We start from the raw sequence: 57,671 nt of genomic DNA on the forward strand, positions 1-57,671 counted from the left end.
GCGGGCCGGCTGCTCGGTCTGGAGGGCGAGTGGCGGCTCGGTGTGTCCGCGTTCACCGGCGCGGTCTCCACCGGTGGCCCGCCGGCGGAACGGGCCGCCGCCGCCTTCGGCCAGGGCACCACGCTGGTCAGCCCGGTGGCGATGGCCGGCGCCACCGCTGCGGTCGCCCGGGGGCAGTGGCGCCAGCCGACGCTGATCGTCGATCCCGCGCCGCCGTCGGCGGTGCCGGACGGCCCGCAGTTGGACCCGGCGGCGGTGCAGGCGCTGCGGACGATGATGCGTGAGGTGGTCACCGACGGCACCGGGCAGGCGTTGCGGGACGTGCCGGGCGAGCCGGTGCACGGCAAGACCGGCACGGCCGAGTACGACGACGACCCGGCGAACACGCACGCCTGGTTCATCGGCTGGCAGGGCGACCTGGCCTTCGCCGTTTTCGTCGAGCAGGGCGGGTCCGGCTCAGGCCAGGCGGTCCCGATCGCCGAGCGGTTCCTGCGCGGGCTCACCACCGGCTGACACCAGACTTCTATGCCTTCGGTTCGGTTGCTATGGCGTGTCGGACACTGCCGCGACGCCTCTCCTGGAGGAGACGACGAAGGTCGGTCAGATGCCCGGCTTCGATGACGAGATCACGCACCTGTTCGGGGTGGTTGGCGAGCAGGGTGAGAGCCGAACTGAAGTCCGGCTCAGGATGCCGTCGGCAGTAGGAGAACGAGCCGATGAGTTGCACCGACCTGCGGAGGATGTCACGTAGTGGTGTCCGGAGTTGGACCTGAGGGTGGTAGGCGTTCTGGACCACGATGCTGCCACCGTCGCGTACAAGGTGCAACGCCAGCTCAAGCGGTGCGGCATCGGCGCCCGTGGCGGCGTCAACGACGCTATCGAACGCTTGCGCCGGTAGTTGTGACGACGGTCGGAACGCTGCTGGGATGGCGCGCATGATGGCCGCGCTTGGTCGTGTCCCGGCCCGGTGCACGATGGTGACCGCATGGCCCAGAGTGGATGCGTAAAGGGCTGTGAGCAGACCGACTGCGCCGGCGCCGATGACGGCCAGGTTGGCGTTGGCGTGTGTGAGGTTGCAGCGGATTCCGTGGATTGCTACGGCTGCTGGGTCGGCGAGTACCGCGTGGAGCGGATCGAGGCCGGCGGGGATGGGGTGGAGGTTGGCTGCGGGTGCTGCCATCTGCTCGGCGAAGCCGCCTGGCTTGTCCCAGCCGATGCGGAGCAGCTGTAGGCATAGGTGGCTGTCGCCTGCCGTGCAGCGCTGGCAGTCTCCGCACGGCACCAGCGGGTCGACCGCGACGATGCGGCCGTCGGTGTCGGCTCCGACGACCTCGTGCCCGGGTCGCCACGGGTCCGGCAGTGTGAAGTCGCCGGGACACAGCAACTTGGGTGTGTCGCTGCCGCAAATCCCTGCGTACCGGGTCTGGATGATGCTCTCACCGGTGCGGGGCACAGGTGGATCAACCTCGTTGAGGTCGAGGACCATGGCGCGGACTTCCCATGCTCTCACCGGTTGCCTACCAGGCGCGCCGGAAGCTGTTCAACGCCATCGATTGCGGGACCGGACCATGGTGCTACGCCGAATGCGAGGCCATCCGGGCTGCCGCGGCGCCGGACTGCGATGGCGGTCATGCCGGCGGCAAGCGCGCCGTTCAGCTCGTCGCCGCCTCCATCTCCGACATACCAGGTATGTGGGGCCAGCACTCCAAGTTTGCCGCAGATGCGGGAGTAGAGTCGCTGGTCCGGTTTGGTGTGGCCGGCGGTGCAGCTGAACAGCACGACGTCGATGGCGGCGCTGAGCGGGCTGACGCGCCACGTGTCGGCGATCTCGGCGGTGGCGTCGCTGACAACTCCTAGCCGCAGACCGTTGCCGCGTAGGCGGTTCAGCGTCCGGACAACGGTGGCGTCGGGTTCCAGCCGGGTACGCCCGAGCGCGCGCAGCTCGTTCTCGACCCGTCCATGCGCGCGGGCGCGCCCACCCACGGCTCGCAGGAGGTGTTCGGCGAGTTCCGAGACGGTAGGCAGGGTTCCGTCGTGACGGACGTGCCAGGTCGACCGGAGGTAGCCCTCCACGGCCCGGCTGGGGCAATCGATGGCTTCGGAGAGCCGGCTGGCCGCCTGGGTCCGTTCGGCGGGCGTGGGAGCGTTTACAAGGGTGCCGAACAGGTCGAACACGACCGCGATTGGTGTCAGGTCAGCTGGTGGCGATGCGGGCGAGCTTGCGGCCGACCTTGAGGTATAGATGGTGGTCACGCGTCACCCCGTCGATTCTGTCCTTGAGTACCGTGGCGAGCGGTTCCCGGACCTCGTCGGGAGTGAGGTTGACCTGTTCCTGGCCGGTGTCGGTTTCGACCACCAGCCGCAGTCCCTGCTGCTGCGCGATCCGGCTGATTTCCTTGTTGCTCTTGGCGAAGCCGAGCGCCTTGACCGTCTCGACGATGGGCTGGCCGAGGTCGCTGATCGTCGGGAGGGACTCGACCTCGGCGAAGGTGCGCTTGGAGAACCGGGCCGTGAACTCATCGCGGGCGGTCATCGCGACGTCCACGCCGTGGACCGCTGCGGTGACTTCACCGGCAAGGATCTTCTTGAGGTCCATGGGATGCAGCGACCCCTCATTCAACCGCTGCTCGGCGGTGGCCAGCTCGGGATCGCGCCACTCGCTGAGCGCCCGGAAGTACGGTGGTACCAGCCGGTCCGGCACCGACATCAGCTTGCCGAAGATCTCACCCGCTGCGGCTGCGACCGGGACGTAATTTCCTTTGGACTTGGACATCTTGGCGCCGGTGCCATCGGTGCCCTCGATCAGCGAGGTGGCGACCACCAGCTCCGAGGTCTGGCCGCAGATCTCCATCACCTTGCGGCACATCTGCATGTTCAGGAACTGGTCGATGCCGCCGACTTCCAGATCGCAGTTGATCTCGACTGAATCCAGGGCCATGACCACCGAGTAGAGCAGCTCGGCCAGCGACAGGCCCTTGCCGGCCTCCAGCCGTTGGCGGAAGTCCTCGCGCTGCAACGGCATGGACACCGGGATCTGGGCGGTGATCTCGATCAGCTGCGGCAGCTTGACTTCCCGTAACCAGTCGCCGTTGTAACGGAACTTGGCGCGGGTGAAGTCGAAGAACGGCGTGACCTGCTGCTGGTAGGTAGCCAGGTTGCGGGCGATATCCGCGTCGGTCAGCGCGGGTCGCTCATCGGACCGGCCGGAGGGGTCACCGATCTTGGCGGTCACGTCCCCGACGATGAACACCACCTGATGACCCATGCGCTGGAAGCGGCTCAGGACGAGCATCGGCACCGCATGACCCAGATGCACCTCGGCCCCGGTCGGGTCGATGCCGAACTTCGCGATAAACGGGCGCCCCTTCGTACTGGCGTCGGTGATCCGGGCCGCCAGTGCGCCGGTCGAGGGTTGCAGCTGCTGGGACCGCTCGGCGATGAGAATGGCCTGCTCGGTCGGCGACAGATCCGAAAGGTCCATACTGCGGCGTTGGTGGGTCAGCTCCAGCAGCTCCCGCACATGCGCGTCAGCGCCAAGGTCAGCGCTTGCCAGCAGTGCGGTGGCCCGGTCAACGGACTCGCTCAGTCGGGTCATCTCATCGTCTTTCATAGCAGGGTCGAGGGCGATCGTAACGGACTGTTTTAGCCGGTTGCTCCTGGTTATCGCGGCCAGGACTCGATCAAGCTGGTCAGGTAGTCGGCGAACGTGACGACCTCGTGGCGCCAGGTCTTGCTTCCTTCCTGGCAGTGTTGGTACAGGTCGATCATGGCCGGGCCATCGTAGCGTGGGGTTTGGCACATCAGCTGGTAGGTTGCCGACTGCTCAGGTACGGGCGGTTCCTCGGCAAGTAGCCGGCGGACTTCCTCCGCCGGCGTGGTTACGTCGATCGCCGAGCCGGGGATGCTCTTGGAGAACTTGGGGTGGCCGCCGAAGCCTCGGACCATGCGGGTGTAGATGGCAGTGAGGGCGAAGTCGCCCCGCAGCGGTACGTGTTCGTCGAACCGCGCGGCAGCCTGCTGGGCGAACCGCACATACCGATGTTCGTCCACGCCCAGCATTACCATGACGGCGTCGTGGTGCTGGCCGAGGCTTACGAAGTCGGCGGCCATCAGACTCAAGGACAGCACCCGCCGGAACGTCATCGTGGTGTCCACCAGCCCGCGGGCGGCGTAGTAGCCGTGGTTGTCTTCCTCCGCCGCGTCGAAGTCGCCCTGGTCCACGTACCTTCCCAGTAGATACATGCCCTCCAGCGCGGGAAGGTAGCCCACCTGGCAGCGCACAGTGCCGGCCTGGTCCTCGAAGCCCAGACGTACGCAGTACTCGCGGAACCGGTCGGCGAGGTCACGAACTTCGGCATAGGGCTTGGCCTTGCCGTTGTAAGCATCAAGGTCGCCGAGCACGATCTGGCATCGCTCACCGCTGCGCTGGAACTCGATCATCTTGAGGATGTGTGTCACGGTCGCCAGGTGAGGCAGGCCCGACATACCGAAGCCAGTGGTGACGATGCGCCGTTCGGGCGCGGTACGCAGGTACTGCACCGCATCGTGGTGGCATAGGTAGCGGGTGTTGAGCGTGACAGCGTCCATGCCGGCCAGGTTGAAATCGAACCGTTGAAGGTCGAATGACGTGTAGCCAAAATCCGCCAGGACTCGCTGATAGTAGGATTCGGAGAACAGCACCGGCGTGCTCACGCTGACGCCTCCGTTCTGGTGTGATCGGTCCGGGCAGTCCGCCGCTGGGTGGCGGCCAGGCGGCGCTTTTGGTCTGCCTGGAGACGGTAGGAGCGGCTGAGACCGAGGAGTTGGTCGGGCGTCGCCCAGCGCGGCGGCTGCGCGGCGAGGTCCGTCAGCCGAGTGGCGACGTCCTCGTAGACGCCGGCCAGGTACTTGGAGAAGACGCCCGGTGTCCGGCGGTCGGTCATGCTTTCGGCGTGGACCCGATAGCGGGTGAGGAGATCAGGAAGCCGGACGCCGTGCCCGAGGTCTGCCAGCACGTGGAAAAGCAGCTCATTGGTCACGGGCAACAGGTCGCGGGCAGCGGATGTCCGGACCAGGAGCGTACTGGTGGAGCCGCCTGGGTGGCTGCCTTCCGCGAATGCCCGCCCGTCAGCGTCGATTACATGCTCAGCGTGCTGTATGAACAGCAGGTCGGGGTCGCGCAGGTGGGGCGCCACCGTACGAAGTTTGCTGGGGACGAAGGAATCGTCGGCGTCAAGCGGGGCGAACCAGTCGCCCGATGCCTCGCGTACGGCCCGAGTCAGAGTCGCGGCGAAGCCCTGGTGACGCTGGTTGACGATCCGGACGTTCCGGAATTCCTCATACAGCGCAGGGCTGGCGTCGGTCGAGCCGTCGTCAACAATGACGACCTCGGCCAGCTCGTACTCGTCGGGCTCCTGAGCCAGCGCGCTGGCGACTGCTTCGCCGACGTATCGCTCGTAGTTGTGGTTGAGGATCACGATTGAGACCGTGGGAAGTCTCATGTTCCGCTCCTGGCCGAGGCGTTGCCGTAGAGCAGGCTTAAGGCCGCCAACGTCGCGGCGTGCTCACGCCGCCGGTGTTCGGCAAACCGGTGAGGGTCGGGAGACTGCCATCCATTCTGGATGACCTGGTGCGCCTCCTGCATCGCCGTCAGCAACCGCGCACCATACTCGAACCGTGCGCCGTCGGACCAGTCGAACCAGATCGGCTCGTCCACCAGCGGCCGGTGGACAGCAACCTGGTCCGGCAGGTAACCGACCCGCGCCGCCACCGGCAGCACACCTAAATCGAAGGCCAGCTCCAGCTGGCCGGAGTGGCTTACCCACCGGTACGGCAGGATCAAGCAGTCCGCCTCGGCGACTACCTCGGCTACCTCGTCGTCACTCGGGAACGGCAACACCTCTACCTGGAGGCGAGGATCGGCACTGTGTTCGCGTATTCCCCGCCACGCATTAGCATCATCGGCGAGGCTGGCTCGCGACGGTGCACGTAGCAGCAGGTGCAGCACGGAGTCTCGCAGGTGACGGGCGAACCGCCAGCAGTGCAGCACCAGCTCGACATCCCGGTTGGGGCGCAACGAACCGTAGATCAGGAAGCGAGTTGGTCCGGGCTGGCGTGGCACCACCCGCCCTGCGGTCCCGGGCATCGCCACGTATCCGTGCGGGACAAGCGCCGTACGGCTGCGAAACCGCCGCCGGATCTCCGCCTGTCCAGCCGGTGTGAGGCACACAAACGGCACGTGGTGGTCAGCAAGCACACGACCTCGCCGGTGATGGGTTGCCAGGTCGGAGAACACCGGCGACACGTCGTGGGCGGTATACACCACCTGCTTGCCGGCGCGGCGGCAGTGCGCCAGCAGCATCACCAGGTCATGGACCGGCTCGAAATCCAAGTGGTGTAGGTGAACAGCATCGAGCAGATCCCATGGGTGGTTCCGCAACAGCCACGCCAGAGTAGCGTCGCGAGGAACATCCAGCCCGCTGACGCTGGTGCCGTTGAGCGGTTGGATGGTCTCCAGGCACCGCAGCTTCCGCGCGTAGGGGGTTCGCCCCGGCACGTGTACCACTCTGGTAGGCGCCACGGTCGGTCACCTCCGGCCGACACGGAGCACGACAAGCTGTGTCGTCAGGCCACCATCGGCGTCGTCGCTCCTGGTCAGGTCGAACCGCTCCACCTGCACCGGGAAGCTCTCGGCAAAGGCGCGGAACTCCCTGCAGGTCCACTCCCGCACATGCGACGGATTGAACGGCGGGCCGAGGTGTTCGGCCCCGGCACGCTTGTCACGCGCGGGCGTCGACAGAACCGCACGAGCGGCACCCGTTTCCAGAAGCCAGCAGATCAGCCGCATCGCCGGTCGGGGGTCGATTAGGTGCTCCAGCACGTCTGAGCACAGCACGACCGACCGTTCGATCGTGGCAGGCGCCAGCGGCAGGGTCATCGCCGACTCCAGGTCGGCCTCCAGCCAGCGCCCACACTGGTGGTTCTCGCGGCACCAGGCGATGTTGGGTCCGATGTCAACACCCACGACCTGTAGGCCGGGCTCCTGGACGGCCAGCCCGGCGAGCTTGCCGGCTCGCCCACAGCCAAGATCGATGACCACATCCCTGCCGTGTTTCCGCGCCAACGCCAGGAGCTCTGGGTAGACATCGGGCTGCCAGGTGACACCGGACGACTCGTCGTCCACGAAGTACTCTGGCTCGGTCCGCTCGATGTATCCGCGCGTCAAGTAGTGCAAACCCGCGTCTAGCGCCATCACGCGCCCCTCATCTTGACAGTTCGTGCCCGGCTCAGGTTTGCCAGCGCCGCACCACTGCGCAGGATGTCATCCGCGACCGCCATTCCGGCCGACGGCGATGCGGCTATACCGCTCCGCACCAGCAGGTAGCCCGCGTTAGCGGCGACCATGACTCTGTGCTCACGTAGTCCGCCGCCGGCAAGCAGGTCGCCGACGCGCTCGATCGCCTCGCCCCGACCGGACGGTTGTGGTATGTCGATCCCGGCGGCGCCAACCAGCTCGTGCGCTGGTTGCCTCCGGACCAGGCCGGGCCGCCCCTGCCACACGCGGCACGAGAGCACATGACCTACTGGCGCGATCTCGTCCAGATACTCGCCTGTGGGAAGTCGGCTGGACAGCACCTCCACCTGGTCCATGCCGAACTCGCCAAGGACCGAAGCAGCCACATCTACCCGTGGGTGTGAGAGTCCAAAGACGGTAATGTCACCGCGCACGGGGCTCGCCAGCGGCGCAAGTCCGAACGAGAACGGGTTCGGTGCATGGAAGCGTCCACCGTACAGCCCGTCAAGCAGCGGAATCTCCGGTTCGATCGCGACGAACGCAATCCCGGACGCCGCCAGGGAATCCCGGACACTTTCCGCGGTGCGACACTCCGGCAAACCGAGCGCGTGTACCAGCTCCCGAGAGCCCAGCGCGGACGATGTGGCTGCGGAGCCAACCTTGATGATCTGCGCACCGGCGGCGGCAGCCACCAACGCGGCGGGCGTCGAGACATTCAAGGTCCGGCGTCCCTTCTTGCCGCTTCCGGCGAGCGTCAGCACGGGCCGCCCAGCACCCCTCACCTCCTGCGGGGGTGGCCGTCTATCCAGGCTCAAGGCGCTACGCAGAAACGCGACGACATCACCGACGCGGGGCCCACCCGCCATCAGGGCGGTCATGAGCGTACCGAGGACGATATCCCGGGCCGGTGGTCGCAGATCGGTGATGCTGTTAAATCCCTCAGCGAGGTCCTCCGGCTTCGGGCGCACCCCCACCGCGATCTCCATCAGCGTCTTACGCAGGCTCTTCGGGAGCGACTGTGGCTGATCGGAGGCGCTCTCGTCGGCCACAGCAACGTCTGCGGTGACTCCTACCTGGTTCTCGGCCTCCACTAGCACCCGACACCTCCGAAGGGAGCAATCGCGCGAGGTGAGGGCCATACCACAGGTCTCGCGCTCCGCGACGATGACTAACACTGTGTGTCTGATCCAGGGTCCGACACAAGTCGATATCTGCACAGGCCCGCCGCGGGAGTTCATCATGGACCCCCATCATGTCGGCATGACGAGGAGCCGGTGTCAGATCATCGGTAGCGCTGCCAGCGGGTGCTGTGGTCCCCGGCCAGACTGGTGCGCAGTCGATGGGCGAGCTGTTCGGCAACCTCGGGCCGCCCTGGCAGGTTCGCGATGACGCTGGTGAGAAGCTGCAACTCGCGAATGCTGCTCAGTACCTGCCAGGCCGGGCGTGCGGTCACGTCCAACCCGTAGGCTTCGGCGAAGGCCGCGTAGGTGCGGGGGTCGTCGCCGAACCGGACCGCCCCATGCGCGGCCGGAGTGAGATCCCACTCGGGAGGCCCGAGCGCGGTGGTGTCGAGATCCCCCATGATCACCTCGCCGCTCGGAGCGCGCAGAAGGTTGGCGGCGTGAGCGTCGCCGTGGATTACCGCCTCCGGCAGAGTCCACTCCACGGTCGTCAGGTCGATGGCGAGCTGATCACACCGGTCGCCGAGCCGATCCAGGATCGCCGCTAGCGGCGTGCCAACCGCCTGGGTCGCCCAGCATTGGAGAAACGCCAGCTCAGCTCCACTTTTCGTGCTCGTTTCGGCCAGGCGACACCGGACCGTGCCGAGCACGTCCCAACGCGGCAGCGAGGTCGGCGCGCCGGTCAACGAGTGTAGTCGCCGCAGCGGTCCTGCCAGGTCAGCCGGGCTAAACCTGTGCGCGGGCGGTTGCTCCAACAGGATCCATACCGTCGCTGACCAACCATCCGCGTGTATCGGTTGAGGTACGTCCGGTGCCAGCCGCACGACCGGCAGGTCCAGCTTCGCCAGCGCGACCGCTACCTGCGCGACGCGAGCCACCTGCGCGGCAGCGTTCGGACCACTTCGCATCCGGACGACCACGCCAGCGGCGGGCAGTCGGTAGACCGCGTTCATGGTGTAGCGCACCAGTTCCGCGCCGGCCGGGTCCAGGTCGGCGGACCGGCACACGGCGGCCAGCCCAGCCGCCAGCCGGCACTGCTCCTCGTCGCTCAGCTTCGTACCCACCGCTGCTTAGGCTAGCCGCAGCAGCGCTACAGCGCCGCAAGGTCGCTGATGCGCTCGATCAGAGCGGCGATGCCGGACTGTCGGGCGTGTGGTCTCGCCAGCTCCGCGACCTCGCTGAGCCGGTCCACCGCGCGCACGGATGCGATCTCCTTGGCGCGGTCCACCGCCAGGTTCCCGTTGCGTTCGGCGTGCTCCATCTGTCCGTCGAGCAGGTAGGCGCCCGCCAGAGAGATCGCATCGAAGGTGCGGCTGCGTGCCTCACCGGGTTGGCGATGCGCGAATGCGGCTTCGCCGCGGCCAATCGCCACTGGTGCATACTTGGGCCGGTGCTCCTCGTAGACGGCGAGGCTGTTGTAGATCACCGATGCGATGCCGTCGATGTCGGCGGGGGCGAGGAAGAACTTTGCCCATGACGGCACCTCATCGGTGTCCACGCGGCCACGTTCGCCCTCCGCGCGTGCCAGGGCGTCAGCGACCCGGTCGTCGGCGCCAAGCATGGCGTAGGCCCACGCCTCATTGGCGTGCAGCACCGCCACAGCAGCAAGGCACCCGGAGTCCTGGGCCACGATCTGGCCAAGCTGCCACAGTGTGAGAGCCTCACGAGCTCGCTGCTGGTGGATCGAGACCCGGCCGAGCCGGTAGAACGCACCCGCGATGAGCACGAGGTCATCGATCTGGCGAGCAAGGGCCAGCCCGGCGGTCAGATACCTCCGCGCCTCCGCGTGATCTCCAAGATCGTGACACGCCCACCCGGCCACCTGGTACATGTCCGACAGTGCCGCCTTCAGCTCCCGCTCGGTCTGCTCACCGTCGAAGCGGCTGCGCAGCATGCCGCGAGCCCAGCTCAGGTAGGCCACAGCCGACTCGCGACACGCCCCGCCGCCAAGGTCCGCATCGAACCTGCGGTGCCGCTCACTCAGCTCCCGCAGCACCTGCACATGCGCCGCCGTGACCAGCCCTGGCACGTCGGCGGCTGGCGACGGAGGTAGCGCCGGTAGCATCCGCTCCAAGTCATGCGGCGGTGCACCCACCGCCAACGCCGCCAACGCTCCCGTGAAGTCGGCGTAGGCGCTCGGGTCCGGTAATCGCTGGTTGTTACGCATGTCCGGTAGCACCATGGCATTGGCATCGGCGTAGGCCAAGCCAAGTAGCCCTCGGTCGATCTCGAACCCGGCCGCGATACGCTCCAAGACCTCGTAGGAAGTCACCTGCTGAGTACCCAGGCAGATGGCTCGCACCCTGGTCTCGCTCAATCCGGCGGCTGAGGCGATAGCAGCCCTGCTCCAACCCCGAGTCTTCAAATACCGAAACAGGCCCGTGATGCACTGACCTAAACTTTGGTCGTTTTGTGGGTAATAGCGCCGGTTTCGGGGTGGGTGTGGGTCGGGTGCGGGACGTGAAGAAGCTCCTGGTAGGACATGGATTGACTAGATCAACATGTTCCAACCAGGAGCTTCGGTGTCGAATTCTGCCATGCTGTCCGCCAGCGCGGTGCGACAGGCCGCCGATCAGCGGGAGACGCTGCGGGCAGCGGTGATCGCCGGGCCCGCCGGTGTCGGGACCCTCGACGAGCAGGTGACCGGCCGGTTGTGGCCACTCCTGGCCGATGCCGCACTGATCGAACGGGCGCGGGCCACGGTCGGGCACGTCGACGCCCGGCGGCGGGTGCTGACCGGAGCGGTCACGGTGATGATCGTGCTCGGGCTGTGCCTGTTCCGGCGGGAGAGCACATCGGTGGTGACCGCACGGGTGACCTCACGGCTCCCCCGGACCCGGGTGGAGGGCGCACCGACCGCCGCGGCGGTGTCGAAAGCCCGGGGCAGACTCCCCGCAGCGGTGCACCAGCGGGTGTTCACCGACGCCGCCCGGTCCACACCGACGTTCGGGCCCGAGTCGTACGCGTTCGGTCTGCTGGTCACCGCGATCGACGGCACCGTGTTCGACCTGGCCGACACGACACGGACACGGGCCGGGTTCACCACCCCGACCGGCGGCCGGTTCCCCCAGGCCCGGATGGTCGCCCTGGTCGCCTGCGGCACCCGCTGGATCCTCGCCGCCCGCATCGCCTCCTCCGGGACCAGCGAACAGGCCCTCGCCGACGACCTGATCGGCGAACTCCAACCCGGCACCATCAACCTCGCCGACCGGGGCTTCTTCTCCATGGACCGCTGGACGCGGGCGGCCGCCACCGGGGCGCACCTGCTGTGGCGGGTCAAGAACGGCGCCCGGAGCCTGCCCGCCCGACTGGTCGAGGTCCTCCCCGACGGCTCCGCGCTCGTGCAACTCGCCGAGTCCGACGCGATGCTGTCCCGCCGCCGCACCACCCGCGCCGACCGCACCCTGCCCCGACTCCGTCCGACACTCGCCCGTCTGGTCGAGTTCACCGTCACCACCCGCGACCGCGCCGGCCGCACCACCCACAGCCGCTACCGCGTCCTGACCACCCTGCTCGACCACCACCGTCACCCCGCCACCACACTCGCCGCGCTCTACGCCGAACGATGGCAGATCGAACTCACCTACGGACGACTGAAGACCACCCTGCGGGGACCCCGCACCCGACCACGCGGACACACCCCCGAACTCGCCTACCAGGAACTCTGGGCGCTACTGACCGTCTACAACGCCCTCGTCCGACTCGCCGTGACCACCGCCGTCGACCTGAACATCGACCCCGACGCGGTCAGCTTCGCCACCGTCCTCGCCCTGACCCGCGCACACCTCGCAAGCCAGGACCCCGCACCCTGCGTCAACTGCGGACACGACGACCCCGACCCCACCACCACCCTGCTCACCGCGATCGCCGCCCAACCCCACAACCGACACACCCGCACCCGCACCGGCCCCCGCACCAAACGACAACGACGAACACAACGCACCCGCGACGTCACCTACGAGATAACCATCACCCAGACCGACCTACCCAAAGCCAGCAAAACGGCCAAAGTTTAGGTCAGTGGCCCGTGATGTCACGTTCGCGGAGGATGTCCGGCATCGGGCGGCCGTCGAGCCCGCCCGTGCGCCACCACTGGGGATCCACTTGCCGTAGGGGTGCCATGCCGTCCTCGTTGCGCCGGCTTCATCGCATCGTGTGTATGGCGAAGCGTAGCGTCACCGCAACCCGACCGCAAACCGAAAGTAGTCATCACGAGCATGAACCAACCTGGTGTCTGTACGCGATTCAGACGGCCCGGATCAGCCCTGATCCTGCCGAGGCCGACACCGTCGGGCCGCTGTTCCGAGCGCATCAGGCGCCGGAGGGGTCCATCATAGACCCCCGGTGTGGGCTGGGGCTAGCACCCAAACTACGGAACAGTCGATCGCGACCGACGCCACGACCGTCACGTGCAGAAGCGACCATAGGAGGCGGACGCGATGCGGTGGCTCCGAATGCGGCCCCGACAGCCGCCGAATGGCGATTCCAGCGACCGGCTGCCGAGCGGCTACCACCGAAGCGGGGCAGACATCACCCTCGGCCAAAAACGGTGTCGAACGGCTGACCCGATCGATGCCGAGAAGGCAGACGGCAAGGTTCACGCCGAAACTCGTGATGCCTTGCGGGAGCCGACCCAACTCCTTCCACTCATGGATTCGGTGCTGATGACTCCGGCCGCGCGGTGGCGGGCTTTCGGGGGACGGTCGTGATCAGCGGTGCGATGCGTCTGTGCTACGTGAACTGCGGTCCGGTCCGGACGCGGCTGGCACGATCCGACGTACATACGGTCTCCTGGCCGACGCCATGACTGCTCGCCACTATGACGGTGACCGTTCGGGGGTGGCCAAGGCGATGGATCAGGTGGCCTGCGACCCGAACCGCGCTGCGGCGGCCTGCGGGCTGCTGGTGGGGTTGCAGACCACCATGCCGGGGATGAGCGCGGCAGCACGCGATCGAGATCGCCGGACCAGCCGCGCCACTTGTCTCGAACGACGGAAGAAACGGAGGTGGCCAGTGATGAGCCATGTTCTGGCCAGGGTGACACTCGAGCCGGATCGGTGGTGGCGGGGCTGGCTGGACGGCCCGCTGATCGTCGATGTGACCGGGTCGACTCGTACGTGGACTCGGCCGGGGCTGTCTGGGCGGTGGTAGAGGGCTGGCGCCATCTCCCGCCCGGTGTCCGCCGGTGGTCCCGCGACCTGGTACACCCCGCCGCACTGCCACCGGAGCTGCTTGCTACCGGCTGACGTGATGTCAACCCCGAGTGCCACGTCATGATCGGCGCCGGGGTCGATGACCGCCTGAGCTGGGCGCGGGGCACAGGGCTGGACGTCAATGAAGGAGGTGAGGACGACGGGCGCGCCAACAGCGAACCCGTTGGACCGTGACCGGGTGCCGGCGGCCGACAGCTACCAGCCGGGCGACCCGGTGTGGGTCCACCGGCATGGCGAATGGAACTCCGGCATGGTCCGTGAGGCATCGGGTAGGGCGGTCCTGGTCGACTACCACCGCCCCGGTCAGCGCGGGTCGCTGACCGACACGGTGTTGAACCTGTATGTGATGCGGCGGGACGATCCTGACCCGCTACTCGACACCCACCCGCCCCACGCCATCCCGTACACGCAGGCGGATCAGGATGCTGCTGGTGGTGCACCATCAATGACGGGCAGTTAGGTCCCCGGCGAAAGTCCACCCGAAGCGGTGGCGCCGACAACTGTGTCATGCCCAGACACCGACCCCTGACTTCGGAACTACTCGTCTGGAGTACCAACGCTTCGTACCCGAGGCCATCAAGCTCAACGCCACCGCCACCGGCCTCATCACACAGCTGCTCCGGCGGGAACGCCGCAGCGACACGCCAGGGCTACGAGCCCTCGCCAATCGGGCAGGAGTACCGGACTCGTGACTGAGGCCCCCGTCGTCCTGCTCGTCATATGCGCCGCACCGCCGGCCGCCCAGGTGGCCGAACTGGCTGAACAACTCCGTAGCAACGGCTGGGACGTGTATTCCGTCATGACCGAGGCCGCTGGCGCATGGGTCGACACCGAATCCCTTGAGCGGGCCACCGGCCACCCCGTGAAACGCGAACCGCGCGGACCGCAGGAACCAAAGTCGCTGCCGAGGGCCGACGCCGTCGTCGTCGCACCCGCCACCTTCAACACGATCAACCAGTGGGCCGCCGGCACCAACAACACGGCGGCGTTGGGCATCCTCAACGAGGCGTTGGGGGCGGGTATCCCAGTCATCGCCTCGCCGTACGCCAAGGCGGTGCTCGCCGCCCACCCAGCCTTCGGCCGCAGCATCGAACTGCTCGCCGGTGCTGGCGTTCGCTTCACTGCCACCGACGCCCTGCGGCCGGCCGTGCCGGACGGACCATTCCAGTGGGAAGCCGTGCTCGACCTACTGACAACGCACGACCGCGACTGACTCAGTCTTCGGGAGGGGCGGGCGCTTCGGTGGGCGTCGGCTGCGGTGTCGGGTCGGTGGAATCCGCAGTAGCGGGCCGTGGGGACGGCGCCGGTCGCCGTAGCCGTCCCGGATTGGTCGCCCCACGCGGCGCGATCCGGTCGGCGATCGTCAATGTCACCGGCGGGACCGGTGGCACCGCAGGTCGCAGCGCCGCCACCGCCGGAGCGTCCGGCTCGGCCGAGGTGGCAGCGGTCGGGTCGACAGCCGGAGCTGTCGCCTCCGCCGGATCCGGGGTGGGGGCCGCCGGCTGCGCGGTCGGCGACGGCGACGCCTCCGGGACCGGCGACGGCGGTGCCGTGGCCGGGTCGCCGACGGGCCGGTCGGCGTGCACCGGTCGCAGACCGGCCACCAGGGTCGAGACGATGTCGGCGGCGTAGCTGCCGTCCGGGTCGTAGTCGGGGTCGAAGACGGTCAATTCGACGCCGAGGCAGTGCGGGGTGTCGACCAGGTCCGCGAGCAGCAGCTCCAGCTCAGCGAAGGCGATGCCGCCCGGATCCGGCGCGTCGACCGCCGGCATCACCGCCGGGTCGAGCACGTCCACATCGACATGTACCCAGTAGCCGGCGCAGTCGGCCAGCTGGTCACGGGCCCACTGGGCGCTGCGCGCCGCCCCCTCCGCACGCAGCTCCGGCACTGGTCGGGTGACGATACCGGCCGCCTGCAGATCCAGCCGGTACTCGTCCTGGGCCCGGATGCCGAGCACCACGACGTCGATGTCGCGAAAGTACGGCCGGCGACCCTCGATCCCCGCCAGATCCGGCTGCCCCCGCCCGGTGACCAGGGCCAGCCCTTCACCCGCCGCCGCGCCGACGTAGGAGGCGTTGCCGGGATGCCGGAAGTCGGAGTGCCCGTCGACGTAGACCAGCCCGATCCGCCCACCGACCGCTTCGCCGAGCCGGTGCATCGCCAGCGCCCCGCCGAGCAGGATCGAGCAGTCGCCGCCCAGCACCACCGGGAACTCCCCGGCGTCGATGACGGCACCGATCCGCCCGGCGAGGGCGAGCGTGTACGCCGAGATCGACCCGGCGTGGCAGACCCCGTCACCGGGACGCCAGTCCGCCGGGTCGTACCGGGGCGGGGTCAGGCACCCGGCGTCGCGGGCGCCGAGCCGACCCACCAGCTGATGGTCCCGCAGTGCGCCGGGCGCTTTCGCGCAGCCCGGCACCGACGTCCCGGTCGGCGGTCGCAGACCGAGATTCGACGGTGCGTCCAGTACGGCGATCCGGCGCATCGACGGGGCTCAGAACAGTGCGCTGGCCAGCGCCCGGCGGGCCCTGGTCACCGCCGGGTCGTCCGGACCGGCCATGGTGAACAGCGACACCAGGTGTTTGCGGACGGTCTCCCGGTCGTCACCGGCGCTGCGCCGGACCAGGTCGATCAACCGCTGGTACGCCTGCTCCGCCTGACCGCCGAGCACCTCCACGTCGGCGGCGAGCAGCTGGGCCGGTACGTCGTCGGGTGCCGACGCCGCCGCGTCGAGCGCGGCCGCCGGCTGCACCCCCTGCACCCGGCGGGCCAGGGCGACCTGGGCCAGCCCGGCCTCGGCGGCGATGTCCGCCGGCGCCTCGTTGAGGATCTTCCGGTAGGCCTGCTCGGCGGCGTCCAGGTCGCCCATCATCAGCGCCTCGTCGGCGGCGTTGAGCAGCGGATTCTCCGGCTCCTCGACGGTGACGCCGCCGGCTTTGAGTACGGCGCCGATCCACTGCCGCAGCTGGGCCTCCGGCACCACACCGGCGAACGCGTCGACCGGCTGGCCGCCGACGACGGCGTACACCATGGGGATGCTCTGCACCCGGAACATCTGCGCCAGGCGCTGGTTGCTGTCGACGTCGATCTTGGCCAGCGTCCAGGCACCGCCGCCCTCGGCCGCTAGTCGCTCCAGCAGCGGCGACAGTTGCTTACAGGGCTCGCACCACTCGGCCCAGAAGTCGATGACCACCGGTGTGGTCATCGAACGTTCGAGAACCTCGGTCTGGAAGGTCGCCTCGGTGACGTCGATGACGGCACCGGCTGCCGCCGGTGCGCCGGCCGCCGGACCGCCACCGGCCCGGGTCGGGGTCCCGGCCGGCCGGTTCCCGCCGGCCGGCGCTGCGCTGCGCAGCGAGCTGAGGTCTACCGCGCCGCGAGTGAAAATCGACGGGGTGGTACGTGGGTCGCTCATGGTTACCTAGTCTCGCACGCGCAGGGCGCGTCCCAACGCCAGCGCCACCGCCCCGAACAGCAGCATGACGCCGATCACGGGGAGCAGCACGGCGACCGGCCGGGGCCAGCGCACCGGTGCCAGCGGGACCGCCTCCTCGACGGTGACCGGCAGGTAGCTGCCGCTCAGCCACCAGGCGAGCAGCGCACCGCCGAGCCCGGTCGCCGCGGCCAGCAGCACCGCGGGCAGACCGCTCCAGCGCAGCGAGCCGGCCGCCGACCGGGACGGCAGTCCCTGGGTCCGCAACGCCGTCAGGTCCTCGGCACGACGGCGCCGTTCGACCATGGCCAGCAGCACCATCCCGGAGCCGGCGAGGATCACCGCCAGGGCGGCGGCGAGCAGGTGGAACCAGATCGCCAGGGCCGGTGCCTGCCGGTCCAACCCGGCCCGGATCTGCTCCGGGGTGAACTCGCCGGTGACGGTGAGCCCGGCCGCGTCCAGCCGTTCGGCGATGTCGGCCGGTGCCCGGGGACCGAGCCAGACCTGGGCCGTTTCGAGCCCGGTCTTCTCGGGCACCGCGCGTACCGCGTACTCCATGTCGACCAGGAAGCCGCGGTCGCCCAACACCGGCAGCGCCGGAACCGGGTCGGCGTCGGACGTCAACTGCGCACCGGTGGGCAGCAGCGCCGTGGTCGGGTTCAGCCCGGGCGGCCGGTCGTCGGCCAGGGCGGTCACCGCCGGCAGCGGGTACGGCGTGTCGGCCGGCAGCGCCCACGGGTCGGGGGCGGCCCCACCGGCGAGCAGCCGCAGTCCGTCCGGACCGGCCTCGGACGGGTCACCGGACGGATCACGCCAGCGCTGTTCGTCGGTGAGCTCCGCCGGCCCGAGCAGCTGGTCCCCGCCGACAGAGAGGTCGGTGAGGGTCACCTCACGGACCCGCTGGTCGACCTCGGTGTCCGGGTCGACCGCACCGGCGGTGCCCGGTTCGAGCCGGACGGACAGCCCAGCGAGCTGGCATCCGTCGGCGCAATCGACCGGAATCCGGTAGGTGTGTCGTCCCAGCCGGGCGAACGTGGCCTCGGCCGCCGCGCCCCCCGACGTCGACCGCAGGTGGACGGTGAACCGCACATCATCGGCCGGACCGGTGCCCGGCGGGTCGGGCTGCCCCGGGTCACCTGGCGGGTCGGGCTGCCCCGGGTCGGCGTCGACGACGACCAGGTCCACCGAGATCTCCGTCCCGTCGACGGTGATCGGCGCGGTGGCGGCCGGTCGGCGCAGCGCCTCGGCGACGTCAGCGGGGCCAGCCGGGCCGAACTCGGGTCGCCATCGAGCGGTTGCGGCCAGCGCCGACGAGTCGGCGAGCAGCGCCGGGGCGTCCGCGTCGGTATCGGCGAAGCCGACCGCCATCGCGTACTCGCCGGTCGGGTCGACCGACCGGACGGCCGTCAGCAGCGTGCCGGCGTCGACGGGCAGCAGGGTCAGTACCCGGTCCGCGCCGCTGCGCACCTCGGCCAACGCCGCCCGCGACTGGCGGGCCACGTCGAACGCGATGGCCGCGTAGCCGGTCAGCACCACGGTGACGGTGAGCAGGGTGAACAGCCGTTGGCTGGCCGGTTGCCGGGCCAGGTGCAGCAGCCCCAGCGCCGGGCCGAGCCGGCCCCGGCGCAGCGCGACCGCGCCGAGCTGGCCGGTCAGCGGTGCCACCACCCGTGCCGCCAGCAACGCCACGGTGACCCCGATCAACGCCGGCACCAGCAGCGACACGCCGATCAGCTGGCTGTCGAACAGCCGCAGCTGCGCCACGGCGACCACGGTCAGGGCCACCATCACCGTCTCCGCCAGCAACGACGTCCAGAGTCGGGACCGGGCCGGCACCCGGCGCAGCAGGTCAGCGACCGGGCTGGCCAGCTCCCGGCGCTGGGCGGCCAGCACGGCGAGCAGCGCACCGACGAAGGTGGCGCAGCCGGCCAGCACCGCCGCGACCGAGGTGACCGGGGCGAACCGGCCCTCCTCCAGTCGCAGGCCGGCGAGCAGCCCGACGGCGACCGAGCCGAGCAGGTAGCCGACCGGCGCGCCGAGGGCGATGGCGGCCGCCGGCTCGCCGGCGGCCAGCGTCCACCGGGTCCGCCGGGGGATCCCGCGCAGCGCGATCAGGCCCAGCTCGGTACGGCGGGCCGCGGTGCCGGCGGCGACCGCGACGAAGACGACGAACAGGCAGAGGACCACCAGCGGGACGGCCGCGACCGGCACCACCTGCCGGGTCAGCGCCTGGGCCGACGAGATCCGCTCCAGCAGCGGTCCGACGTCGTCGGACAGGTAGACGTACCCGGCACCGTCGGCGCGGACCTGCTCGGCGAGCCTGGCCAACTGCTCATCGAGCGCCGCCAGCCGGTCCGGTCCCAACGCGTCGGCCTCGGCCAGCGCGTCCACCCCCCGGTAGTCGCTGCCCCGGTCCATGGCGTCGACGACGTACCGGCTGGTGAATACCGGTTCGCGGTAGGCGTCCAGGGCGCCGGGTACGAAGTACGGCGTCCGGCCCCAGTAGAGCACATCCGGGTCCACCGGTTCGTAGACACCCACGACGGTGATTTCGGCCGGCGCCCCACCCGGGCGGTAGATGCGCTGCGGCGGGACGTACTCGGCCCAGGTGATGGTGACCGAGGTGCCGGGTGCCAGGTCCAGCCGTCGGGCCGTGTCCGCCCCGATCACGACTTCGTTCGGCGACATCAGACAACGCCCGGCGACCATCCGCAGGTTGGCGCAGACGTCCTCGCGAAAGACCAGGTAGGAGATGTCGGTGGCGACGGGCTCCAGCCCGAGCATCGGCATCTGCACGGTGTAGACGGTGCGGAAGCCGGGCAGGTCGAGCACGGCACCGGTGACCGCCAGGAGGCCGGCTTCCTCGCCGGGTAGCACGTCGGGGATGGACAGGCTGACCGTGCGGTCACCACGGTCGGCCGCGTCGAGCTCCGCCGCCACGACGGCCCGGTCGGCGGCGGCCAGGTACGCCGGGCCGGTCACCGCGGCGGCGGTGGCGAACGCGCTCAGCAGGAAGACGACCAGCGCCTGCCCGCGCCGGGCGGCGAGCATCGACAGCAGCAGCGAGATCATCCGACGTCTCCGTCCCGGTCCCGGTCGCCGGGCCGGGTCAGCTCGGCCGGCGGACCAACCCGGGAATTGGCCGGCGGACCAACCGGCGGGGCGACCCGCAAGTCGACGGCCCGGACCAGCCGGGCACCGGCGAACGCGGCCGCCGCACCGAGCGCCCCTGCCGCGACGAGCACGCTGACCAGCAACGGGACGGCCTGCGGACCGATCCGCAGCGGCAGTGCGGCCCAGTTGTCGACGAAGATCGGCATCGCCTGCCGGATCGGCAGTTGGGCGAGCACGGTGGCCACCAGGCCGACGACCACCGCGAACGCCACGGCGACGGCGTACCCGCCGTAGGCGATCCAGGTGACGGCGCGGGCCGGTAGCCCCTGCGCCCGCAGAGCGGCCAGCTCGGCGGCCCGGTCGTCGCGTTCCACCGCGGCGACCACCGCCAGCGCCCCGGCCGCCAGCAGCAGCCCGATCAGTCCGGCGGCCAACTGGAACCGCAGCGCCGATGGCGGACCCTGGCGGCCGAGCTGCTCGATCACCGCCGCCCGGGAGTCGGTGCCGATGATGGTCAGCCCTTCGGCGGTGAGCCGGTCGGTCAGCTCCCCGGGCGCGTCGGGGGCGAGCCAGACCTGCGGCACGTCGCCGGTACCGGCTCCGTCGGCCAGCCGGTCGGCCAGTTCCAGGTCGACCAGGTAGCCCCGCTGCCGGGCCTGCGGCAACGCGGCGGCCACCGACACGTACCGCACCGGCAGTTCGGCACCGCCGAACACGGCGAGCCGTGGCTCGCCCGGGACGTCCGGGGCGAGCTCCGGCCCGGAGCGCACCACCGGCACCGGTACCGGAGCGTCGATCGGATGGATCCGGGTGGACCGCTCCCGGTACACCCCGCCCGGCGGCGGGGTGGTGAGGGTCACGCCGCCCGGCCCGGCGCTGATCCGGGGGCCGAGGGCACCACCGGCGACCGCGCCGCGCCAGTTTCCGATGTCGCCGAGGTACGCCGCGTCCAGCCGGGGTGTGGTGGCACCGGCCAGATCGTGCAGGGTGATCGTGAGATCGGGTTCGGCCAGCACCGGTACGCCGTTCCAGGCCGGTTGGACCAGTTCGAGTGACGCCAGTCGGCAGCCGTCCGGGCCGCATCCGGTCACCGTGGCGGGGTGCTCGGCACGGTCGGTGCCGAGCGGGCCGAAGACCACCTGCACCGGGTCTCCGGTTGGGTCGACCAGGTGCGCGACGACGCTGACCGGTACCTCGTCCGGCCCGGCGGCGGTCAGGACCAGGGGTCCGTCGCCGACCCGGACCTCGCTGACCGGCGGGGTGAGCGCGGCGGCGACCTCGGCGGCTGCTTGGCCGTAGCCGGGATGCCAGGCGGCGACCTGGGCGAACCGGGAGGCGTCGACGGCGAGCACGTACTGGGCCGACCCGGGATTGTTGCCGACCACCGCCATCGCGTACCGGCCGGACGGGTCGGCGGCACGGACCGCGGCCAGCAGGTGGACTCGGCTGCGGGCCTGCACGGTGAGCACCTGGTCGGCGCCGGTGGCGTGGGTGGCCCGGACGGCCCGCGCGGAGACCGACTCGCTCCAGCCGCCGATCGCGGTGCCGAGCAGCGCCACCCCGACGGTGAGAAGGGCGACAAGCCGCGCGGTCCCCGGCCGGCGCGCCAGGTGCAGCGCGGCCAGCGCGGCGGGCAGCCGACCGGCGCGCAGCAGGGCCGCCGCGGCCCGGCCGGCCACCGGGGTGGCCGCCCGGCCGGCGATCAGCGCGATCGCCAGGGCCAGCAACGCCGGGGCGAGCAGCACCAGAGCACCGGCCTCGTCCGGCTCAGCCGCGCCGACGTACGCCTGGTAGAGCCCGGCCCCGGCGACGGCCACCGCGATCAGGTCGACGACATCGGCCCGCCAGCCGCGCTGCCGGGCCGGGACGTGCCGGAGCAGGTCCACCACTCCGGCTCGGGCGTTGCGCAGGTCGGCGGCGATCGCGGCGACCAGCGCACCGGCGACGGCGGTGCCAGTCGCGGCGAGGGCGAGCCGCGCGGCGGAGCCGACCTGCTCCGGGTCCGGGCCGGCACCGGCGAGCAGCCGGGCGGCCACCAGGCCGGCGGCGGCACCGACCAGCGCGCCGACGATCATCGGCAGCCCGCTCTGGCCCACCGTGAGCAGCCACACCCGCCATCGGGCACCGCCGCGCAGTTTGACCAGTCCCAGGTCACGGCGGCGGTGTTCGGCGGTGTGCCGGACGGCGAAGAACAGGGCGAACCAGGACAGCAGCAGCAGTTGCCCGGCGGCGACGGCGACACCGAGCTCGACCAGTTGGCGGTGGCGGGCGATCTGGTCCACCAGGATCGCCGCATCGGTGCGGACCTGCCAACGGCCGACGACGCCACCACCGTCGGAGCGGCGGACCTCGGTGGCCAGGTCGACCCCGGCGAGGTAGGCGGCGGCCGGCAGCACCAGGTGGTAGGCGGCGAAGAGGTTGTCCGCCGGTACGGCGGCCAGGGTGCCGGCGGTGGCGAAGACCGGGTCACCGTTGTCGGCATCGGTACCGCCGCTGCCGAGGTCGTCGAACGCCCAGTACGGCTCGCCCGGATCGGTCACCTGGTAGGTCCCGGTGACGGTGAGAACGACCGGTGCGCTGCGGCTCGCCTGATGGGTGAACTGGTCGCCGACCCCGACGCCGAGCCGTTCGGCGCTGCGGGCGCTGAGCAACGCCTCGCCGGGGCGCTGCGGGCAGGTGCCGGTGACGGTCAGGTGTTCGCAGACCTGCTCCCGGTGCGCCAGGTTGGCCGCCAGCGCGGCCTGGCCGCTGGCGACGGTCCCGGTGCTCCACACCGAACTGCTCGCCGCCGCACCGGGGTAGCCGATCCGCTCGGCGCCGGCGTCCCGTGCCCGGTCGACCAGGTCGGCGCCGGTGGCGTCGAGCTCGGAGCGGTCCCCGGTGGCCGGATCGACCCGCTGGTCGGCGGCGACCTCGGCGGCGCTGGCGGCGACCCGTCCGGTGGCGCGGGCGGCCAGCAGGTTGGGGCCGGCCGCGTCGATCGCGGCCTCCGCGACGGTACGGGTGGTCGCCGCCGCGTACCAGGGGGCGGCGGTGGTGGCGGTGACCGCGAGGGCGGTGAGCACCAGCAGGGCGACGGCCTGGCCGGCCCGGGCCCGGACCGCGCCGACGAGCAGTGCGAACACTCAGACTCCTGTGCCGTCGACGCCGTCGGGCAGCAGACCGGGCGGGGCGGACCCGCCCACGACCAGGGTTACCGCGCCGTCGGCCTGGGCCACCCGCAGCAGGGTGCCGGGCGGGAAGTCGCCGAGCACCTCGGGCGGCAGCTGCACCGTACCGTCGCCGGCCACCACTGCGAAGTCCTCGCCGTCGCGGCCCTCGGCGCCGACCCGGCCGTCCCGGATGGTCACCGCCCGGCCGAGCCGGGCACCCACCTGCGCGTCGTGGGTCACCACCACGATCGTGGTCTCCCGTTCCCGGTTGATCGTCTCCAGCGCGTCGAGCACTTCGTCGCGGCCCCGGGTGTCGAGTTGACTGGTCGGTTCGTCGACCAGCAGCAGTCCGGGCGAGGCGGCGACGCCGACGGCGAGCGCGGCCCGCTGCCGGGCGCCCGGGGTCAGCTCGGCGAGCCGGTCATTGCCGCGGCCGGGCAACCCGACCAGGTCGAGGATGCGGTCCGGGTCGTCCAGGTCGATGCCGGCGGTGGCGGCGGCCCGCCGCTGGGCCAGCCAGACGTTGCGGCGTAACGTCGCGTACGGCAGCAGGTTGCGGGCGGCGCCCTGCAGCACCACGCCGATCTGGGTGCCCCGCAGCCGGGCGACCTCCCGGTCGGAGAGCTTGCCCAGGTCGTAGCTGCCGACGCTGACCCGGCCGGCGGACGGGCGCATCAGCCCGGCGAGCAGCGCCACCAGGGTCGACTTGCCGGAGCCGGACGGGCCCACCAGGGCGAGCATCTCCCCAGGGTTGATCCGCAGGTCGACACCGGAGAGCGCGACCACGTCGCCGGCCTCGCCCCGGTAGATCTGCACCACCCGTCGGCAACTCACCGCAAGTCCCGTCACGGCGTACTGCCTACCATGAATCCCCCGGGGTCCGCTGCCCCCGGTCGGCGGCCGGCACCGGGCCCGCCCAGGTCACGAAGCGCGCGGGCCGGATCAGAACCGGGCCGGCTCCCGGTAGACGCCCCACTCGGCGCGTAGCGCGTCACAGATCTCGCCGAGGGTCGCCTCGGCACGGACCGCGTCGAGCATCGCCGGCACCATGTTGTCGCCGCCCCGGGCCGCGGTGACCAGGTCGTCGAGGCGGCGACGGACCAGCGGGTCGTCCCGGTCGGCCTTGCGGGCGGCGAGCAGCCGGCGCTGCTCGACCTCCACCTCGTGGGAGATCCGCAGGATCTCCAGCTCCTTGGCGACCGTACCGGTGTGGCAGTTGACGCCGACGATCTTCTTGCGGCCGTCCTCCACCGCCTGCTGGTAGGCGAACGCCGCCTCGGCGATCTGTCCGGTGAACCAGCCGTCCTCGATGCCGCGCAGGATGCCGGAGGTGATCGGCCCGATCGGGTGCGGGCCGTCGCCGCCGAGTTGGCGGATGCGGGCGAAGATCTCCTCCGCCTCGGCCTCGATCCGGTCGGTGAGCGCCTCGACGTACCAGGAGCCGCCGAGCGGGTCGGCGACGTTGGCCACCCCGGTCTCGTCCATCAGCACCTGCTGGGTACGCAGCGCGATCTCGGCGGAGGCGTCGGTGGGCAGCGCCAGGGTCTCGTCCAGGGCGTTGGTGTGCAGCGAGTTGGTGCCGCCGAGCACCGCGGCGAGCGCTTCGACCGCCGTACGTACCACGTTGTTGACCGGTTGCTGCGCGGTCAGTGACACCCCGGCGGTCTGGGTGTGGAACCGCAGCCAGAGGGCCCGCTCGTCGGTGGCGCCGTACTCGTCGCGCAGCCAGCGGGCCCAGATCCGCCGGGCGGCGCGGAACTTCGCGATCTCCTCGAAGAAGTCGACGTGCGCGTCGAAGAAGAAACTCAGCCCGGGGGCGAACCGGTTGACGTCCAGCCCGCGGGAGAGCCCCAGCTCGACGTAGCCGAAGCCGTCGGCGAGGGTGTACGCCAACTCCTGCGCGGCGGTGGAGCCGGCCTCCCGGATGTGGTAGCCGGAGACCGACAGCGGCTTGTAGCGCGGGATCCGCTGCGCGCAGAACTCCATCAGGTCGCCGATCAGCCGCAGGTGCGGCTCGGGGCCGAAAAGCCATTCCTTCTGGGCGATGTACTCCTTGAAGATGTCGGTCTGCAGGGTGCCGTCCAGAGTGGCCAGGTCGGCGCCCTGGCGTTCGGCGGCGACCAGGTACATGCAGAACACCGGCACCGCCGGCCCGGAGATGGTCATCGAGGTGGTGACCGCCGCCAGGTCGATGCCGTCGAAGAGCACGTCCATGTCGGCGGCGGAGTCGATCGCCACCCCGCAGTGGCCGACCTCGCCGAGCGACTGCGGGTCGTCGGAGTCGCGGCCCATCAGCGTCGGCATGTCGAACGCCACCGACAGTCCGCCGCCGCCGGCGCCGAGGATCATCTTGTACCGCTCGTTGGTCTGTCGGGCGTTGCCGAAGCCGGCGAACTGCCGGATGGTCCAGGTCCGCCCCCGGTAGCCGGTCGGATACAACCCCCGGGTGTACGGGTACTCGCCCGGCCAGCCGATCCGCTCGAAGCCTGGGTGGTCGGCGCCGTCCGGCGGACCGTAGACCGGGTCCACCGCCGTGCCGGACAGCGTGGTGAAGTCCGCGTCCCGCTTCTTCGCGGCGTCGTAGCGGGCCTGCCAGCGGGCGCGACCGGCGGCGATCTGTTCGGCGTCCATCGAAGGGCCTCCTCGGGTCCGGGCGGATCCGAGTCTAGAGCCCGCACTGAACGATCGCTAAGCCCACCGGCTGAGATCGCCACCGGGCAGCACGATCGTGTGCAGATCGTCGACCGGTGCCGCCTCAGCCGGCCGGCCGCAGTCGCATCCGAACATGGTCGGCCGCCTCGTCCAGCGGCACCCGCACCGTCGCCCCGGTCGCCCGATCGGTCACCTCGACCACACCCTCGGCCAGCGACCGCTTGCCGACGGTCACCCGCAGCGGGATGCCGACCAGCTCGACGTCGCGGAACTTGACCCCGGCCCGCTCGGCGCGGTCGTCGATCACCACGTCCACCCGCTCGTCGCGCAGCCGCTGGTAGATCCGCTCACCGGCAGCGGCCACCGGACCGTCGTCGACCTGCGCGACGACCACCGCCACCTCGAACGGGGCGACCGCCGCCGGCCAGACGATGCCCTTGGCGTCGTAGTGGCTCTCCACGATCGCCGCCACCGCCCGCTCCACCCCGATCCCGTAACTGCCCATCACCACCGGAATCCGGTTGCCGGCCGGGTCGAGCACCGACGCGTCCAGCGCCTCGCTGTAGCGCTGGCCGAGCTTGAAGATGTGCCCGACCTCGATCGCCCGACGTACCCGCAGCGGCCCCCCGCACGCCACGCACGGCTGGCCGGCGGCCACCTCGCGCAGGTCGGCCCAGCTGCCGACGGTGATGTCCCGGTCGACGTCGACGCCACGCAGGTGGACGCCGTCGACGTTGGCACCGGTGAACATGTCCCGTCGGCCGCGCAGCGCCTCGTCGGCGATCACCGGCACCCCGGTCACCCCGACCGCGCCCAGGCTGCCCGGGGCCGCACCCAACGCCGCCCGGATCTCGTCGGCGTGTGCCGCCCGCAGCTGCGCCACACCGGTGGCGTCGGCCAGTTTCTGTTCGTTGAGCGGGTGATCGCCGCGCAGCAGCACCAGGGTGAGCTGGCCGCCGAGCACGTACACCAGGGTCTTGATCTGCCGGTCGGCCGGCGCGGCGAAGCGCACCGCGAGGTCGTCGATGGTCCGTACGCCCGGGGTGTCGAAGGGCTGCGGGGCGGCGGACCCGGCGGCATCCGACGATGGATCGAGCCGCGACGTCGCCTTCTCCAGGTTCGCCGCGTAGCCGCAGGCCGGGCAGTCGACCACCTGGTCCTCGCCGGTCGGCGCCGGGCACATGAACTCGACCGACGCCGACCCGCCCATCGCGCCGCTGGACGCCTGCACCGCCACCGCCGGGATGCCCAGTCGGTCGAAGATCCGCCGGTACGCGTCGTGGTGCAGGTCGAAGGACCGGTCCAGCCCGGCCCGGTCCAGGTCGAAGCTGTACGAGTCCTTCATGGTGAACTCGCGGGTACGCATCAGCCCTGCCTTGGCCCGCGGCTCGTCCCGGAACTTGGTCTGGAACTGGTACCACAGCTGCGGCAGCTCCCGGTAGGAGTTCAGCTCCCGGGCGAGGGTCGTGAACACCTCCTCGTGGGTCATGCCCAACGCCAGATCGGCGCCTCTGCGGTCACGCAGCCGGAACATCTCCTCGCCCATCGATTCCCACCGACCGGTCCGGCGCCAGATCTCCGCCGGATGCATGGCGGGCAGGCTGAACTCCTGGGCTCCGATCCGCGTCATCTCGTCGCGGATCACCTCGACCACCTTCGCCCGTACCCGCACCGCCAGCGGCAGCAGCGAGTAGTGCCCGGCCATCAGCTGCCGCAGGTAACCGGCCCGCAGCAGCAGCCGGTGGCTCGGCGCGTCGGCCTCCGCCGGGTCCGCACGCAACGTGGGTACGTGCAGTCGGGACCAGCGCATGGTCGTCTTCCTCACTTCAGCCGGCGGCGTTCAGCAACAACACAGGGTAAACCCGGGCAGGTTCCAGGTTGCGCGGTCCTAGCCGGTCAGGTCCCCGACGACAACGTCTCCTACCGGGCGTACCGGTGCGCCCGGCCGGGTCGTCCTGACCGGCCTATGCTCGACGGCGTGGACTTGCGGATCTTCACCGAACCCCAGCAGGGTGCCAGCTACCAGCAGCTTCTCGCGGTGGCCCGATGCGCCGAAGACGCCGGATACGATGCGTTCTTCCGGTCCGACCACTATCTGGCGATGGGCGGCAGCGACGGGCTGCCCGGCCCCACCGACGCCTGGACGACCCTCGCCGGGCTGGCCCGGGACACCAGTCGGATCCGGCTCGGCACCCTGATGACCGCCGCGACCTTCCGCTATCCCGGCCCGCTGGCGATCACCGTCGCCCAGGTCGACGAGATGAGCGGCGGCCGGGTCGAGTTCGGCATCGGGGCAGGCTGGTTCTCCGCCGAACACACCGCGTACGCGGTCCCGTTCCCGTCGCTGGCCGAACGGTTCGACCGGCTCGACGAGCAGCTGGCGGTCATCACCGGCCTGTGGGAGACCCCGGTCGGTGACACCTTCGACTTCCAGGGCAGGTACTACCAGGTCACCGACTCGCCGGCGCTGCCCAAGCCGGTGCAGCGGCCCCGGCCGCCGGTGCTGCTCGGCGGGAAGGGCCGCCGTCGGACCCCGCAGCTGACCGCCCGCTACGCCGACGAGTTCAACGTGCCGTTCGAGAGCCTCGCCGAGTCGGCGCGGCTGTTCCAGCAGGTCCGGACGGCCTGCGCCGAGACCGGCCGCGATCCGGACGGCCTGCGGCTGTCCAACGCGCTGGTGCTGTGCTGCGGTCGCGACGACGCCGAGGTGGCGCGGCGGGCGGCGACCATCGGCCGGGAGCCGGACGAGCTGCGCGCGAACGGCCTGGCCGGCACGCCGGCCGAGGTGGTGGACAAGATCGGTCGGTACGCCGAGATCGGCGCCCAACGGATCTACCTGCAGGTGCTGGACCTGGCCGACCTCGACCACATCGAACTCGTCGCAGCGGAGGTGGCGCCACAGTTGTGACCCGCCGGCAGGTCCACCGGTCGGTCGCTCGCTGGGCTGGCCGGTGTCGGAATGCCGGCGGTGTCGGGTTGGTGGCTGCCGCAGCCGGCGCAGCGCCGAGAATCACCCGATGTGGTTGCCACGGAACCTTCCCGCTTCGGACGCGGAAGATCTCGACTGGCTGGTGTTCGAGCAGTCCGGCGTCCTCACCTCAGCCCAGGCCACCCAGCATCTGGGCCGGTCCGGGCTGCGCAGACGTATCGATCGCAGGCAGTGGCGCCGGATCTGTACCGGAATCGTGTCCACCAGCAACGGGCCCCTGACCACCGAACAGACGCTCTGGGTGGCCGTGCTGTTGGCAGGTCCGACGGCGCTGCTGGGCGGGCTCACCGCAGCCCGTGAAGGAGGGCTGCGCTTCGCGGGCGGCGCGGGTCCGATCCAGGTACTGGTCGACGGTGACCGGCAGTACCCCGAGCTACGTCGTCGACTGCCCCTCGACATGCCGGCGATGATGGTCCGGCGGACCACGGTGATGCCCGAGGAGCATCGCCAGGTGGGTCGCCCGATGCGTACCAGCATGGCGCGGTCGCTGGTCGATGCCGCGGGATGGGCCCGTTCCGACGACGAGGCGCAGGCGATCATCGCCGCCGGTTGCCAACAGCGTCGGGTCGTTCCGGCCGAGATCCTCGCCGCTCTGCGCTGGCTGCCCCGGGTCCGGCGACGCCGGTTGATCGCCGCTGCGGCGGCGGACGCCGATGGTGGGGCTACCGCGCTGTCCGAGATCGATTTCGTCCGGCTCTGCCGGCGGCATCGACTGCCGCCACCGGATTTGCAACAGCGGCGCAAGGACCGGGCCGGACGGGTGCGTTACCTCGACGCGTACTGGCATCGGTGGCGACTGCACGTGGAGATCGACGGAGCACACCACATGGACGTACGCGAGTGGGCGGCGGACATGCGGCGGCAGAACGACGTGTGGATCGCCGGCGACCGGATCCTCCGTTTCCCGGCCTATCTGATCCGGGTACGCCCAGCCGAAATCGTCGACCAGTTGAGCGCGGCGCTCCGAGCGGCCGGCTGGCCGGGCTGAACCTGCCCGCGATCTGCTCGCGCCGCCCGAGTTCACCGCGATCTAGACCCGTCTTTCGCACATGCGGTTGAGTGACTTGCGTTGCGGGCGTGCGGCTGGTTCGTTGCTGATCCATGAGTAGATCTGGTGGGCCTCGACGGGTGGCGCGGCGGCCTCGGACGCGGGTCGCCGCGACGGGTCGGGTGGAGAAGCAGCTGGGGTCGCTGCCGGTCATCGCGGACTTCTCCCGCCGGTTGGACATCGCGGGTGTGGTGGACCGGGCCTGCCCGATACGGGAGGTCGCCTCCATCAGCCACGGGCAGGTCATCGAGGCGCTGATCGCGAACCGGCTGACCAGTCCGAAGGCGATGGTCGCCGTGGCCGACTGGGCCCACGCGTGGGCGGTGGAAGAGGTCTACGACATCGATCCCGACCTGCTCAACGACGACCGGCTGGGCCGGGCCCTGGACGCCCTCGCCGATCAGGCCGACCAGGTCGTCGGATCAATCGGCGCGACCGCGATCACGGCATTCGGCATCGACGTCACCCGCTGCCACTGGGACATGACCTCGATCTCGCTGTACGGCGCATACGACCACGTCGACGACGAGTACCCCACCCCTGCCTACGGCCACCCGAAAGACCGGCGCACCGACCTCAAACAGATCCAGGCCGGCCTCGCCGTCACCGCGGACGGCGCCGTCCCCGTCCTCAGCCGGACCTATGACGGCAACGCCGCCGAGATCGCCCAGGTCACCGACACCATGCGCGCTCTGCAAGCCCTGGCCACACCCCGCAACTTCCTGCTGGTCGGCGACTCGAAACTCATCTCCTACCCCAACGTCACCGCGATGACCACCGAGCAGGTCACCTTCATCGCGCCCCTGGCCGCGTCCCGGGTCCCCGACGGGCTGTTCGCCGGCCTCGACCCGTCCCGGGCCACGATCGTGGACTACGTCGCCGAACGCGACGAGGGCAGACCACACACCGAACGGTGCACCTACCGGGTCGACGAAGACACCATGGACCTGACCGGCCCCCGCAAGAAGGACCCGGTACACACCCTACGGCGGATCCTGGTGCACTCCACCGCCAACGCCACCGCCCAGGCCAAGGCCCGCGCGCTCAGACTCGCCCAGGCCCGCACCGAACTGGACACCCTCACCCGTACCGCCGGCACCCGCCACCACCGCACCATCGAGGCCGTCACCACCAAAGCCACCGCGATCGCCCGCCGCCGCCGCATCAGCGCACACCTGCACACCACGATCACCACCGACGACACCGGCAAACCGACGTTCGCCTGGACCTTCGACCAGGCAGCCCTCGACGCCGAAGCCGCCGCCGACGGCTGGTACGCCCTGCTGACCAACCTGCCCGCCGACATCGACGCCACCGACGTGTTCCTGCGCTACAAGGACCAACCCACCGTCGAACGCCGCTACAGCGAGTTCAAAGGCCCCCTCGCCGTCGCACCGATCTTCCTACGCAACAACCGCCGGATCACCGCCCTGATCACCGTGATCTGCCTGGCCCTGCTCATCTTCTGCCTCATCGAACGCGAAGTCCGCCGCAACCTCGCCCCCGACACCGAGATACGTGGCTTCTACATCAACGACCGCCGCCCACGAAAGCCCACCGGACGGCTCATCCTGCAAGCACTCGGCGAACTCCGACTCATCCCCGCGCCCCCGAACGAAGCAGCCACCATCCCCACACCCGGGCCTCTACAAACCCGACTCCTGCGACTACTCCACGTCGACCCCACCCAACCCCGCTGGCCATGACCGACGACCACCCAACCGCATGTGCGAAAGACGGGTCTAGAAGAATGATGGTCGATATACCGGCCAGATCCTTCTAGATCACTCGTGGATCGGGCCACGGCCGGGTCAGTTCTGCCCGGCCGTCGAGCAGGTGCAGTTCGGCGTCGCAGGCGGCAGCCGCCTCCGGGTCGTGGGTGGCGAAGACGACGGCTGCACCCCGGTCGGCCTCGACCCGCAGCAGGTCGAGGACCAGCTGACGGTTGGCCGCGTCCAGTTCGCTGGTCACCTCGTCGGCGAGCAGCACGTCACCGCGCAGCGCCAGCGCCCGGGCCAGCGCCGTCCGCTGCTGCTGGCCGCCGGAGAGCTCCTCGACGAGCTGGTCGGCCTGACCGGCGAGGCCGAGCCGGTCGAGTGCGGCCGCGCCGGCCCGCCGCGCCGCCACCGGGCTCATCCCGACAGCGATCAGCGCCACCTGCAGGTTCTCCCCTGCCGTCAGTACGGCGGCGAGGCCGTTGTCCTGTGGGACCAGCACGACCTTGCGGCCCACTGCGTGGTCGCGGTCGCGCAGCGGTTCACCGCCGAGCGAGATGGTTCCGCCGATCGGCCGCAGCAGGCCAGCCATCGCCGACAGCAGGGTCGTCTTGCCCGCACCGGACGGCCCCGTGACCGCCAGCAGGTGACCGGGTCGCACGGTCAGCGTCACGTCACGCAGCACCGGCTCAGCACTGTAGCCGACGGTCGCAGCCGCGAGCTCGATGATCGGGAGATCGACGGTGGTGGGCACCCGCCGACCCTAGCCGACCTCGTGTCGTCGCGCCGACCGCGCGTGCAAGAGCAGCCGGGTCAGCGGGGGCGGGAGCGGGGTGGGCCAGTCAGCGGGGCGTCGGAGTGGGCCCGGTCAGCTCGGTGAGCAGCCGGTCGGCGGCGGCGTACGGGTCGAGCCGGCCGGCGAGCACCTCGGCGGCGAGTTCGGCGGGCAGCGTACCGCCGCGCAGTGAGCTGATCCGCCCACGCAGTGTGCCGATCGCGATCGCCTCGACCTCGGCGGCGGCCCGCCGGACCCGCCGGGCGGTGAGCTCGCCCCGGCCGGCCAGCCAGTCGCGGTGCCGTTCGATCGCGCTCACCAGATCGTCGAGACCGTCGCCGTGGGCGGCCACGGTCCGCAGCACCGGCGGACGCCAGCCGCCCGGGGCGGTGGCGGTCAGCGCGAGCATGCCCTTCAGGTCCCGTACGCTGCCGTCGGCGCCGTCCCGGTCGGCCTTGTTGACCACGAAGATGTCGGCGATCTCCAGGATGCCGGCCTTCACCGCCTGCACGGCGTCGCCCATGCCGGGGGCGAGCAGCACCACCGTGGTGTCGGCCAGTCCGGCCACCTCGACCTCGGCCTGCCCGACGCCGACCGTCTCGATCAGCACCACGTCGCAGCCGACGCCGTCGAGGACCCGCACCGCCGCCGGGGTCGCCGACGACAGCCCGCCGAGGTGGCCCCGGCTGGACATCGAACGGATATAGACGCCCGGGTCGGTGGCGTGATCCTGCATCCGTACCCGGTCGCCGAGGATCGCCCCGCCGGTGAACGGGCTGGACGGATCGACGGCGAGGACGCCGACCCGCAGGTCCCGACCGCGCAGTACCCGGACCAGCTCGCTGGTGGTGGTCGACTTGCCGACGCCGGGGGCGCCGGTCAGCCCGACGACCAGGGCGTGCCCGGTGTGCCCGGCGAGCTCGGCGGCGATCTGCGGCAACTGCGGCCCGCCGGACTCGACCAGCGTGATCAGCCGCGCGACGGACCGGGCGTCGCCGGCGCGGGCCCGCCGGACGAGATCCGGTACGTCGCGGGAGCCGCCCCTGCTCAGCCGGCGGTCGGCAGCCGCAGTCACTTCGCCGTCGGAGCCTGCGGTCACTTCGCCGTCGGCACCCGCAGGATCAGGGCGTCGCCCTGCCCGCCGCCGCCGCAGAGCGCGGCGGCTCCGGTCCCGCCGCCACGCCGACGCAGCTCCAGCGAGAGGGTCAGCGCCAGCCGGGCGCCGGACATGCCGATCGGGTGGCCGAGGGCGATCGCGCCGCCGTTGACGTTCACGATGCCCGGATCGACCTCGAGGTCCCGGGTCGACTGGACGCCGACGGCGGCGAACGCCTCGTTGATCTCGATCAGATCGAGATCGGCCACGGCCATACCGGCCTTGCCGAGGGCGTGCCGGATGGCGTTGGACGGCTGGGAGTGCAGCGAGTTGTCCGGGCCGGCGACGTTGCCGTGCGCACCGATCTCGGCGATCCAGTCGAGGCCGAGCGCCTCGGCCCGGGACCGGCTCATCACCACCACGGCGCACGCGCCGTCCGAGATCGGTGACGAACTGCCGGCGGTGATGGTGCCGTCCGGGGTGAAGGCGGGACGGAGCCGGGCCAGCGTCTCGACGGTGGTGTCCGGCCGGATCCCCTCGTCGTTGAGCAGCCGGACCGGGTCGCCCTTGCGCTGCGGCACCTCGACCGGGGTGATCTCCTCGGCGAAGACGCCGTTCTTCTGGGCGACGGCGGCCCGCTGGTGGCTGGTGGCGGCGAAGGCGTCCTGCTCGGCCCGGCTGATGCCGAGCCGGGTGCCGTGCCGCTCGGTCGACTCGCCCATCGCGCAGCAGTCGAACACGTCGGTCAGCCCGTCCAGGGCCATGTGGTCGGCGACCACCACGTCGCCGTACTTGTAGCCGGCGCGCTGGCCGCGCAGCAGATGCGGCGCGTTGGTCATCGACTCCATCCCGCCGGCCACCACGACGTCGAACTCGCCGGCCCGGATCAACTGGTCGGCGAGCGCGATCGCGTCAAGACCGGAAAGGCAGACCTTGTTGATGGTGAGCGCGGGTACGCTCATCGGGATGCCGGCGCCGACCGCGGCCTGCCGGGCCGGCATCTGGCCGGTGCCGGCCTGGAGCACCTGGCCCATGATGACGTACTGCACCTGGCCGGGGTCGACGCCGCCGCGACCGAGGGCGGCGGAGATCGCGGTCGAGCCGAGGGCGGTGGCCGGGAAGTCCTTCAGGTTGCCGAGCAACCGGCCCATCGGGGTGCGTGCGCCGCTGACGATCACCGAGGTCATGGGATTCCGCCTCCGCACAGTGGGACAAGGCCGGGGTGCCGGCAACAACTTAACGATGGTTCGGTCAGACTATCGCCATGACGGAAGAAGCTCCCGCCGAGGCCGCTGCGGACTATGTCACAGACATCGGCCTGCTGAAGATCGATCATGTCGGGATCGCGGTGGCGGATCTGGACACCGCGCTCGATTTCTACACCCGGACCTTCGGCATGCGCTGCGTACACCTGGAAGTCAATCACGCCCAGGGGGTACGCGAGGCCATGCTCGCTGTCGGGCCGGTGCCCGACGGCGGCCAGGTGCAGCTGCTCGCCCCGTTGTCTCCCGAGTCGACCATCGCCAAGTTCCTGGACCGCAACGGCCCGGGGATGCAGCAGCTGGCGTACACGGTGGTGGACATCGACGCGGCGTGCGCAGCGCTGCGCGAGCGCGGACTGCGGCTGCTCTACGACGCGCCCCGGCCGGGCACCGCCGGTTCGCGGATCAACTTCGTGCACCCGAAGGACGCCGGCGGCGTCCTGGTCGAGCTGGTCCAGCCGGCCGCGCCGCCGGCACAGCCGGCCTGAGCCACGGACCGGGCCGGACGGCCTGAGCCACGGACCGGGCAGGTCATGCCGACTGGCCGGCCAGTTCCGGTCCGCTGCTGCCGATCGACGGACCGGAACTGATCGGTCGGGAATGCCGAAAGGAAGCGGGCCGGACAACTTCACCGGTTTTCAGGTACGGCGTCCGGCGGCGGGCCACCCGGCGTGACACCGGCGGCGGAACGGTTCGTCGTCGGGCGGCCCGCAGGCCTGACGTGACCCCACCCAACGTTGCCGGCGCTGGCCGGAAGCACCCAGTGGAACCGCACTGAGCTGGGCAGACGTCGCCCTGACCGGGCTCCGGACGGGGTACACGGCGATGACCCCACCAGCAGAAAGACTTCGTTGCGTACGCACACGCCTACAATTCGTATACCGATCGCCGGTCGGCCGAGAAAAGATGACCATGTCGGCTATCGTGGTGACGGGCAGTTCGCTCTTGCGAAACACCCAGGTACGTCTGCCACTATGTCTCAATGCCCCAGCAGCAGTCCTCCCTTGCGTTCTTCGATAACGCCAGCGCTCCGCACGACTTCACCGTCGTGCTTCGTGGCTACGACCGCAACCAGGTGGATGACCACCTGCAGCGTCTGGTAGCCGCCCTCACCCAGTCGGAGCAGGCTCGAGCTGAGGCCGAGCAGCGGATGAACGACGCGCAGCGCCGGCTCCGCCAGGCCGAGCAGCGGCTCAACGCGGTCGAACAGAAGCTCACCGACACCAACAAGCAGCTCGAGGAGAACAACCGGCCCACCCTCTCCGGCCTGGGGACCCGGGTGGAGCAGATTCTCCGGCTGGCCGAGGAGCAGGCCAACGACCACCGCGGTGAGGCCAAGCGGGAGTCCGAGGGCATCCTCTCCGCAGCCCGGCTGGAGGCCCGGGAGATCACCGACAAGGCGCGGGCCGAGGCCGCCGCGATGAAGGCCGGGGCCGAGCGGGAGGCGGGCAGCGTCCGGACCGCAGCCGAGCGGGAGGCGGCCGAGGTCCGGGTGCAGGCCCGGCGCGAGGCGGACACGCTGCGGGCCGACGCGGACCGGGAGACCAAGCAGCTGCGGGCGGTCACCGCCCACGAGGTCGCCGAGCTGAAGTCGACCGTGGAGCGTGAGGTCGCCACCCTGCGGGCCACCGCGGAGCGGGAGATCACCCAACTGCGGGCCAAGGCGGCCCGGGAGGCCGAGGAGAAGCGGGCCGAGGCGACCAAGCTGCTCACCGACGCCCGCGACAAGCGGGACAAGGATCTGCAGGCGCTGGAGCTGCAGCTGGCCGAACGCCGGGAGAAGGCCGAGCGGGAAGAGTCCGAGCGGCACGCCGCCCAGGTCACCCAGACCCAGCGGATGGTCGCCGAGGCCGAGGGGCGTGCCCGGGCCGCGGAGGACCGGGCCAAGGAGATCGAGCAGCGCGCCGAGGCACGCCGGATCGAGTCGGAGCGGTCCGCCCAGGAGACCGTGGACAAGGCGAAGTCGCTGGCGGACAAGACGCTCAACGAGGCGCGCAGCGAAGCCAACCGGCTGCTCACCGAGGCCCGGACCGAGGCCGAGCTGACCACCCAGGCCGCTCGCCGCGAGGTCGAGGACCTGAACCGGCAGAAGGACGCGGTCACCTCGCAGCTGGGCCAGATGCTCTCCGGCCTGGCCGGCATCGTTCCTGGCGTGCCGTCGGGCGGCGGGGACGGCGGCAAGGCCAAGACCGACGAGAACGCCGAGCAGGTCAACGCCAAGTCGGCGAGCTGACCGTCTGAACCGAACCGTCGAAGGGCCGCGCCGGACCACCGGCGCGGCCCTTCGCGTTCGGTACCCGGTCCCCTGCTGTACGTGTCCCGACCAGCCTGCCGCCCGGCGGCGACGCGCCTGGTCACCGCCGGTGGTGCGGCATACCCGCTGGGCGAATGGTTCACACCTGGCAAATCATCCGAAGTGACGCGCGTCCTGTCAGGAGCATGGGTATCGCCCCGCAACAGGGCGTTGCGTGTGAGGATGGAGCCATGGCGCAAGGCGAAGAACTCTTCAACCTTGACGGGGACTCCGGGTCGGGGCCCAACTTCGAGCTGGCGATCCGGGGGTACGACAAACGTCAGGTCGACCGCTACATCGCCCGTACCGAGAACGAGCTGGCCACGCTCGGCGCGGAACGGGAACAGATCTACGTACAGATGCATACCCTGGCCGCGCAGATCGAGCAGCTCCAGGTCGACCTGACCGAGGCCCGGCGGGAGACCAGCTTCCTGGATCAGGTGTCGTTCCGGCACCTCGGCCCACGGGTCGAGCAGATCCTCGGGCTCGCCGAGGACCAGGCCGAGGAGATCCGGTTCAACGCGGCCGAGGAGATCGACTCCCGCCGCGCCGAGGCCGAGCAGGTGCTCGCCGACGCCCGGCAGCAGGCCGACACCGCGATGCGCGACTTCGAGCTGGCGCTCGCCGCCCGCCGCGCCGAGGAGGACCGCGCCAACGCCGCCCGCCGCGCCGAGGCCGAGGCGACCGTGACCAGCGCCCGCGAGGAGTCGGACAACCTGCGTGCTGCGGCCGAGGCCGCACTGGTCGCCGCCCGCGAGGAGGCCGACCAGCTCATCGCCACCGCCCAGCAGCAGGCCGACGACGCGCTGCACGCGGCGCGGCGGGAAGCCGACGACACCGTCAAGGCCGCCCAGCGGGAAGCCAGGCAGACCGTCACCACCGCCCAGGAGCAGGCCAGCAACGCGGTCAGCACCGCCCAGGAGACCGCTGACCGGACCCTGACCGACGCTCAGGCCGAGGCCGAACGGCTGGTCACCCAGGCCCGGATGGACGCCAGCCGGATGGTCACCACCGCCCAGGAGGAGGCAACCAATCTGCGCGAGGCCGCCGAGGCGGCGGTCGCCGCCGCCCGGCAGGACGCCGAACGGATCCGTGCCGAGGGCGAGGCCGCCGCCGAGTCGGCCCGCCGCGAGGCCGGCCAGGCCGTCGAGCAGGCCACCGAGTACGTCACCCGGACGCACGCCGAGACGGACGCGTTCGTCGCGCAGACCCGCAGCGAACTGGACCAGGAGCTCACCGCCCGCCGTGACCAGGTCGAGCAGGAGGTGACCGCGCTGCGCAGTACCGCCGAAGCGGAGGTCGCCGAGCTGCGCGACGGCGTACAGCAGGAGGTCGACCGGCGCCGCGCGACGATGGAGCAGGAGATCGGCGAGTTGCGGACCGCCGCCGAGCAGGAGGTGGAGCAGTGGCGTAGCACCACCCAGGAGATCATCGCGAACCAGCGCGGTGAGGCCGAGGAGTACGCCACCCACATCCGCTCCCGCGCCGAGGAGCAGGCGGTGACCATCCGTCAGCAGGCCGAGGAGTACGCGCTGAGCACCCGGGGCAGCGCCGATGAGCACGCCGCGAGTGTCCGACGTCTCTCCGAGGAGCACGCGGCGATCGCCCAGCGTCAACTGGCCAGCAGCCAGCAGCAGGTGGCGTCCGCCCAGCGTGAGGTGGTCTCCGCCGGCCAGCAGCTCACCGAGGTGCTGCAGGAGGTCGCCGAGGCGCAGCAGGCGCTGGCCGACCTGCGGCACCAGATGGTGCTCACCCGGCAGGAGTCCGACGAGGCACGGCGTACGCTCAGCGCGGTCCAGGCCGAACTGGCCGGCGAGCAGCAGCGCCTCGCCGGAATGCGGGAGTCCGAGCCGGCGGCGCAGGAACCAAAGCCGGCGGCGCAGGAGCAGGCACAGGAACCAGAGCCGCAGGTGCAGCAGCCCGAGCCGGCACCGGCGACGGCGCAGGCCCCCGAGGAGGCGGAGGAGGAGCCGGACGAGACCCTGCCGGTGGACGCGGTCCCCACCGAGGCGGTGTCGGTCGATCAGACCGCCAAGAAGGTCGCCGCGGGCGCGCCCGAGCGCAAGCGCCGTACCCACGCCTGACCCCGGGTTGGCCCGCCCGAGGCCCGGCCGGGCTCACTCCTCGGTGAGCTGCCCGTCGCGTTCGACGTGGCGCTGCCCGGTGCGGGGGCAGACGTACCGGCCGTCGCCGTCGGCGACCAGCGGTACGCCGGCCCGGCCGACCCAGCCGACCCGGCGCGCCGGCACCCCCACGACCAGGGCGAAGTCCGGGACGTCCCGGGTGACCACGGCACCGGCGGCGACCGTCGCCCAGCGGCCGATCCGCACCGGCGCGACGCAGACCGCCCGGGCACCGATCGCCGCGCCGGTGCCGATGGTGACACCGACCGCGGTCCAGTCGTCGCCGGTCTTCAACCGCCCGTCCGGGGTGACCGCCCGGGGGTACTCGTCGTTGGTGAGCACCGCCGCCGGCCCGATGAACACTCCGTCGTCGAGCCGCGCCGGCTCGTAGACGAGGGCGTGGTTCTGCAGTTTGACGTTGTCGCCGAGCCGGACCCCCGGACCGACGTACGCCCCCCGGCCGATGATGCAGTTGCGGCCGACGGTCGCGTCCTCGCGGACCTGGGCCAGGTGCCAGACGCGGGTGCCGGCGCCGATGCTCGCCGTGTCGGCCACGTCGGCGGAGCCGGCGACGGTGGCGTCCGGGCGCGCTGCGGTTGCACTCATGATCGGTGATCCTCCCTGGTCACCGGCAGTGTGTCAGAGCTGCCGGAGGTGCGGCGCACACGGTAGGGGGTCACCGGCACCGCCGATGTCGGGAAACCGACCCTGCGCCGTGAAGCGGCCGACTCTCCGGCCGGAAGGAACCGACCCTCCGGGCCGGCACTGGCCGACAGGTGGGCCCGGGCCGACGAAGGTACCTCGTGACCGCGCGGTTGTGCCGGGTTTACGTCACAGTGCTGGCGTCGGCGTGGCAACGCTCGGTAGCTTCCCGAACGGACCCTCTCCGCCGGGCCCACCGGTGGGCCGCGCCCATCCGGCGGTGGCCCGGGTCGGCCCGGCTCCGCCCGGGTCAGCATGCCCCCCCGACGAAATGGACATCCGTGACTCATCCGCCTGCCATGCCGGACGAGCCCATCGGCGTAGCCGTCATCGGCGCCGGCTACTGGGGCCCCAACCTGGTCCGCAACTTCATGTCCAGCCCGGCGTTCCGGCTGCGCTGGCTCTGTGACCTCGATCTCGGTCGGGCCCGCGCGGTGCTCGGCGACTACTCGACGGTCGGCGCGACCGACGACCTGGCCCGGGTGCTCGCCGACGACTCGGTACGTGCCGTGGCGATCGCCACGCCGGCCGGCACTCACCTCGAGGTCGCCCTCGCCGCGCTGCGCGCCGGCAAGCACGTGCTGGTCGAGAAGCCGCTCGCCGCCAACCACGCCGACGGGACGCGGCTGGTCGCCGAGGCCGAGCAGCGCGGCCTGACCCTGATGTGCGACCACACCTACTGCTACACCCCGGCGGTGCTGCGGATCCGGGAGATGCTGCACTCCGGCGAGCTGGGTGAGCTGCACTACCTCGACTCCGTACGGATCAACCTGGGCCTGGTGCAGCGCGACATCGACGTCGTCTGGGACCTCGCCCCGCACGACCTGTCCATTCTCGACTTCGTGCTGCCGCCGGGGGTACGGCCGGTGTCGGTCGCGGCGCACGGCGCCGACGGCATCGGCGCCGGCCGGGCCTGCGTGGCGTACCTCACCCTGCGGCTGAGCAGCGGCGCGATCGCCCACGTACACGTCAACTGGCTCTCCCCGGTCAAGATCCGCACGACGATCATCGGCGGGTCGAAGCGGACCCTGGTCTGGGACGATCTCAACCCGGGCCAACGGCTGGCCCTGTTCGACCGGGGCGTCGACGTCGCCACCTCCGACGAGCTCGGCACCGAGGCCCGCCGGGACATGCTGGTGTCGTACCGCTCCGGCGACATGGTCGCCCCGGCGCTGACCGAGCGGGAGGCGCTGCGCACCATGGTCGACGAATACGCCCGCGCCATCCGTACCGGCACCCCGGCGCTGACCGACGGCCGCTCCGGCCTGCGGGTGTTGGCCATTCTGGAAGCCGCCACCCGCAGCCTCGCCGCCGGCGGCACGATGATCCCGCTGGACGAGGAGCCCGCCGCATGACCGTCGCATCCTCCGCCGCCACCGCCCCGTCGGTCGACCTGGCCAACTCCACCGTCCTGGTCACCGGCGGCGCCGGCTTCATCGGCTCACACCTGACCGAGCATCTCGTCTCGCTCGGCGCGCAGGTCGCGGTGCTGGACAACTTCCGCAACGGCACCCGGGAAAATCTGACCTTCCCCGGCGCCGAGTCGGTCCGGGTGATCGAGGGCGACATCTGCGACCCGCAGACCTGTCGCGACGCGATCGCCGGCGTCGACGTGGTGTTCCACCTGGCCTGCCTCGGGGTACGGCACTCGCTGCACAGCCCGGTGGAGAACCACCAGGTCAACGCGCTCGGCACACTCAACGTACTGGAGGCGGCGCGGGCCGCGCAGGTGTCCCGGCTGCTGTACGTGTCGACCTCGGAGATCTACGGTCGGGCGCTGGAGTTCCCGATCACCGAGGAGACCACCCCCTGGCCGCTGACCGTGTACGGCAGCAGCAAACTCGCCGGCGAACACTACGCCCGCTCGTACCTGGAATGCTGGGGGCTGCCGGTGGTCTGCGTCCGGCCGTTCAACAACTACGGGCCGCGATCGCACTTCGAAGGTGACTCCGGCGAGGTGATCCCCCGGTTCATCCTGCGGGCGCTGGCCGGGCAGCCGCCGGTGGTCTTCGGTGACGGCGGCGTCACCCGCGACTTCCTGTACGTGCGGGACTGCGTCGAGACGCTGGCCCGGGTCGCCGAGTCGACCGACCTGGTCGGCGAGGTGGTCAACCTCGGGTACGGCGAGGAGCTGACCATCGGCCTGCTGGCCCGCACGGTGCTGGAGGCGGTCGGCCGCACCGACCTGCAACCGGTGTTCGAGCCGCCGCGCCCGGCCGACGTCCCCCGGCTGTGGGTGGACACCTCCAAGCTGCGCAAGACAGTCGACTTCGCCCCCCGGGTGTCGTTGGCCGAGGGCATCGGCCACACCCTCGAGTACTTCCAGCGACTGCTGCGCGAGCAGCCCGGTGCGCTGGAGCGGATGCAGACCAGGAACTGGAGCCAGCCGGCATGAGCGAAACCAGTCCGCGCCGCATCCAGGTGATGCTGCCGATGCTCGGTGAGGAGGAGGAGCAGGCCGCCGCCGCGGCGATCCGCTCCGGCTGGGTGGCCCAGGGCCCCCGGGTGGCGCAGTTCGAACGCGAGTTCGCCGCCGTCGTCGGCGCCGACCACGGGGTCGCGGTCAGCTCCTGCACCACCGCGCTGCACCTGGCGCTGGTGCTGCACGGTGTCGGCCCCGGCGACGAGGTCGTCGTGCCGTCGCTGTCGTTCATCGCCACCGCGAACGCGGTCCGGCACGCCGGTGCCGAGCCGGTCTTCGCCGACGTCGACCTGGCCACCGGCAACCTGACCGTCGAGACGATCGAGGCGGTACGCACCCCGCGTACCCGGGCGGTGATCGCGGTCCACCAGGGCGGGGTGCCGTTCGACACGGCCGCGCTGCGTACGGCGGCCGCCGGCTGGGGCGTGCCGCTGATCGAGGACGGCGCCTGCGCGGCCGGTTCGCGGGCGTACGGGCAGCCGGTGGGTGCCGGGGCGACGGTCTCCGCCTGGTCGTTCCACCCGCGCAAGGTGATCACCACCGGTGAGGGCGGCATGCTGACCCTGGCCGACGCCGACGGCGCGGTCCGGCTGCGCCGGCTGCGCGAGCACGGCATGAACGTCTCCGCCGCCGACCGGCACGCCAGCACCCAGCCGGTGCTGGAGGCCTACCTGGAACCGGCCTTCAACTACCGGATGACCGACATTCAGGCGGCGGTCGGCCTGGTCCAGGTCGGTCGGCTCGCCGGCCTGGTCGCCGGCCGGCGGGCGCTCGCCGCCCGCTACCACCAGCTGCTCGCCGGCATCGACGGCCTGGTGCCGGTGGTCGACCCGGCGTACGGCGAGACCAACTTCCAGTCGTTCTGGGTGCGGATCGACCCGGAGTTCGGCGTCAGCCGCGACGACGTGCTCACCGGGTTGTCCGACGCCGGGGTGTCGGCGCGGCGCGGCATCATGGCCGCCCATCTGGAGCCGGCGTACGCCCACGTCGACCCGGCCCCGCTGCCGGTGACCGAGCGGCTGACCCGCGACTCGCTGATCCTGCCGCTGCACCACGCGCTCACCGAGGCCGACCAGGACCACATCGTCGCGGTGCTGCGCAAACTGGCCGGCCGATGAGGGATCTGCTGATCGTCGGCGCCGGCGGTTTCGCCCGGGAGAGCGCCGCCGCAGTGGCGGCGGTCAACGCGGCGGCCCCGACCTGGCGGCTGCTCGGGTACCTCGACGACGATCCGGCGCTGCACGGCACCCGGCGGGTCGGCGTACCGGTGATCGGCGGCACCGACCTGGTCGCCGAGCTGCCCGACGCGGCCGTGCTGGTCTGCGTCGGCAACCCGCGCAACTACCGGTCCCGGCGGCGGCTGGTCGAGCGGTTCGGTCTGCCGCCGCAGCGGTACGCGACCATCGTGCACCCGACCGCCCGGGTCGGCGTCGGCTGCACCGTCGGGCCGGGCAGTGTGCTGCTGGCCGGGGTGGACCTGACCGCCGAGGTGTCCGTCGGTGCGCATGTCGCGGTGATGCCGCAGGTGGTGCTGACCCACGACAACGTGATCGGACCGTACGCCACGATCGCTTCCGGGGCGCGCCTCGGCGGCGGGGTACGGCTCGGCGACGGCGTCTACGTCGGTGCCGGCGCGCTGCTGCGCGACGGGATCACCGTCGGTGCCTGGTCGCAGCTGGGCATGGGCTCGGTGGTGCTACGCGACGTACCCGCCGACGAGGTGTGGGTCGGCGCGCCGGCCCGGTTCCTGCGCCGCGCCGACGCGCCGGTCGACCACCCCACCGAGACCCCGGCCGACAACCACCCCACCGACGCCCCGGCGGCCACCCCGCCGATCGAACGAACGAGTCGCAGTTGAGGAGTCACGCGTGAGCAGCATCCCCCTCGTCGACCTGGCCGCCGCCCACACCGAGGTGGCCGAGGAGGTCGACGCCGGTTTCAAGCGGGTCCTCGCCGGCACCGCGTTCATCGGCGGCGCCGAAGTGGCCGCCTTCGAGGCCGAGTACGCCGCGTTCAGCGGGGTGCCGCACTGCGTCGGGGTGGCCAACGGCACCGACGCGCTGGAGCTGGCCCTGCGGGCGGTCGGGGTCGGCCCGGGCAGCGAGGTGATCCTGCCGGCCAACACGTTCATCGCCACCGCCGAGGCGGTCGCCCGGGCCGGTGCCCGGGTCGTGCTGGTCGACTGCGACCCGGCGACGTACCTGATCGACGTGGACGCGGCGCTGGCCGCGGTCACCCCGGCCACCCGGGCGGTAGCCCCGGTGCACCTGTACGGCCAGCTCGCCGAGGTGGACCGGCTGCGCGCCGGGCTCGCCAGCTTGTCCGCTACGGGGCAGGAGATCGCGATCGTCGAGGACGCCGCGCAGTGCCAGGGGGCCACCCGGTACGGCCGGGGTGCCGGCGCCGACGGGATCGCCGCCACCAGCTTCTACCCGGGCAAGAACCTCGGCGCGTACGGCGACGCCGGTGCGGTGGTCACCGCCGACGCCCAGCTCACCGCCGACGTCCGGCGGATGTCGGCGCACGGCAGCGTCCGCAAGTACGTGCACGAGGTGGTCGGCTTCAACAGCCGCCTCGACGGGCTGCAGGCGGTGGTGCTGCGGGCCAAGCTGGCCCGGCTGGCCGGCTGGAACGACCGGCGCCGCGCCATCGCGGCCCGCTACCACGAGCTGCTGGCCGGGCTGGACGTGGTCCGGCCGGTGACGTTGGACGGCAACGTGCACGTCTGGCACATCTACTGCGTCCGGGTGCCCGGCGGGGCGGCCCGGCGCGACGCCGTGCTGGCCGCGCTGAACGCGGCCGGGATCGGCGCCGGCATCCACTACCCGGTGCCGGTGCACCTGACCCCGGCCTTCGCCGACCTCGGCTACCCGGCCGGGTCGTTCCCGCACGCCGAGTCGACCGCCCCGGAGCTGCTGTCGCTGCCGATCTACCCGCAGCTGACCGACGCGCAGCAGGACCGGGTCGTCGAGGTGCTGGCCGCCGCGCTGGCGGGCTGACCGGACAGTCCACCGTGTACGTCACCCTGCGCGACCGACCCGGCGCGGACTCGCACACCCCGGGCCGGGCCGTCGGCCGGCGGGTGTCCGGCACCGTGCTGCTGCTCGGCACGGTCAGCCTGCTGACCGACGTCTCCTCGGAGATGGTCGCCTCGGTCCTGCCGCTGTACCTGACCGCCGTGGTCGGGCTCAGCCCGGTGGCGTACGGCTTCGTCGACGGCGTCTACCAGGGGGTCAGCGCGCTGGTCCGGATCGCCGGCGGGTACGCCGGGGACCGCGGCGGGCACCCGAAGTGGGTGGCGGTGGTCGGCTACGGGGCGTCGGCGCTGAGCCGGATCGCCATGTTGCCGGCGCAGGGGTTCGCCGCGATCACCGCGGTGATCACCACGGACCGGCTCGGCAAGGGGCTGCGCACCGCGCCCCGGGACGCGCTGATCGCCGCCTCGTCGGACCCGGCGATGCTGGGCCGGGCGTTCGGCGTACACCGGGCGTTGGACACGTTCGGCGCCGCGCTCGGGCCGTTGGTGGCGTTCGCCCTGCTCGCCGCGGTCCCGGGCAGCTACGACTCGGTGTTTCTGGTGTCGTTCGCGTTCGCGGTGGTCGGCGTGGCGGTGCTGGTGCTGTTCGTGCCGAACCTGTCGACCACGGTCGGCGCGGTGCGGTTCGGCGTACGGCGGATGGTGGCCGAGGTGACCGGGGCCCGGCTGCGCCGGCCGCTGCTCGCCGCCGGCCTGCTCGGCCTGTCGACCGTCGGCGACGGGTTCCTCTACCTGACGTTGCAGGACCGCGACGACTTCGCCGCGCTGTACTTCCCGCTGCTGTTCGTCGGGACCAACGTGGCGTACCTGCTGCTGGCGGTGCCGATGGGCCGGCTGGCCGACCGGGTCGGCCGGGCGAAGGTGATGGTCGCCGGGCACGGCGCGCTGCTCGCCTGCTACCTGCTGGCCGCCGCGCCGGCCGGCGGCGTCGGGTTGACCGTCGCGGTGCTGCTGCTGCTCGGTGTCTTCTACGCCGCCACCGACGGGGTACTGCCGGCGTTGATCGCCCGGCTGGTGCCGGCCCCGGCCCGGGGCAGTGGGATCGCCGCCGCGCAGACGGTGGTGGTACTGACCCGGTTCGTCTCGTCGATCGCTTTCGGCCTGCTGTGGTCGGTGACCGGTCCGGCCGGCGCGGCGCTGGTCTTCGCGGCGGTCCTGGCCGTCGGCATTCCGACGGCCTGGTGGCTGCTGCGTGGCGTGGACCGGGCCCCGGCGGCCGGCGACGCCGTACCGACGGGTGAGGGGTCCTGATGGGGCTGCGGATCCGGCTGGCGGTCCTCGTCGCGATCGTGCTGCTGGCCGTCGGCGGAGCCGGCGGGTACGTGTGGCAGGTCCGGCAGTCGCAGGCCCGGGTGCAGGCCGACGCCAGCCCGGTGCCGGTGCGGGCCGACGTGGCGGCGGTCCGCTCCGATCCGCACCTGGTGTTCCGCTCCACCGCGCTGGGTCCCGGCTACGGCGAGATCGCGATGACGCCGCTGAGCGACCCGGACGGTGCGCGGGCGCTGGCCGGGGCGAGCTGCGAGCGGGTGTACGCCACCGATTCGCAGACCATCTGCTTGTCCGCCGAACGCGGGTTGCTCACCGTGTACCGGGCACAACTGCTGGACACCGGGTTCGAGCCGAAGCTGGACCTGCCGTTCACCGGGATCCCGTCGCGGGCCCGGCTGTCGCGCGACGGTACGTTGGCCGCGACGACATCGTTCGTGGCCGGCGACTCCTACGCCAACCCGGGCGAGTTCTCCACCCGTACGGTGATCACCCGCACCGACGGCGAGGTGGTCGGCGACATCGAGCAGTTCCCGCTCTACGTCGACGGCGATCTGGTCACCGCGGTCGACAAGAACCTGTGGGGGGTCACCTTCGCCGACGACGACCGGTTCTACGCCACCGCCGCCTCGGGTGGCCGGACCTGGCTGGTCGAGGGGAGCATCGGCGATCGCCGGGTCGACGCGCTGCGAGAGGACGCCGAGTGCCCGTCGTTGTCGCCGGACCGGACCCGGGTGGTGTTCAAGAAGCGCGGCGACCTGCCGCCCGGCCAGTGGCGGCTGGCCGTCTACGACCTGGCCACCGGCACCGAAACGGTGCTGGCCGAGACCCGCAGCGTCGACGACCAGGTCGAGTGGCTCGACGACGGGCACGTCGTCTACGGGCTGCCGCGCGACGCGGACGGCGGTGCGGCGACCAGCGACGTGTGGCAGGTCCCGGCGGACGGCACGGGCTCGCCCCAGGTGCTGGTGCACGATGCCTGGTCGCCGGCGGTGGTCCGGTGACCCGACCGGAGAGAGGAAGCCCGTTGTGAAGCGGCTGGACATCATCACCCCGAGTTTCGCCCCTGATTTCGAACTCTGTGCCGACCTGCAGCGGTCCGTGCTGGCGCACACCCCCGACTCGGTGCGGCAGCAGATCATCGTGCCGCGCCGTGACCTGGCGCTCTTCGGGCAGTTGGCCGGGCCTCGGGTGCGGGTGCGGCCGGTGGCCGATTTCCTGCCCCGTTCGCTGTTCGCGGTGCCCGGGGTCAACGGTTGGGTCAACCTGCGGCGGCCGTTCCCGCCGCTGCGGGGTTGGATCACCCAGCAGATCGTCAAGTTGGCCGCCGCCGCCCGGTCGGACGCGGACGTGGTGCTGCTGGTGGACTCGGACATCGAGTTCATCCGACCGTTCGACGCGGGTCTGTTCCTCGATGGGGACGTGGTCCGGTTCTACCGCAAACCGGACGAGGTCGATCAGCGGCTCCCCCGGCACGTCCGCTGGCATGAGGTGTCCCGGCAACTGCTCGGGCTGCCGCCGGTGGCCGGGCTGCCGCTGCCGGACTACATCTGCTGGCCGGCTCCGTGGGATCCGCGGCTGGTCCGCGACCTGCTGGCCAGGGTGCAGCAGGTCACCGGCCGGCCGTGGCCGACCGCGATCGGCGCCCAGCTGCACTTTTCCGAGGAGATCCTGTACGGGGTGTACCTGGACGAGGTGGTGCGGGCCGCGTCCGTCAGTTACGCCGTCGACGACATGCTGTGCCACGACTACTCGGCGGAGGAACCGCTCGACGACGCAGGGCTGCGGAGCTTCCTGAGCGGGGTCGGGCCGGCGGACATCGCGGTGATGGTGTCGGCGAAGTCGCGTACCCCGATGGCGGTGCGCCGGGCCGCGATGGCCGCGTTCTCCGCCTGATCTCAGTACGCCCCGCAGCTGGAGCCGCCGTCGACCCGGTAGACGTGCACGGCGTTGCCGTCGATGAACGAGTCGGTGAACTGGCCGTCGTCGGCGAGCAGGGTGCGGTCCTCGTCGAGCACGGTGATCCGGGCGTCACCGACGCACGGCAGCTGGAACGTCGCCTCGGCGACGCTGCCACCGGACGAGCCGGCGAGCAGGTAGAAGTGGCCGTCGTACCACTTGGTGGCCAGGTCGACGCCGGCGGAGGCGCTGGCCACCCCGTCGGCGTACGGGGCGTTGAGCACCGGCGCGAGCCGGGTGATCCGCACGTTGACCGCCGCGACGGCCGACCGCACCGGCGCGTAGCAGGGCTCCCGCAGGGCGTGCTGGCTCTGGCAGGGGCCGCTGAAGCTGTGGTTGAAGTAGACGATGCCCCGGGCACCGTGGATGATGCTGCTCCAGACCGCCGCGACGACCTGCTCCGGGGCGATCGTCGGGAACTGCTCCTCGTTGAACGGGCGGCCGACCTCGACGAAGCTCCACACCGGGCGGCTGCCGGGCGGCGAGACCAGGGACCGGACCCGGTCGACGGTACGGCCGTAGTTCGCGGCCCGGTGGCACAGCTCGGCGGGCAGTCGCTCGGCCCCGTCGACCGTGGTGAGCTGGTCGGGGTCGAAGAACCGGCCGCCTTCGCTGTGCCCGCAGATGCCCCGGTCGGTGAACCAGTAGGTGTCGACCGACACGACGTCGGCGAACTCGTTGACGAAGCGGGCGGCATCGGCGTCGCTCTGCCAGAACGCGATGCCCTTGCCGTAGTTGGCCATCCGCAGCCGCTGGTCGTCCGGCAGCCGGTCGAGGATGTCCCGCTGCACGGTGTAGCCGCACTGGCCGTCGACCGGTTGACAGATGTCGCCCTGTCCCGGGAAGTTGCCGGTCCAGGCGTCGTCGCCCGGCCCGGCCCACATGTCGGCCTCGTCGGAGATCAGCCAGCCGCCGGTCTCGTCACCGTGTTCGCCGATCGGGCTGGTGATCACGTGCATCCCGGCGGCCCGGACCAGGTCGAGGTTGGTGGTGGCGGTCAGTTCGACGTACGTGTTGAGGCCGATCTCGGTGTCCTTGACGGTGTCGGCGGGGTCGGTGACGCTTTCCAGCCAGACACCGATCGGGAAGAACCCGGGATCGGTGGGCAGTGACGGGGAGAACCGGTCGTAGAAGTCCGGGCCGCCGTCGACCGGGCGCAGCGTCGCGCCGGCACCGCCTGCGGTGGCGACCGTACCGGGGGCGATCCCGGCGGCGACCGGGCCCCGGACGGTCGTGCTGATCGCCCATGCCGTACCGGCGACGACCAGTGCGCCGACGGCGAGCACGCTCACGATCAGGATCCAGCGCGGGCGTGGCCGACGGGTTCCGGTGACGACGACCATGGACGACCTTTCGAACGGTATCTGCCGGCACCGATGGCGACGACCAGCAGTAGTCGGACAACCACTGCGAGCGGGGCATCCGATGCTAACAACAGCCCACGGCGACCAACGTCCGCTTTGTCCACCACGGTCCGTGTTCGTCGATCAAATGTCCGGCAACCGACAGTAGTCGAAGCGGTGGTGCCGCCCGGGTACGATCGCGCCGGTACCCGTCCCCCGCCGCGCGGAGTCCTCACGTGATCAACCGTCTCGCTGGCCAGGCCAAAGGCCTGGTCCAGTCCCGCCTCACGGCGGCAGAGATCAACCGACGGCAGGTCCCGGCCTTCCGGACCACCGATGCCCGCGCCGGCACGCCGACCGTCTACTACCTCGCCCCGGACAACCCGCAACCCAGCGGCGGGGTACGGGTCATCTACCGCCACGTGGACCTGCTCAACGACCTGGGCATCCCGGCGTACGTCATGCACAAGGACCCGGGGTTCCGCTGCACCTGGTTCGCCAACCGGACACCGGTGGTCGCGGCCGCGAACGCCACCCTCGGCCCGGCGGACGTCCTGGTCGTCCCCGAGTGGTACGGCCCCGGCCTGGCGGCGATCCCGGCCGGACCGCGTCTCGTGGTGTTCAACCAACGGGCCTACGACACCTTCGACCACATCCCGTACGCCGACACCCGCCCCGGCGCGCCGTACGCCGACCTGCCCGGAATGACCGCGTTGCTGGCCGTGTCGCACGACAACGTGGAGCTGCTCAGCCACGCCTTCCCCGACATCCCGGTACGGCTGACCCGCAACGTCGTCGACCCCGACGTGTTCGCCGCCGGTGGCTGGCCCCGGCGACGGCACATCGCGTACGTCGGGCACCGGCGGGCCGACGAACGCGACCAGTTGCTGCACATCCTGCGGTCCCGCCGGGTACTCGACGGCTGGGAGGTCACCCGGATCGCCGGACGCACCGAGGAACAGACCGCCGAGATCATGCGGGACTGCGCCATCTTCCTGAGCTTCAGCGACCGGGAAGGGTTCGGCATGCCGCCGGCCGAGGCGATGTCCTGCGGCGCGTACGTGGTCGGCTACCCCGGGCTGGCCGGCCGCGAGTTCTTCGACCCGGCCCACTGCGCGCCGGTGCCCGACGGTGACCTGTTGGCCTTCGCCCGCGCCGTCGAGCAGGCCTGCGCCAGCTGGGCCGGTGAACCGGAAACACTGGCCAGCCGGGCGGGCGCCGCTTCGGCGGCGATCCGGGACCGCTACACCGTCACCGGGCTGCGCGAGGACCTGACGGCCTTCTACCGCCCACTGCTGGCCACCGGCTGACCCGGTCAGCCGGTGGCCGCAGACCGGTGGTCGGTCAGATGCCGTGCCGGGTCCAGGTACGGTGCCGGGCGTCGTTGCGCAACCGACGGCGTACCACGCTCGCCGCGAAGCCCGGCACCAACGGCGCGAGCCGTGGCCCGACGGACCGGCGCCGGTGCAGCCCCCGCCAGAGTGGCAACTGCCGGGCCTGGGGGTAGGTCTCCACCGCGAACTGCACGTACCACTCGACCGGTTCGCGGTCGGTCAGCCGCCGGTCGTACGCGTGGCAGGCGGATTCGAGAGCCTCGGTGGCCAGCGCCCGCCGGGCCAGATCGTGCAGCTCCGACGCCTGCGGCAGCTTGCCACCGGGTCCCTCGAACAACGCGTCGAAGGCGATCCGGCGTTCGGTCAGGTCGACCCGGCGGCCGCCGTCGGTCACGCTGATGCTGCCCTGATGCTCCCGGTGCCATGCCTGGTCCACCCCGTCGATCCGGGCGACGTCGGAGACCGCCGCCACCCGCAGCCACGCACCCAGGTCACACGCCAACCGCATCCGGTTGTCCCACGGACCGATCTCCTGGTAGATGCTCGCCCGCACCATGGCTTCCGGGGTGGTGATGCAGTTGACACCCAGCCGGCACCGCTCGGCGATCCAGTCCTGGCCGGACCAGATCGTCCAACCCGTGGGTTCCGAACGGTAGGTGGTCGGCACCGTCTGGTGGAAATGCACCGGATGCCCGTAGACCAGCCCGACCTCCGGAAACTGCTCGAACAGCTGCACCGCGCGGGCCAGTGCCCCCGGCGTCAGCAGGTCGTCCGCGTCGAGCCGGACGATGAACTCCCCGGTCGCCAGGTTCAGCCCGTCGTTGAAGGCGTCACACGGCCCGTGGTTGGTCTCGTTGCGGACCGCCCTCAGCCGGGGCTCGTCGCGCCCGAGGTCGGCGAGCACCTGGGGGGTGTCGTCGGTGGAGTGGTCGTCGACGACGATCAGCTCCACGTCGACGCCCTGCTGTTGCAGCGCGCTGCCGGCGCTCTGGGCCAGGAAACGACCGTAGTTGTAGCAGGGGATGATCACCGAAACCCGTGGGGTACGGGACGCGGTGCCGGCCGGCACGGGTGCCGCTACCCGGTTCCTGGGCTGCAACGGACGACGAGGTTCCACGGAAACGTCCACCTTCTTCAGGGTCTGGTGACAGTGACGAGTGGGGTCGGCGGTTCGGGGGACGGGACCGTACCGGCCGGCGTACGGACATCGGTGGGCCCGGTTTCCGGCGGCTCGGCCGGCGCCCGATCTGCCACCGGTTCCTGACCTGCCGCCGGTTCCTGACCTGCCGGGGTGTCACCGGCCGCCTTGAGCTCCCGCAGCCGGCGCCGCAACCAGGGCAGCAGCGGCCCGGCGAACGCCACGGTCATCACGGCGCCGCCGGCCAGCAGCTGCCACAGCGCCCCCGGCACGGTACGCACCACCAGCAGGCCGAGCGCCACCGCGGGCACCGCCACGACCAGCGGCAGCACCAGCGCACCGGCCAACGCCCGCAGCCGGACACCGTGCCGACGCAGCGCGACCGCGTACATCGGCAGGATGATCAACGCACAGACCAGCGCGTGCCCGAACCCGGCACCGATCAGCCCGTACCAGCGCACCCCGAGGATCACCGCGGGGAAGAGCGCGGCCAGCCAGACCACCTGGGCGACGAACAACGCCCGGCTCGCACCGACCGCGATCAGGAAGGTCGCCACCAGGTCGAACAGCACCCGGAACGCCCCGAAGAAGGCCAGCCCGGCCAACGCGTCGGCCGCCATCGACCAGCGCTGCCCGTACAGCACCGGCACCACGACACTGGCCAACCCGGACAGCAGTACGCCGACAAGCAGCGCGACGGTCCAGGTCAACGCGGCGGCCGAGACGAATCCGGCGGCCTTACGCCGGGGGTCGGTCACGGTGGCGAAGGCCGGCAGTGCCACCGCCCGGATCGCCACCCCGAGGGCGCTCATCGGCCAGGTGGAAATGTTGAACGCCAGGGTGTAGAGGCCGAGCATCACCGTTCCTGCGGTGGCCCCGACGGTCAGGTGACCGACGTTCATCACCACCCAGGACAGTACGTTGGCGCCGGCCAACGGCACGCCGAACCGGATCAGGCTGCGGGCCACCGCCGGGTCGAACCCGAACGTCGGCCGGGACCGGGTCAGCACGAACTGCAGTACGGTGACCATCGACTGGGCCACCACCCGGGAGATCGCCAGCGACATCGCTCCGAAACCGAGCAGCACCAGGGCGACCGTGACGGTGGTGCTCACCACCAGGCTGGTGCCGTCGAGGCCGAGCTGGGCACGTTGGCGGAACTCCCGCTGCATGACCGCGTACGGCACCACCGACAGGCCGCTGAGCACCAGGGTCAACGACATCACCTGCACCACCGGGGTGGCCTGCGGGCTGTCCATCGCCGCCGACACCGGCCCGGCCGCCAGCGACATCGCACCGGCCAGGCCCAGGCTGGTCAGCAACGAGATGGTAGTGACGGTGCCGGCGCGGCCCTGCACCCCGTACCGGATGATGTCCGCGCTCATCCCGAGGTCGGCCAGGGACATCACGATGGTCTGCACGGTCAACGCGACCGCGAAGACGCCGAACTCCTCCGGGGCGAGCAGCCGGGCCAGCAGGACGCCGACACCGAGGCTGCCGATCCGCAGGGCGATGCTGTTCAGGGTGCTCCACGCGAGGGCACGCTTGACCCGGGCACCGAGCGGGGCCGGTGCGGCTGCGTCAGCTGTCACTACCGCTCCCGGCCGCGGTCCGCCCGGCGGCGAACCGCTGCCGGGCCAGGCTCGCCTTGAAGTTCAGCAGGTGGGCGGTCGGATGGGCCATGGCTCCGGCCCGGCGCGGCAGGTTCAGCCGTTGCTCGACCGCGTGCGCGTAGATGTCCGCCTGCCGCCGGCCGGCGGCCTGCAGACTGAACCGTTCGACGACGGTACGGCGGCCGAACTCGCCGAGCTCGGCCCGCTGCCGGGGGTCTGCCGTGCCGAGTTCGGTGAGCGCGGCGGCGACCCGGTCGGTGCCGTCGGTGCCGTCGCCGAGGCCGTAGAACCCCTGGTCGAGGAAGACCGGCAGGGTCTGCGGGGTGAGCGGCAGCCAGAACCCCTGCTCGCCCTGCACGACGACCGGCTTGGCGAAGGCCATCGCGCGCAACGCCGAAGACCCCATGCCGATGACGATATCGGCGGCGGCGTACGCGTCGCGCGGGTCGAGCATCGCGCCGGTGAGGGTGACCGCCTCCGCGCCCCGCTCGGCGTTGGTCTTGTCGGCCGCCTGTTGGATCTCTGCCCGGGCCTCGCCGTCGCCGACGATCAGCAGCCGCATCCGCAGCGCCGGATCGATGCCGGCCATCGCCCGGGTCGCGGCGAGCAGCCCTTCGAGTTTGAGCGCGGCCGCCAACCGGGACACCGACACCACGGCGATCTCGTCGTCGGCGATGCCGAGGGCGCGCCGGGCCGGCCCGGAATCGGTGACCGGGGCGTTGGCGTCGGTGTCGATCGGCGGCTCGATGACGTGCACCTCGGCCCGGTGCGGGCGTTCCTCGACGGCGAGCTGCTCGGTCCCGACGATCAGCGGCAGATGCCGGGGCACCCAGGCCGGCACCTCCATGGAGAGCACGGTGACCACGAGCGGCACCCCTTGGCGCAGGTACGCGCCGTAGGCGGCCTCCAGAGTGGGTGCCCACTCGTAGGCGTGGACCAGGTCGATGCGACGGTGCCGGACGACGTCGGCGATGGCGGTGACGTTGCGCGGTGACGGCGCCTCGCCCTTCGGTGGGGCCTGGACGAACTCCAGGCCCCACTCGTCGACCATGCTCCGCAGCTCCCCGTCCGGACCGTAGATGATCACCTCGTGCCCGAGTCCGGCCACGGTCGCCGCGATCTCGATGGCATTGATCTGGCTTCCGCCGATCTCCATCGTGTGCAGGCAAGTGAGGATGCGCACCTAGTGTCCCTTTCAGTCTCGGCAAAGCCGCCCTGCCGATGATTCAACGGCTTCGCCGCGACTGTCCTCAAGAGTTAGGCGTGAACACGACATCTACCCAGTAGTTGTGGTTGACCGAGTGGCCGGGGAACACCCAGCCGTACGGGTCGTAGTGGTACACACCCCCGCCGACCAGCACGTGCAGCGGCGACCGGTCCAGTTCGGTTTCGGCGAACTGGTTGGCCGTCACGGCGTACTGGCCGACCGATGTGTGGTATGAGGCCACATAGGTGGTGTTCGCGAGAATGGGCACCGGCTGGTCGAAGATGACCGTCTGCCAACCGGATTCCGTCTCGTCGGTGAACACCGCCGTCGCCAACCGGACACCTTCCAACGTCCAGAGCGAGCCGCGGTGCGTACCGGTGTTGGCCGGGCCCTTGTAGAACCGGACACCGGTGATCTGACCGGCGACGTCGGAGCGGAACCGCACCCCCACCTCGACCGCGTCCTCGTCGGCCCAGTTCACCGCCGTGGGCACGTCCTCCGGGCCGAAGATACTCACCGGCGGCACCGACGGGTCGGGGCTCGGGGTCGGCTCAGGGCTCGGCGACGGCGAGCCGGTCGGGGTCGGCGATCCGGACGGACTCGGCTCGGTCGACGGCGAGGGCTCGGCCGACGGCGTCGGCGACGGTCCGGCCGGTGACGGACTGGTGGTCGGCGTGGGGTCGGGGTCTACCCCACCGGCACCGGGAACGTACAACGGGTCGATCCAGTAGTTCGCCGAGTTGTACGTCCCGGTGGGGAACCCGCCGCCCGAACCGTACCGGTAGACACCGTTGTCCCCCGCCGGCGCGCTCAACGGACCCCGCACGTACTCCGAACCGAAGAACCCGGCATCGAACGCGTAGTTGCCGTTCGGCGCGTAGTACGACAACACATACGTCGTACCCGCCGACACCGCCACCGGGTCCGCGAACGCCGCCGACTGCCAACCCGTACCGCCACCCTCCGGGAACGTCACCTCCGCCAGCGGCGCACCACCACCGACCGGCCACAACCGGCCGACCTGGCTACCGGTGTTCCCCGGCCCCCGGTAGAACCGCATCCCGACCACCTCACCGTCCACCGACGGGGTGAACTTGACGCCGAGTTCGACCGGGTCGCTCTCGCCGACCGAGGACTGCTGCGGGACCGCGTCCGGCTCGAACAGGGTGACCACGTCGTCGCCGTAGGTAGTGGTGAACGACCAGGTGTACGGCTGCGCCATCGGCACTCCGCCGCTGCTGGCCCGCACCGACGCGGTGTAGGTGTGCAGCGACCGCAGCGCGGTCGACGGGGTGAACGTCGCGAGTCGGGTCGTACCGTCGTAGGCGACCGTGCCGGCGACCGGCTCGGACGCCGCGTCGACCAGCCCGAACTCCAGCGACGATTCGTCGATGTCGACATCGAAGAGCGCGGAGGCCACCACCTCGACCGCCGCACCGGTGGCCCCGGACGTCGGTACGGTCGCGGTGACCGCCGGCTCGTCCTCGCCCGGCCTGCCGGTCGGCGACGGGGACGGTGTCGGGTCCGAAAGCGGACCGGCCGGCAGGAAGTACGGGTCGATCCAGTAGTTCGCCGAACCGTACGTGTCGGTCGGGAACCCGCCGCCCGAACCGTACCGGTAGACACCGTTGTCCCCCGCCGGCGCGCTCAACGGACCCCGCACGTACTCCGAACCGAAGAACCCGGCATCGAACGCGTAGTTGCCGTTCGGCGCGTAGTACGACAACACATACGTCGTACCCGCCGACACCGCCACCGGGTCCGCGAACGCCGCCGACTGCCAACCCGTACCGCCACCCTCCGGGAACGTCACCTCCGCCAGCGGCGCACCACCACCGACCGGCCACAACCGGCCGACCTGGCTACCGGTGTTCCCCGGCCCCCGGTAGAACCGCATCCCGACCACCTCACCGTCCACCGACGGGGTGAACTTGGTCCCCACCTCCACCGGCAGGCTCTCGCCGGACGCGGTGGTCTGCGGAGCGGACCCGGATTCGAACAGGGTCACCACCTGATCGGAGAAGGTCGATGTGAACGACCACGAGTACGGCGCGTTCATCGGCACGTCGGCGTCGTCGCTCGCGGTCACCGTCGCGGTGTAGGTGGTCTGCTCGGTCAGCGGCACCGTCGGCGTGAAGGTGGCCCGCCGGGCCTCGGCGTCGTAGCTGACGGCACCGGGCACCGGCTCGTCGGCTGGGCCGACCAACGTGAAATCGATGCTGGCCTCGTCGACCGGCTTGCTGAACACGATCGACGGGGCCACGTCGGCCGGTACGTTCGCCGCGTCCGCGGTCGGCACCGTCGACGAGACCGTGGGTGGCGCGTCGTCG

General features: G+C 71.3%; 45 protein-coding genes and 1 pseudogene (2 of these 46 only partly in view). 20 read left to right on the forward strand and 26 right to left on the reverse strand.

All coding sequences use genetic code 11. The annotated features are described in order from the left end of the window. Positions 1 to 513, forward strand: the 3' end of a protein-coding gene (locus EDC02_RS20285; protein ID WP_123603326.1) for a penicillin-binding transpeptidase domain-containing protein. 1,413 nt of this gene lie to the left of the window's left edge; 513 of the gene's 1,926 nt are visible here — the last part of the coding sequence; the start codon falls outside the window, past its left edge; it ends in the stop codon at positions 511 to 513. A gap of 10 nt (positions 514 to 523) precedes the next feature. On the opposite strand, the gene EDC02_RS20290 is transcribed toward EDC02_RS20285, so the two are convergent. The 6 genes from EDC02_RS20290 to EDC02_RS39625 all read right to left on the reverse strand — a co-directional run bounded on the left by EDC02_RS20290 (position 524) and on the right by EDC02_RS39625 (position 6,124). After that, positions 524 to 1,510, reverse strand: coding sequence for a zinc-binding dehydrogenase (locus tag EDC02_RS20290; protein WP_148083528.1), 987 nt, complete (start codon positions 1,508 to 1,510; stop codon positions 524 to 526). Next, positions 1,507 to 2,175 (reverse strand): HAD family hydrolase, encoded by a 669-nt coding sequence (locus tag EDC02_RS20295; protein ID WP_158632250.1) that lies wholly within the window; start codon positions 2,173 to 2,175, stop codon positions 1,507 to 1,509. Before EDC02_RS20295 ends, EDC02_RS20290 begins: the two co-directional genes overlap by 4 nt. Before the next feature lie 19 nt (positions 2,176 to 2,194). Continuing rightward, complete coding sequence (gene tyrS / locus EDC02_RS20300) at positions 2,195 to 3,595, reverse strand: tyrosine--tRNA ligase (protein ID WP_123604977.1); 1,401 nt, start codon at positions 3,593 to 3,595, stop codon at positions 2,195 to 2,197. A gap of 65 nt (positions 3,596 to 3,660) precedes the next feature. Next, positions 3,661 to 4,692: a hypothetical protein gene (locus tag EDC02_RS20305; RefSeq protein ID WP_123603329.1), complete on the reverse strand. Its 1,032-nt coding sequence runs from the start codon at positions 4,690 to 4,692 to the stop codon at positions 3,661 to 3,663. Beyond that, positions 4,689 to 5,456, reverse strand: a complete 768-nt coding sequence (locus EDC02_RS20310; protein ID WP_158632251.1) for a glycosyltransferase family A protein — start codon at positions 5,454 to 5,456, stop codon at positions 4,689 to 4,691. The genes EDC02_RS20305 and EDC02_RS20310 overlap by 4 nt, the downstream gene beginning before the upstream one ends. A 20-nt stretch (positions 5,457 to 5,476) precedes the next feature. Then, positions 5,477 to 6,124, reverse strand: a complete 648-nt coding sequence (locus EDC02_RS39625; protein ID WP_148083529.1) for a glycosyltransferase family 4 protein — start codon at positions 6,122 to 6,124, stop codon at positions 5,477 to 5,479. 93 nt (positions 6,125 to 6,217) lie between these two features. On the opposite strand from EDC02_RS39625, the gene EDC02_RS40325 reads away from it, so the two are divergent. Continuing rightward, a complete protein-coding gene (locus EDC02_RS40325; protein ID WP_158632252.1) occupies positions 6,218 to 6,379 on the forward strand; it encodes a hypothetical protein in 162 nt (53 codons plus the stop codon). 186 nt (positions 6,380 to 6,565) lie between these two features. On the opposite strand, the gene EDC02_RS20320 is transcribed toward EDC02_RS40325, so the two are convergent. The 4 genes from EDC02_RS20320 to EDC02_RS20335 form a co-directional block, all read right to left on the reverse strand. Further along, entirely contained in the window at positions 6,566 to 7,231 is a 666-nt protein-coding gene (locus EDC02_RS20320) for a bifunctional 2-polyprenyl-6-hydroxyphenol methylase/3-demethylubiquinol 3-O-methyltransferase UbiG (protein ID WP_123604978.1), read from the reverse strand. Beyond that, positions 7,231 to 8,364: a hypothetical protein gene (locus EDC02_RS20325; RefSeq protein WP_158632253.1), complete on the reverse strand. Its 1,134-nt coding sequence runs from the start codon at positions 8,362 to 8,364 to the stop codon at positions 7,231 to 7,233. The genes EDC02_RS20320 and EDC02_RS20325 overlap by 1 nt, the downstream gene beginning before the upstream one ends. Before the next feature lie 191 nt (positions 8,365 to 8,555). Continuing rightward, a complete protein-coding gene (locus EDC02_RS20330) occupies positions 8,556 to 9,518 on the reverse strand; it encodes a phosphotransferase (RefSeq protein ID WP_123603333.1) in 963 nt (320 codons plus the stop codon). 26 nt (positions 9,519 to 9,544) lie between these two features. Next, complete coding sequence (locus EDC02_RS20335) at positions 9,545 to 10,819, reverse strand: helix-turn-helix transcriptional regulator (protein ID WP_255500463.1); 1,275 nt, start codon at positions 10,817 to 10,819, stop codon at positions 9,545 to 9,547. 157 nt (positions 10,820 to 10,976) lie between these two features. Between EDC02_RS20335 and EDC02_RS20340 the strand changes: the two genes are divergently transcribed. From EDC02_RS20340 to EDC02_RS20355, 3 genes are all read left to right on the forward strand, one after another. After that, entirely contained in the window at positions 10,977 to 12,470 is a 1,494-nt protein-coding gene (locus EDC02_RS20340; RefSeq protein ID WP_158632025.1) for an IS4 family transposase, read from the forward strand. 1,327 nt (positions 12,471 to 13,797) lie between these two features. Then, the gene (locus EDC02_RS20345; protein ID WP_148083531.1) at positions 13,798 to 14,127 is read left to right on the forward strand and encodes a hypothetical protein; all 330 of its coding nucleotides are present in this window, start codon (positions 13,798 to 13,800) and stop codon (positions 14,125 to 14,127) included. 228 nt (positions 14,128 to 14,355) lie between these two features. Continuing rightward, positions 14,356 to 14,880 (forward strand): flavoprotein, encoded by a 525-nt coding sequence (locus tag EDC02_RS20355; protein WP_123603336.1) that lies wholly within the window; start codon positions 14,356 to 14,358, stop codon positions 14,878 to 14,880. A 370-nt stretch (positions 14,881 to 15,250) separates the two neighbouring features. Here the strand turns inward: EDC02_RS20355 and EDC02_RS20360 are convergent. From EDC02_RS20360 to EDC02_RS20390, 7 genes and pseudogenes are all read right to left on the reverse strand, one after another. Then, positions 15,251 to 16,153 (reverse strand): annotated as a pseudogene (locus EDC02_RS20360) (arginase family protein); the annotation flags it as partial. Between the two features lie 9 nt (positions 16,154 to 16,162). Continuing rightward, positions 16,163 to 17,083, reverse strand: a complete 921-nt coding sequence (locus tag EDC02_RS20365; RefSeq protein ID WP_123603337.1) for a tetratricopeptide repeat protein — start codon at positions 17,081 to 17,083, stop codon at positions 16,163 to 16,165. A 6-nt stretch (positions 17,084 to 17,089) separates the two neighbouring features. Further along, positions 17,090 to 20,173 carry an FtsX-like permease family protein gene (locus EDC02_RS20370; protein WP_123603338.1) on the reverse strand — a complete coding sequence of 1,028 codons (3,084 nt, stop codon included), beginning with the start codon at positions 20,171 to 20,173 and terminating at the stop codon, positions 17,090 to 17,092. Further along, positions 20,170 to 23,340, reverse strand: coding sequence for an FtsX-like permease family protein (locus EDC02_RS20375; RefSeq protein WP_123603339.1), 3,171 nt, complete (start codon positions 23,338 to 23,340; stop codon positions 20,170 to 20,172). The genes EDC02_RS20370 and EDC02_RS20375 overlap by 4 nt, the downstream gene beginning before the upstream one ends. Beyond that, positions 23,341 to 24,216 carry an ABC transporter ATP-binding protein gene (locus EDC02_RS20380; RefSeq protein ID WP_123603340.1) on the reverse strand — a complete coding sequence of 292 codons (876 nt, stop codon included), beginning with the start codon at positions 24,214 to 24,216 and terminating at the stop codon, positions 23,341 to 23,343. Between the two features lie 93 nt (positions 24,217 to 24,309). After that, positions 24,310 to 25,998, reverse strand: a complete 1,689-nt coding sequence (locus EDC02_RS20385; RefSeq protein ID WP_123603341.1) for a methylmalonyl-CoA mutase — start codon at positions 25,996 to 25,998, stop codon at positions 24,310 to 24,312. 124 nt (positions 25,999 to 26,122) lie between these two features. Continuing rightward, a complete protein-coding gene (locus EDC02_RS20390; RefSeq protein WP_123603342.1) occupies positions 26,123 to 27,829 on the reverse strand; it encodes a proline--tRNA ligase in 1,707 nt (568 codons plus the stop codon). Between the two features lie 168 nt (positions 27,830 to 27,997). Here EDC02_RS20390 and EDC02_RS20395 point away from each other — a divergent pair, with 168 nt between their 5' ends. From EDC02_RS20395 to EDC02_RS42540, 3 genes are all read left to right on the forward strand, one after another. After that, positions 27,998 to 28,927 (forward strand): LLM class F420-dependent oxidoreductase, encoded by a 930-nt coding sequence (locus tag EDC02_RS20395; protein WP_123604979.1) that lies wholly within the window; start codon positions 27,998 to 28,000, stop codon positions 28,925 to 28,927. A 109-nt stretch (positions 28,928 to 29,036) separates the two neighbouring features. After that, on the forward strand, positions 29,037 to 29,996 hold the full coding sequence (locus tag EDC02_RS20400) for a hypothetical protein (RefSeq protein ID WP_123603343.1): 960 nt from the start codon (positions 29,037 to 29,039) through the stop codon (positions 29,994 to 29,996). Positions 29,997 to 30,178: 182 nt separating this feature from the next. Beyond that, complete coding sequence (locus EDC02_RS42540) at positions 30,179 to 31,762, forward strand: IS1634 family transposase (RefSeq protein WP_123604387.1); 1,584 nt, start codon at positions 30,179 to 30,181, stop codon at positions 31,760 to 31,762. 73 nt (positions 31,763 to 31,835) lie between these two features. Here the strand turns inward: EDC02_RS42540 and EDC02_RS20410 are convergent, their stop codons facing one another. The 3 genes from EDC02_RS20410 to EDC02_RS20420 all read right to left on the reverse strand — a co-directional run bounded on the left by EDC02_RS20410 (position 31,836) and on the right by EDC02_RS20420 (position 34,829). After that, positions 31,836 to 32,501 carry an ABC transporter ATP-binding protein gene (locus EDC02_RS20410; protein ID WP_123604980.1) on the reverse strand — a complete coding sequence of 222 codons (666 nt, stop codon included), beginning with the start codon at positions 32,499 to 32,501 and terminating at the stop codon, positions 31,836 to 31,838. A 112-nt stretch (positions 32,502 to 32,613) separates the two neighbouring features. Next, positions 32,614 to 33,621 carry a methylmalonyl Co-A mutase-associated GTPase MeaB gene (gene meaB, locus EDC02_RS20415; protein WP_233606419.1) on the reverse strand — a complete coding sequence of 336 codons (1,008 nt, stop codon included), beginning with the start codon at positions 33,619 to 33,621 and terminating at the stop codon, positions 32,614 to 32,616. Between the two features lie 20 nt (positions 33,622 to 33,641). Further along, positions 33,642 to 34,829, reverse strand: coding sequence for an acetyl-CoA C-acetyltransferase (locus EDC02_RS20420; protein WP_123603344.1), 1,188 nt, complete (start codon positions 34,827 to 34,829; stop codon positions 33,642 to 33,644). A gap of 77 nt (positions 34,830 to 34,906) precedes the next feature. On the opposite strand from EDC02_RS20420, the gene mce reads away from it, so the two are divergent. From mce to EDC02_RS20435, 3 genes are all read left to right on the forward strand, one after another. Then, positions 34,907 to 35,392 (forward strand): methylmalonyl-CoA epimerase, encoded by a 486-nt coding sequence (mce, locus tag EDC02_RS20425; RefSeq protein WP_123603345.1) that lies wholly within the window; start codon positions 34,907 to 34,909, stop codon positions 35,390 to 35,392. Positions 35,393 to 35,886: 494 nt separating this feature from the next. Then, positions 35,887 to 37,137 carry a DivIVA domain-containing protein gene (locus EDC02_RS20430; RefSeq protein ID WP_123603346.1) on the forward strand — a complete coding sequence of 417 codons (1,251 nt, stop codon included), beginning with the start codon at positions 35,887 to 35,889 and terminating at the stop codon, positions 37,135 to 37,137. 251 nt (positions 37,138 to 37,388) lie between these two features. After that, entirely contained in the window at positions 37,389 to 39,281 is a 1,893-nt protein-coding gene (locus EDC02_RS20435; RefSeq protein WP_123603347.1) for a hypothetical protein, read from the forward strand. Between the two features lie 33 nt (positions 39,282 to 39,314). On the opposite strand, the gene EDC02_RS20440 is transcribed toward EDC02_RS20435, so the two are convergent. Continuing rightward, positions 39,315 to 39,926 carry an acyltransferase gene (locus EDC02_RS20440; protein WP_123603348.1) on the reverse strand — a complete coding sequence of 204 codons (612 nt, stop codon included), beginning with the start codon at positions 39,924 to 39,926 and terminating at the stop codon, positions 39,315 to 39,317. 395 nt (positions 39,927 to 40,321) lie between these two features. On the opposite strand from EDC02_RS20440, the gene EDC02_RS20445 reads away from it, so the two are divergent. From EDC02_RS20445 to EDC02_RS20480, 8 genes are read left to right on the forward strand one after another with little or no spacing between them, the layout of a single operon-like run. Beyond that, positions 40,322 to 41,377 (forward strand): Gfo/Idh/MocA family protein, encoded by a 1,056-nt coding sequence (locus EDC02_RS20445; RefSeq protein WP_123603349.1) that lies wholly within the window; start codon positions 40,322 to 40,324, stop codon positions 41,375 to 41,377. Then, on the forward strand, positions 41,374 to 42,417 hold the full coding sequence (locus EDC02_RS20450; RefSeq protein WP_123603350.1) for an NAD-dependent epimerase/dehydratase family protein: 1,044 nt from the start codon (positions 41,374 to 41,376) through the stop codon (positions 42,415 to 42,417). Before EDC02_RS20445 ends, EDC02_RS20450 begins: the two co-directional genes overlap by 4 nt. Next, the gene (locus EDC02_RS20455) at positions 42,414 to 43,562 is read left to right on the forward strand and encodes a DegT/DnrJ/EryC1/StrS aminotransferase family protein (protein WP_233606086.1); all 1,149 of its coding nucleotides are present in this window, start codon (positions 42,414 to 42,416) and stop codon (positions 43,560 to 43,562) included. The genes EDC02_RS20450 and EDC02_RS20455 overlap by 4 nt, the downstream gene beginning before the upstream one ends. Next, on the forward strand, positions 43,559 to 44,302 hold the full coding sequence (locus EDC02_RS20460; protein ID WP_123603351.1) for an acetyltransferase: 744 nt from the start codon (positions 43,559 to 43,561) through the stop codon (positions 44,300 to 44,302). Before EDC02_RS20455 ends, EDC02_RS20460 begins: the two co-directional genes overlap by 4 nt. A gap of 10 nt (positions 44,303 to 44,312) precedes the next feature. Next, on the forward strand, positions 44,313 to 45,443 hold the full coding sequence (locus tag EDC02_RS20465; protein WP_123603352.1) for a DegT/DnrJ/EryC1/StrS aminotransferase family protein: 1,131 nt from the start codon (positions 44,313 to 44,315) through the stop codon (positions 45,441 to 45,443). Positions 45,444 to 45,457: 14 nt separating this feature from the next. Continuing rightward, positions 45,458 to 46,732 carry an MFS transporter gene (locus EDC02_RS20470; protein ID WP_123603353.1) on the forward strand — a complete coding sequence of 425 codons (1,275 nt, stop codon included), beginning with the start codon at positions 45,458 to 45,460 and terminating at the stop codon, positions 46,730 to 46,732. After that, entirely contained in the window at positions 46,732 to 47,751 is a 1,020-nt protein-coding gene (locus tag EDC02_RS20475; protein ID WP_123603354.1) for a hypothetical protein, read from the forward strand. Before EDC02_RS20470 ends, EDC02_RS20475 begins: the two co-directional genes overlap by 1 nt. Before the next feature lie 25 nt (positions 47,752 to 47,776). Beyond that, positions 47,777 to 48,643 (forward strand): DUF6492 family protein, encoded by an 867-nt coding sequence (locus tag EDC02_RS20480; protein ID WP_123603355.1) that lies wholly within the window; start codon positions 47,777 to 47,779, stop codon positions 48,641 to 48,643. A gap of 2 nt (positions 48,644 to 48,645) precedes the next feature. Here the strand turns inward: EDC02_RS20480 and EDC02_RS20485 are convergent, their stop codons facing one another. Next, positions 48,646 to 49,998 carry a hypothetical protein gene (locus EDC02_RS20485; RefSeq protein ID WP_199757707.1) on the reverse strand — a complete coding sequence of 451 codons (1,353 nt, stop codon included), beginning with the start codon at positions 49,996 to 49,998 and terminating at the stop codon, positions 48,646 to 48,648. 287 nt (positions 49,999 to 50,285) lie between these two features. On the opposite strand from EDC02_RS20485, the gene EDC02_RS20490 reads away from it, so the two are divergent. After that, positions 50,286 to 51,359 carry a glycosyltransferase gene (locus tag EDC02_RS20490; RefSeq protein ID WP_123603356.1) on the forward strand — a complete coding sequence of 358 codons (1,074 nt, stop codon included), beginning with the start codon at positions 50,286 to 50,288 and terminating at the stop codon, positions 51,357 to 51,359. Between the two features lie 34 nt (positions 51,360 to 51,393). Here the strand turns inward: EDC02_RS20490 and EDC02_RS20495 are convergent, their stop codons facing one another. From EDC02_RS20495 to EDC02_RS20510, 4 genes are all read right to left on the reverse strand, one after another. Then, on the reverse strand, positions 51,394 to 52,512 hold the full coding sequence (locus tag EDC02_RS20495) for a glycosyltransferase family A protein (protein ID WP_158632254.1): 1,119 nt from the start codon (positions 52,510 to 52,512) through the stop codon (positions 51,394 to 51,396). Positions 52,513 to 52,517: 5 nt separating this feature from the next. Next, positions 52,518 to 54,113 carry a lipopolysaccharide biosynthesis protein gene (locus EDC02_RS20500; RefSeq protein WP_123603358.1) on the reverse strand — a complete coding sequence of 532 codons (1,596 nt, stop codon included), beginning with the start codon at positions 54,111 to 54,113 and terminating at the stop codon, positions 52,518 to 52,520. Continuing rightward, positions 54,103 to 55,317 (reverse strand): glycosyltransferase, encoded by a 1,215-nt coding sequence (locus EDC02_RS20505; RefSeq protein WP_123603359.1) that lies wholly within the window; start codon positions 55,315 to 55,317, stop codon positions 54,103 to 54,105. The genes EDC02_RS20500 and EDC02_RS20505 overlap by 11 nt, the downstream gene beginning before the upstream one ends. A gap of 67 nt (positions 55,318 to 55,384) precedes the next feature. Then, positions 55,385 to 57,671: the end of a DUF4082 domain-containing protein gene (locus EDC02_RS20510; protein ID WP_123603360.1), read on the reverse strand. Its footprint extends 2,360 nt past the window's final position; 2,287 of the gene's 4,647 nt are visible here — the last part of the coding sequence; the start codon falls outside the window, past its right edge; it ends in the stop codon at positions 55,385 to 55,387.

It is taken from the genome of Micromonospora sp. Llam0 (genome assembly GCF_003751085.1).
In the GTDB taxonomy this organism is placed as follows: Bacteria; Actinomycetota; Actinomycetes; order Mycobacteriales; family Micromonosporaceae; genus Micromonospora_E.

Excerpts from the sequence above, each read along its gene's own strand:
- EDC02_RS20400 (WP_123603343.1), top strand. The coding sequence starts at position 29,037 with ATGTGGTTGCCACGGAACCTTCCCGCTTCGGACGCGGAAGATCTCGAC.
- EDC02_RS20385 (WP_123603341.1), bottom strand. The coding sequence starts at position 25,998 with ATGGACGCCGAACAGATCGCCGCCGGTCGCGCCCGCTGGCAGGCCCGC.
- EDC02_RS20320 (WP_123604978.1), bottom strand. The coding sequence starts at position 7,231 with ATGGCGCTAGACGCGGGTTTGCACTACTTGACGCGCGGATACATCGAG.
- EDC02_RS20450 (WP_123603350.1), top strand. The coding sequence starts at position 41,374 with ATGACCGTCGCATCCTCCGCCGCCACCGCCCCGTCGGTCGACCTGGCC.
- EDC02_RS20430 (WP_123603346.1), top strand. The coding sequence starts at position 35,887 with ATGCCCCAGCAGCAGTCCTCCCTTGCGTTCTTCGATAACGCCAGCGCT.
- EDC02_RS20420 (WP_123603344.1), bottom strand. The coding sequence starts at position 34,829 with ATGACCTCGGTGATCGTCAGCGGCGCACGCACCCCGATGGGCCGGTTG.
- EDC02_RS20475 (WP_123603354.1), top strand. The coding sequence starts at position 46,732 with ATGGGGCTGCGGATCCGGCTGGCGGTCCTCGTCGCGATCGTGCTGCTG.
- EDC02_RS20435 (WP_123603347.1), top strand. The coding sequence starts at position 37,389 with ATGGCGCAAGGCGAAGAACTCTTCAACCTTGACGGGGACTCCGGGTCG.
- EDC02_RS20440 (WP_123603348.1), bottom strand. The coding sequence starts at position 39,926 with ATGAGTGCAACCGCAGCGCGCCCGGACGCCACCGTCGCCGGCTCCGCC.
- EDC02_RS39625 (WP_148083529.1), bottom strand. The coding sequence starts at position 6,124 with ATGCCCGGGACCGCAGGGCGGGTGGTGCCACGCCAGCCCGGACCAACT.
- EDC02_RS20455 (WP_233606086.1), top strand. The coding sequence starts at position 42,414 with ATGAGCGAAACCAGTCCGCGCCGCATCCAGGTGATGCTGCCGATGCTC.
- EDC02_RS20390 (WP_123603342.1), bottom strand. The coding sequence starts at position 27,829 with ATGCGCTGGTCCCGACTGCACGTACCCACGTTGCGTGCGGACCCGGCG.
- EDC02_RS20365 (WP_123603337.1), bottom strand. The coding sequence starts at position 17,083 with ATGAGCGACCCACGTACCACCCCGTCGATTTTCACTCGCGGCGCGGTA.
- tyrS (WP_123604977.1), bottom strand. The coding sequence starts at position 3,595 with ATGACCCGACTGAGCGAGTCCGTTGACCGGGCCACCGCACTGCTGGCA.
- mce (WP_123603345.1), top strand. The coding sequence starts at position 34,907 with ATGACGGAAGAAGCTCCCGCCGAGGCCGCTGCGGACTATGTCACAGAC.
- EDC02_RS20460 (WP_123603351.1), top strand. The coding sequence starts at position 43,559 with ATGAGGGATCTGCTGATCGTCGGCGCCGGCGGTTTCGCCCGGGAGAGC.
- EDC02_RS20445 (WP_123603349.1), top strand. The coding sequence starts at position 40,322 with ATGCCGGACGAGCCCATCGGCGTAGCCGTCATCGGCGCCGGCTACTGG.
- EDC02_RS20370 (WP_123603338.1), bottom strand. The coding sequence starts at position 20,173 with ATGATCTCGCTGCTGCTGTCGATGCTCGCCGCCCGGCGCGGGCAGGCG.